Source organism: Paenibacillus sp. FSL M7-1046 (assembly GCF_038007405.1).
Taxonomy (GTDB): Bacteria; Bacillota; Bacilli; order Paenibacillales; family Paenibacillaceae; genus Paenibacillus_AQ.
On sequence record NZ_JBBOXB010000001.1, the window covers coordinates 7,033,012 to 7,090,682 of the forward strand.

Annotated in this window: 48 protein-coding genes (2 of these 48 only partly in view); 9 read left to right on the forward strand and 39 right to left on the reverse strand. The window is 48.2% G+C overall.

Annotated elements, in window-relative coordinates:
- Window positions 1-79, forward strand: the 3' end of a protein-coding gene (locus tag NYE29_RS31585; protein WP_445322191.1) for a KamA family radical SAM protein. 1,058 nt of this gene lie to the left of the window's left edge; the window shows 79 of its 1,137 coding nt (coding positions 1,059-1,137); its start codon lies off the left edge, out of view; it ends in the stop codon at window positions 77-79.
- Window positions 80-133: 54 nt separating this feature from the next.
- On the opposite strand, the gene NYE29_RS31590 is transcribed toward NYE29_RS31585, so the two are convergent.
- A complete protein-coding gene (locus NYE29_RS31590) occupies window positions 134-1,207 on the reverse strand; it encodes a helix-turn-helix transcriptional regulator (protein WP_340899046.1) in 1,074 nt (357 codons plus the stop codon).
- 129 nt (window positions 1,208-1,336) lie between these two features.
- Between NYE29_RS31590 and NYE29_RS31595 the strand changes: the two genes are divergently transcribed.
- Together NYE29_RS31595 and NYE29_RS31600 are read left to right on the forward strand one after the other, a co-directional pair.
- Entirely contained in the window at window positions 1,337-2,068 is a 732-nt protein-coding gene (locus tag NYE29_RS31595) for a class I SAM-dependent methyltransferase (protein WP_340899047.1), read from the forward strand.
- On the forward strand, window positions 2,065-3,186 hold the full coding sequence (locus NYE29_RS31600; protein ID WP_340899049.1) for a saccharopine dehydrogenase family protein: 1,122 nt from the start codon (window positions 2,065-2,067) through the stop codon (window positions 3,184-3,186). Before NYE29_RS31595 ends, NYE29_RS31600 begins: the two co-directional genes overlap by 4 nt.
- 14 nt (window positions 3,187-3,200) lie before the next feature.
- On the opposite strand, the gene NYE29_RS31605 is transcribed toward NYE29_RS31600, so the two are convergent.
- Both NYE29_RS31605 and NYE29_RS31610 read right to left on the reverse strand, forming a co-directional pair.
- Window positions 3,201-4,235, reverse strand: coding sequence for a HAMP domain-containing sensor histidine kinase (locus NYE29_RS31605; protein WP_076112978.1), 1,035 nt, complete (start codon window positions 4,233-4,235; stop codon window positions 3,201-3,203).
- Window positions 4,232-4,906 carry a response regulator transcription factor gene (locus NYE29_RS31610; protein ID WP_076112977.1) on the reverse strand — a complete coding sequence of 225 codons (675 nt, stop codon included), beginning with the start codon at window positions 4,904-4,906 and terminating at the stop codon, window positions 4,232-4,234. The genes NYE29_RS31605 and NYE29_RS31610 overlap by 4 nt, the downstream gene beginning before the upstream one ends.
- Window positions 4,907-5,049: 143 nt before the next feature.
- Here NYE29_RS31610 and NYE29_RS31615 point away from each other — a divergent pair, with 143 nt between their 5' ends.
- Together NYE29_RS31615 and NYE29_RS31620 are read left to right on the forward strand one after the other, a co-directional pair.
- A complete protein-coding gene (locus NYE29_RS31615; RefSeq protein ID WP_340899051.1) occupies window positions 5,050-7,410 on the forward strand; it encodes an ABC transporter ATP-binding protein/permease in 2,361 nt (786 codons plus the stop codon).
- Between the two features lie 145 nt (window positions 7,411-7,555).
- Window positions 7,556-7,960 (forward strand): hypothetical protein, encoded by a 405-nt coding sequence (locus tag NYE29_RS31620; RefSeq protein ID WP_340899052.1) that lies wholly within the window; start codon window positions 7,556-7,558, stop codon window positions 7,958-7,960.
- Between the two features lie 96 nt (window positions 7,961-8,056).
- Here the strand turns inward: NYE29_RS31620 and NYE29_RS31625 are convergent, their stop codons facing one another.
- The 5 genes from NYE29_RS31625 to NYE29_RS31645 all read right to left on the reverse strand — a co-directional run bounded on the left by NYE29_RS31625 (window position 8,057) and on the right by NYE29_RS31645 (window position 15,171).
- Entirely contained in the window at window positions 8,057-10,438 is a 2,382-nt protein-coding gene (locus NYE29_RS31625) for a transglutaminase domain-containing protein (protein WP_340899053.1), read from the reverse strand.
- 393 nt (window positions 10,439-10,831) lie between these two features.
- The gene (fucU, locus tag NYE29_RS31630) at window positions 10,832-11,260 is read right to left on the reverse strand and encodes an L-fucose mutarotase (RefSeq protein WP_340899054.1); all 429 of its coding nucleotides are present in this window, start codon (window positions 11,258-11,260) and stop codon (window positions 10,832-10,834) included.
- Window positions 11,261-11,273: 13 nt separating this feature from the next.
- The gene (locus NYE29_RS31635; RefSeq protein WP_038589957.1) at window positions 11,274-11,924 is read right to left on the reverse strand and encodes a class II aldolase/adducin family protein; all 651 of its coding nucleotides are present in this window, start codon (window positions 11,922-11,924) and stop codon (window positions 11,274-11,276) included.
- Window positions 11,925-11,947: 23 nt separating this feature from the next.
- Window positions 11,948-13,432 (reverse strand): rhamnulokinase, encoded by a 1,485-nt coding sequence (locus NYE29_RS31640; protein ID WP_340899056.1) that lies wholly within the window; start codon window positions 13,430-13,432, stop codon window positions 11,948-11,950.
- Window positions 13,402-15,171, reverse strand: coding sequence for an L-fucose isomerase (locus tag NYE29_RS31645; protein ID WP_340899057.1), 1,770 nt, complete (start codon window positions 15,169-15,171; stop codon window positions 13,402-13,404). Before NYE29_RS31645 ends, NYE29_RS31640 begins: the two co-directional genes overlap by 31 nt.
- 227 nt (window positions 15,172-15,398) lie before the next feature.
- On the opposite strand from NYE29_RS31645, the gene NYE29_RS31650 reads away from it, so the two are divergent.
- The gene (locus NYE29_RS31650; RefSeq protein ID WP_340899058.1) at window positions 15,399-16,169 is read left to right on the forward strand and encodes a DeoR/GlpR family DNA-binding transcription regulator; all 771 of its coding nucleotides are present in this window, start codon (window positions 15,399-15,401) and stop codon (window positions 16,167-16,169) included.
- 362 nt (window positions 16,170-16,531) lie between these two features.
- Here the strand turns inward: NYE29_RS31650 and treR are convergent, their stop codons facing one another.
- The 7 genes from treR to sbnA form a co-directional block, all read right to left on the reverse strand.
- Window positions 16,532-17,263, reverse strand: coding sequence for a trehalose operon repressor (gene treR / locus NYE29_RS31655; RefSeq protein ID WP_076114387.1), 732 nt, complete (start codon window positions 17,261-17,263; stop codon window positions 16,532-16,534).
- 32 nt (window positions 17,264-17,295) lie between these two features.
- On the reverse strand, window positions 17,296-19,287 hold the full coding sequence (treP, locus tag NYE29_RS31660) for a PTS system trehalose-specific EIIBC component (protein WP_340899060.1): 1,992 nt from the start codon (window positions 19,285-19,287) through the stop codon (window positions 17,296-17,298).
- A gap of 39 nt (window positions 19,288-19,326) precedes the next feature.
- Window positions 19,327-21,027: an alpha,alpha-phosphotrehalase gene (gene treC, locus NYE29_RS31665; protein ID WP_340899062.1), complete on the reverse strand. Its 1,701-nt coding sequence runs from the start codon at window positions 21,025-21,027 to the stop codon at window positions 19,327-19,329.
- A 344-nt stretch (window positions 21,028-21,371) separates the two neighbouring features.
- Window positions 21,372-22,193, reverse strand: coding sequence for a methyl-accepting chemotaxis protein (locus NYE29_RS31670; RefSeq protein WP_038589941.1), 822 nt, complete (start codon window positions 22,191-22,193; stop codon window positions 21,372-21,374).
- Window positions 22,194-22,285: 92 nt separating this feature from the next.
- The gene (locus NYE29_RS31675) at window positions 22,286-22,621 is read right to left on the reverse strand and encodes a potassium channel family protein (RefSeq protein ID WP_340899064.1); all 336 of its coding nucleotides are present in this window, start codon (window positions 22,619-22,621) and stop codon (window positions 22,286-22,288) included.
- Between the two features lie 719 nt (window positions 22,622-23,340).
- Window positions 23,341-24,306: a 2,3-diaminopropionate biosynthesis protein SbnB gene (locus NYE29_RS31680; RefSeq protein ID WP_076114382.1), complete on the reverse strand. Its 966-nt coding sequence runs from the start codon at window positions 24,304-24,306 to the stop codon at window positions 23,341-23,343.
- Window positions 24,307-24,326: 20 nt separating this feature from the next.
- Complete coding sequence (gene sbnA / locus NYE29_RS31685; RefSeq protein ID WP_306080852.1) at window positions 24,327-26,531, reverse strand: 2,3-diaminopropionate biosynthesis protein SbnA; 2,205 nt, start codon at window positions 26,529-26,531, stop codon at window positions 24,327-24,329.
- A 165-nt stretch (window positions 26,532-26,696) separates the two neighbouring features.
- Between sbnA and NYE29_RS31690 the strand changes: the two genes are divergently transcribed.
- Entirely contained in the window at window positions 26,697-27,497 is an 801-nt protein-coding gene (locus tag NYE29_RS31690) for a YheC/YheD family protein (RefSeq protein ID WP_340899067.1), read from the forward strand.
- Between the two features lie 79 nt (window positions 27,498-27,576).
- On the opposite strand, the gene mnhG is transcribed toward NYE29_RS31690, so the two are convergent.
- The 6 genes from mnhG to NYE29_RS31720 are packed head-to-tail and all read right to left on the reverse strand — an operon-like array spanning window position 27,577 to window position 33,372.
- On the reverse strand, window positions 27,577-27,945 hold the full coding sequence (gene mnhG, locus NYE29_RS31695) for a monovalent cation/H(+) antiporter subunit G (protein WP_076112376.1): 369 nt from the start codon (window positions 27,943-27,945) through the stop codon (window positions 27,577-27,579).
- Window positions 27,935-28,228, reverse strand: coding sequence for a Na(+)/H(+) antiporter subunit F1 (locus NYE29_RS31700; RefSeq protein ID WP_340899068.1), 294 nt, complete (start codon window positions 28,226-28,228; stop codon window positions 27,935-27,937). Before NYE29_RS31700 ends, mnhG begins: the two co-directional genes overlap by 11 nt.
- The gene (locus NYE29_RS31705; RefSeq protein ID WP_076112374.1) at window positions 28,228-28,704 is read right to left on the reverse strand and encodes a Na+/H+ antiporter subunit E; all 477 of its coding nucleotides are present in this window, start codon (window positions 28,702-28,704) and stop codon (window positions 28,228-28,230) included. Before NYE29_RS31705 ends, NYE29_RS31700 begins: the two co-directional genes overlap by 1 nt.
- A 5-nt stretch (window positions 28,705-28,709) precedes the next feature.
- Window positions 28,710-30,185 carry a Na+/H+ antiporter subunit D gene (locus NYE29_RS31710; RefSeq protein WP_076112373.1) on the reverse strand — a complete coding sequence of 492 codons (1,476 nt, stop codon included), beginning with the start codon at window positions 30,183-30,185 and terminating at the stop codon, window positions 28,710-28,712.
- Window positions 30,182-30,517: a Na(+)/H(+) antiporter subunit C gene (locus NYE29_RS31715; RefSeq protein ID WP_076112372.1), complete on the reverse strand. Its 336-nt coding sequence runs from the start codon at window positions 30,515-30,517 to the stop codon at window positions 30,182-30,184. Before NYE29_RS31715 ends, NYE29_RS31710 begins: the two co-directional genes overlap by 4 nt.
- Complete coding sequence (locus tag NYE29_RS31720) at window positions 30,505-33,372, reverse strand: Na+/H+ antiporter subunit A (RefSeq protein WP_083675760.1); 2,868 nt, start codon at window positions 33,370-33,372, stop codon at window positions 30,505-30,507. Before NYE29_RS31720 ends, NYE29_RS31715 begins: the two co-directional genes overlap by 13 nt.
- A 326-nt stretch (window positions 33,373-33,698) precedes the next feature.
- Here NYE29_RS31720 and NYE29_RS31725 point away from each other — a divergent pair, with 326 nt between their 5' ends.
- Together NYE29_RS31725 and NYE29_RS31730 are read left to right on the forward strand one after the other, a co-directional pair.
- Window positions 33,699-34,406, forward strand: a complete 708-nt coding sequence (locus tag NYE29_RS31725) for a response regulator transcription factor (protein ID WP_038589919.1) — start codon at window positions 33,699-33,701, stop codon at window positions 34,404-34,406.
- Window positions 34,387-35,802, forward strand: coding sequence for a sensor histidine kinase (locus NYE29_RS31730; protein WP_076112370.1), 1,416 nt, complete (start codon window positions 34,387-34,389; stop codon window positions 35,800-35,802). Before NYE29_RS31725 ends, NYE29_RS31730 begins: the two co-directional genes overlap by 20 nt.
- Before the next feature lie 75 nt (window positions 35,803-35,877).
- Here the strand turns inward: NYE29_RS31730 and NYE29_RS31735 are convergent, their stop codons facing one another.
- The 18 genes from NYE29_RS31735 to NYE29_RS31820 form a co-directional block, all read right to left on the reverse strand.
- A complete protein-coding gene (locus NYE29_RS31735) occupies window positions 35,878-36,222 on the reverse strand; it encodes an Asp23/Gls24 family envelope stress response protein (RefSeq protein ID WP_340899072.1) in 345 nt (114 codons plus the stop codon).
- A gap of 27 nt (window positions 36,223-36,249) precedes the next feature.
- On the reverse strand, window positions 36,250-37,329 hold the full coding sequence (locus tag NYE29_RS31740; RefSeq protein WP_076112368.1) for an AI-2E family transporter: 1,080 nt from the start codon (window positions 37,327-37,329) through the stop codon (window positions 36,250-36,252).
- Between the two features lie 393 nt (window positions 37,330-37,722).
- Window positions 37,723-38,040: an NAD(P)H-dependent oxidoreductase gene (locus NYE29_RS31745; RefSeq protein ID WP_340899073.1), complete on the reverse strand. Its 318-nt coding sequence runs from the start codon at window positions 38,038-38,040 to the stop codon at window positions 37,723-37,725.
- Between the two features lie 201 nt (window positions 38,041-38,241).
- A complete protein-coding gene (locus tag NYE29_RS31750) occupies window positions 38,242-40,170 on the reverse strand; it encodes an oxidoreductase (protein ID WP_340899074.1) in 1,929 nt (642 codons plus the stop codon).
- A gap of 92 nt (window positions 40,171-40,262) precedes the next feature.
- Entirely contained in the window at window positions 40,263-41,072 is an 810-nt protein-coding gene (locus NYE29_RS31755; RefSeq protein WP_340899075.1) for a helix-turn-helix domain-containing protein, read from the reverse strand.
- Window positions 41,073-41,346: 274 nt separating this feature from the next.
- The gene (locus NYE29_RS31760; RefSeq protein WP_340899076.1) at window positions 41,347-42,096 is read right to left on the reverse strand and encodes a class I SAM-dependent methyltransferase; all 750 of its coding nucleotides are present in this window, start codon (window positions 42,094-42,096) and stop codon (window positions 41,347-41,349) included.
- A 7-nt stretch (window positions 42,097-42,103) separates the two neighbouring features.
- A complete protein-coding gene (locus tag NYE29_RS31765; RefSeq protein WP_340899077.1) occupies window positions 42,104-42,856 on the reverse strand; it encodes a class I SAM-dependent methyltransferase in 753 nt (250 codons plus the stop codon).
- Window positions 42,856-44,547 carry a nickel ABC transporter substrate-binding protein gene (locus NYE29_RS31770; protein ID WP_340899079.1) on the reverse strand — a complete coding sequence of 564 codons (1,692 nt, stop codon included), beginning with the start codon at window positions 44,545-44,547 and terminating at the stop codon, window positions 42,856-42,858. Before NYE29_RS31770 ends, NYE29_RS31765 begins: the two co-directional genes overlap by 1 nt.
- A gap of 59 nt (window positions 44,548-44,606) precedes the next feature.
- Window positions 44,607-45,404, reverse strand: coding sequence for an ATP-binding cassette domain-containing protein (locus NYE29_RS31775; protein ID WP_306080835.1), 798 nt, complete (start codon window positions 45,402-45,404; stop codon window positions 44,607-44,609).
- A gap of 48 nt (window positions 45,405-45,452) precedes the next feature.
- Window positions 45,453-46,235, reverse strand: a complete 783-nt coding sequence (locus NYE29_RS31780; protein ID WP_340899081.1) for an ABC transporter ATP-binding protein — start codon at window positions 46,233-46,235, stop codon at window positions 45,453-45,455.
- Window positions 46,232-47,077 (reverse strand): nickel transporter permease, encoded by an 846-nt coding sequence (nikC, locus tag NYE29_RS31785; RefSeq protein WP_340899082.1) that lies wholly within the window; start codon window positions 47,075-47,077, stop codon window positions 46,232-46,234. Before nikC ends, NYE29_RS31780 begins: the two co-directional genes overlap by 4 nt.
- A 23-nt stretch (window positions 47,078-47,100) precedes the next feature.
- Complete coding sequence (gene nikB / locus NYE29_RS31790) at window positions 47,101-48,045, reverse strand: nickel ABC transporter permease (protein WP_340899084.1); 945 nt, start codon at window positions 48,043-48,045, stop codon at window positions 47,101-47,103.
- Between the two features lie 591 nt (window positions 48,046-48,636).
- Complete coding sequence (locus tag NYE29_RS31795; protein WP_076112361.1) at window positions 48,637-49,089, reverse strand: hypothetical protein; 453 nt, start codon at window positions 49,087-49,089, stop codon at window positions 48,637-48,639.
- Window positions 49,090-49,237: 148 nt separating this feature from the next.
- Complete coding sequence (locus NYE29_RS31800) at window positions 49,238-52,948, reverse strand: glycosyl hydrolase 53 family protein (RefSeq protein WP_340899086.1); 3,711 nt, start codon at window positions 52,946-52,948, stop codon at window positions 49,238-49,240.
- Window positions 52,949-53,197: 249 nt separating this feature from the next.
- Window positions 53,198-54,784 (reverse strand): extracellular solute-binding protein, encoded by a 1,587-nt coding sequence (locus NYE29_RS31805; RefSeq protein ID WP_076112359.1) that lies wholly within the window; start codon window positions 54,782-54,784, stop codon window positions 53,198-53,200.
- A 66-nt stretch (window positions 54,785-54,850) separates the two neighbouring features.
- On the reverse strand, window positions 54,851-55,777 hold the full coding sequence (locus NYE29_RS31810) for a carbohydrate ABC transporter permease (RefSeq protein ID WP_083675759.1): 927 nt from the start codon (window positions 55,775-55,777) through the stop codon (window positions 54,851-54,853).
- 17 nt (window positions 55,778-55,794) lie between these two features.
- Window positions 55,795-56,721: an ABC transporter permease gene (locus NYE29_RS31815; RefSeq protein WP_340899088.1), complete on the reverse strand. Its 927-nt coding sequence runs from the start codon at window positions 56,719-56,721 to the stop codon at window positions 55,795-55,797.
- Between the two features lie 185 nt (window positions 56,722-56,906).
- Window positions 56,907-57,671: the 3' end of a response regulator gene (locus NYE29_RS31820; protein ID WP_340899089.1), read on the reverse strand. It continues 795 nt past the right edge of the window; only the last 765 of its 1,560 coding nucleotides appear in the window; its start codon lies beyond the right edge, outside the window; it ends in the stop codon at window positions 56,907-56,909.

Below are 57,671 nucleotides of genomic sequence, written 5' to 3' on the forward strand. Positions count from 1 at the left end.
ATGGTTCGATGATCTTCCCGGCAGCGAGAAGCACTGGACCCATCCTGCTTACACTTCCCAGATCCCGCAGCTCCTATAAAAGCCAGCACAGTCCCCTTGTATCAGCATCGGGACTGTTTAGCGTGCTTACCGGCTATTCCATCCCCTGTGAGAACAGCTTGCTGATGAGTGCTCTCCGGCTGGATACGCCGGTCTTGGAGAAGATCGATTTCAGGTGATCCTGTACGGTGTACGCAGAAATATGCAGCGACTCCGCCAGCTCCTTGGTAGATAATCCCCGGGACAGCATCTCGGCCAGCTGCTTCTCCCTGGCGGTCAGCTGGCAGGCATCGGCCAGCAGCCGGAAGATCTCCGAGGACTTGGCATAGACAAAGGCAACGGCCAGCTCCGTCTTCCCGCCGCTTCCTTCAAGCCTGCTGGCCGTAACTGTCAAGTATGCCCCATCCTCGACACGCAGGCATAATTTCGCCTTGGAAGGCAACCCTCCTGGTTCCGTATTCTCGCCAAGTGCCCGCAGGCATACGGCGTTGACCGGCCGGGGAAGAACTCCGTGATCCAAACGTTCCAGCTGTTGCAGACGGTTCATCCAATATTGAGCCGCACTATTCGCGCTGACCGGAAGCAGCTGGTCCGTCAGAATCATGATTCCACTGTCCTCCGGTGCGCTATCCATCCGTCCCAGAGGGGGCTCGGAGGCATAGCTGCGGAGTGCGCCGGCAATCAGCGGAACAACAGATGATATCACCGCACACTCCCGCTCCTGAAAAGGAGGTTCGTGCTGTGACCGGAACAAGGTTAAGAACCCCCAGCAGCCACCGCCTTCAACCAGCGCAGCCCGGAGCTCGTCTCCCAGGCCCGCAGGCTGGAGTACGTTGCGGTAACGTTCACTCCGCCCGGGCTGCCCTTCCGTTACGCCACTTAAACAGGCGACCGGCACTGCCGCAGCAGCCAACTGCTCATATTTCATATAATCCTCATGCAGATATTCATATTCAAACAGCTGCGGGTGCAGCTCCTCAAGACCCTGCTCTGTGATCGCCCCGGTGGACAGCAGCGTATGCGGGTCCACGGTAGTGCAGCAGGCAGCGGTAAACGGAATGTACTGCCGCAGCTTGGAGATTACCGCCTCCCTGTATTGCGGAGATGTCATTCTCATCTCCTGCCGGTTGATTTCCAGCATCCTCAAGCCTTTTAGAACCTCGCTCATCCTGATGTCCTTTCCAAATCCCACATATGTGGGATAGCCTATTCCGTGTTTAATCCTGATAATTAGTAATAATTCTTATTATATATCAGGAGAACTCACATTCAAGCTATAGAGACAGGAGCAGATATCATGCAAGAGAAACATTTACATCATGCCAGAGACTGGGAGCATCCCGATGTTCAGCATTACGAGACAACAATCGCTGCCAAAATACCGGGGTATCCTCTGCTATATGACATCATGGAGCAATTGCTGAGTGCACACCTCGGCGGTGAAACTCCGGCAGACCTGCTGATTGTCGGGGCCGGAGGCGGACAAGAATTGATAACCCTCGGCGCACAGCATGAGCACTGGCGGCTCACTGGCATTGATCTGTCAACGGCAATGCTTGAGCTTGCCCGGCAGCGGATGCAGCGCACGGAGCTGGCCGCTGAAATTACTCTCCAGCAGAGCACGGTTGATGAACTTGATAAGAACAAGCTGTTTGACGCTGCCACATGCATGCTAGTGCTTCACTTTGTCAAGGAAACCGGACAGAAGCAGCGGATGCTGGAAGAAATCCATAGCCGGCTTCAGGAGGGGGCGATACTCGTTGTGGCAACCTTAAGCGGGGACGTCCGTTCTATCCCCGGGTCCTTGCCGCTAAAAGCATGGAAAAACCACATGCTGGCTGGCGGGATTTCCGGGCAGGAATGCGAATGGTTCGAGCATTCCATCGGTGAAACCTCCTTCCCCCTTCCGGAACATGAACTTCTGGCGTTGCTCGCAAGCAGCGGGTTCTCCGGTGTCACCCGCTTTTTCAGCTCCTATCTGATTGATGGCTGGTTCGCTGTGAAGCAAGGAAAAGAGGTTGCGAAATGAAAACAGATATAGTGGTTGTCGGCGGGTATGGCCATGTCGGCGCAGAAATATGCCGGCTTCTGGGAGAACAGCATCCTGGAGTGGTATATGCGGCGGGACGAAGCCTGGAACGTGCGGAACAATTCTGCAGGACGACAGACGGCAAAGTGAAGCCGCTGCGGCTTAGTGTGGGAGAAGCGGTAGATGGAGAACTGCTGAAGCGGACCAAGCTGGTGGTCATGTGCCTGGATCAGCAGGATACCGCGTTTGCGGAGGCTTGCCTGCGCAGCGGAACCCATTATGTCGATGTGTCGGCAAATGGGGAATACTTCCGGCTGCTTCAGAGCCTGGGAGACACAGTGGCCGGGCTCAAGGGCACGGCTGTTCTAAGCGTGGGGCTTGCTCCCGGGTTAACCAATCTGCTATCCCTCAAAGCGGTGAATGAACTGGATACACGTGAGCGCATCGATATCTCCATCATGCTGGGTCTGGGTGACAGCCACGGCCAAGCTGCCCTGGAATGGACGGTTGATAGTCTCGGCTCTGCCTTTGAGCGTGTGGAGCAAGGACGCAAGGTTGCCGCAAGAAGCTTCACGGAACGTAAGCAGGTGAATTTCGGAGGTACGCCGGGAACGCGCAAGACCTACCTTTTCCCTTTTTCCGATCAGCAGATCCTGCCCTATACCTTGAAAGTCCCTTCTGTCGCTACACGTTTATGCTTTGATTCCCGGTCGGCCACCTCCGGCATCGCTCTTATGCGAAAAATTGGCTTAACCGCCCTCTTCCGCAACAAAGTCATCCGCAAGCTCACGGTCCAGGCTTTCGGCAAACTTCGGCTGGGTTCAGAACAATATGCCGTCAAAGTCGATGCTTATGGTGTTCGGGGCGCTAAAGCTGTTGTCATGGAAGCCGGTATCGAAGGAATGCGGGAATCCGCAATCACTGCCAGAGTGGCCGCCGGGGTTGCCCTGAGTGTATATGAGGAAACCCATCCGGCGGGAATACATCATATTGAGCAGCTGTTCAAGCTTCAGGCAAACGGTACGCAGCTCTCCTTGAGTTCAGCAGCCGGGGCCTCCGGCAGAGCCGATTATCCCCTTGACGGGCTTACGTTCTGGTCCGTTGTCCGCTCGCAGTAAGAGGTTCCCGATCTTTATCCTCTTGGCAATTCAATGAGGAATGTCGAGCCCTGGCCCGGCTTGCTGCTCACAATAATCCGTCCCCCGCACAGGTCGACAATCCGTTTGGCCAAAGGCAGTCCGAGCCCGTTCCCGTAAGAAGCCCGTGCTTTGTCGCCCTGGTAGAACTTTTCAAAGATATGCCGCTGCACCTCCGGGGTCATGCCGATTCCGGTATCGGTAATTTCAACACTCACGTTCTGTGGGGATTCGGTCAAGGTGACGGACAGGTTCCCGTATTCTCTTGAGAATTTTACCGCATTCCCCAGAATGTTAATCCATACCTGCATCAGCAGCTCTTCGCTGCCATAGAAGCCAGTCTCTGCCAACTGAATCTCCAGATCCAGCTGTTTGCCGCTCCACTGCGGCTCCAGGAGAAGAAGCGCCTGGCGGATCTGCTCATCCAGACTGAACTCTGTTTTTTCAATGATGATTTCCTGGTTCTCCAGCTTCGACAGCTTCAGAATATTGTTGGTCAGCATGGATAATTGCCTGGTGCTGCTAATGATCTTGCCCGCGTATTCCTCTCTCTCCTCGGCCGGAAGATCCGAATTCTGCAACAGTGCAGCATAGCCCTCAATGGCTGTGATAGGCGTCTTGAACTCATGGGATACATTCGTGACAAAATCGGTTCTTAGTGTTTCAATCCCTTGGAGCTCTTGAACCATCTTATTGAAATCCTTGGCCATCTCCCGGAATTCTTCAATCTTAATATTCTCATACAACTGAACATTAAAGTTGCCTTTGGCGACTTCCTTGGTTGCTTCTCTCAGTCTGCTGATGGGAAGCAATATTTTTTGCCCGATGACGGCAGTGATAAGCGTTCCAGTAAGGATCCCCGTAAGCAGTACCGCTGCCAGAAATCCGAAGGCGTGGAATTGGCCCGGCTCGATGATTGTGAACCTCTTTATAATGAAAATTATAGTCATCATAAACACCGCAGAAGACAGCATGATCATAAATACCAGCATCACAAAGGCGAACCATAAATTGCTGAACCTCTTTTTCATATATGCTTCACCGCCTTATACCCGAGTCCCCGGACCGTTACAATCTCAAACTCCGTATATTCCCTGAAACGTTCCCGCAGCCGGTTGATATGCACATCCACTGTCCGGGCATCTGTCTCCGTATCCATCCCCCAGATTTCATCCATCAGCTGCTGCCTGGTAAATATTTTGTTTGGATAAGCAATCAGCTTATATAGCAGGAAAAATTCTTTCTGCGGGAGAACCGTATTCTCCCCATCCCTGTAGACCGTTACAGAATCATAATCGAGGGTCACCCCGCCCACAGTCAGCTTGCGTTCATTGACAATCTGCGCCCGGCGCAGCAAAGCCCCCACCCGCAGTACCATCTCATTGATATCAATCGGCTTCACCATATAATCGTCCGTGCCGACAAGGAACCCTTTTTGCTTGTCCTGAAAGCTGTCTTTGGCAGTAATGATCAGCACAGGCAGATTGTTATTGGATTGCCTCAGATGCTCAATCAGCTCGTAACCGTCCACTTGAGGCATCATAATATCAGAAATAATCAAATCTATATATTCCGCTTCCAAAATATCCAGTGCACTCTGGCCATCCTCTGCTGCAAGCACCCTGTACCCATGTTTCCCAAGCACTGTACAGATCAGCTGGCGCAACGTCTCATTATCTTCCACAACAAGTATAGTAATCATGAAATCACCTGCATTCTTTAGCCTTTGAATAAATTATAGTCTTTCCCTGTAGCCGGAAGCCAGTTGATGTTCAGTTCATATTCGTATGATATGCTGTCAGCAATTCATCAAGCTAGCTTTATTTGAAAGGAAGGTTTACAGATATGCTGCAGCTAAAAAACATCAGCAAGAGCTACACGACAGGAGATTTCACACAGGTAGCGCTCGATAAGGTCAGCCTCAATTTACGGGAAAATGAATTTGTCGCCATCCTGGGTCCCAGCGGCTCGGGTAAAACCACCTGCCTGAACATCATCGGCGGGCTGGATCAATATGACAGCGGAGACCTGATCATTAACGGTAAATCCACACAGAACTTTCAGGACAGCGATTGGGATGCTTACCGTAATAATAGCGTCGGCTTCATCTTTCAAAGCTATAATCTGATTGCGCATCTGAGTATTATGGACAATGTCGAGCTGGGCATGACCCTCAGCGGTGTCCCCGCAGCCGAGAAACGGCACAAGGCAAAAGAGGTGCTGGAGAAGGTTGGCCTTAAGGATCATCTGCACAAGAAGCCGAACCAGCTGTCCGGCGGTCAAATGCAGCGTGTAGCCATCGCCCGGGCGCTCGCCAATGACCCCGACATTATTCTTGCCGACGAACCTACAGGAGCGTTGGATACCCAGACAAGTGAACAGATTATGGAGCTGATCAAGGAAATCGCCAAGGATAAGCTGGTCGTTATGGTTACGCATAACCCGGAACTGGCCCGGAAGTACACAGACCGGACTGTGGAATTCAGAGACGGTAAAATCATTTCTGACACCGATCCGCTTCCCGACCAGAAAGTAAGCTCTGACTACAAGCTGAAAAAGACAGCAATGGGTTTCTCCACAGCGCTCAAATTGTCCTTTAAAAACATCATGACCAAAAAATGGAGAACGACCTTAACCGCTTTCGCCTCCAGTATCGGTATCATCGGGATTGCCTTAATCCTGGCGCTCTCCAACGGCTTCAATAAACAAATCAACAACTATGAGGCGGGTGCGCTCTCTAATTTCCCGGTGTCGATCAGCCAGTCTGCGATGAGCTTTGACCGCTCGGAAACTGCGGCAGATGATGCAGCAACCAGCAAGGAGGAGTACAGCGACTCGCAGGAAATCTATCCATACGATCCAAGTGCCAATACCATTATGCACACCAATGTTCTGACCGGAAAATATCTGGACTTTGTGAAGCAGATTGATCCGTCCCTGATCGACGGCATCTCTTATGCCCGTAAAGTGAATATGAACATTCTAAAGTCTGATGGTAAAACGGCAACTGCCATCAATACAAGCTACTTCTCCTCATTCCCAAGCAAGGCCGGCGGTGCTCCCGGAAGTTATCTGGAGAACTATTATGATCTGCTCGCCGGTTCGTTTCCGTCCAAGGATACCGACCTTGTGCTGATCGTGGATGAATACAACCAGCTGAATGTTGCTTCGGTGGAAGCACTCGGCCTGGATTATACTGCGGACAGCATCAAATTTGACGATATTGTCGGCCAAGAGTTTAAGCTGATCCCGAACGATCTGTACTATGTAAAATCCGGTGACCATTTCGTGGTTAATGGAACGGCTGCCAACTTAAGCGATATGTATAACAGCACGGATGCCATTCCACTTCGTATTGCAGGAATTATCCGGGCGCAGAAGGATTCTCCGATGTCCACTATGGCTGCCGGTATCGCCTATTCCGACGACCTGGCGCTCCGCTTCATTACCTCCGCACAGGCTTCCAAGGTGGTAAAGGCCCAGGAGCAGGAAGATACCGTTAACCTTCTGACCGGCGATGTGTTTCCGAAAACCTCTGCTCAGACAGACATGATGCCTGGTGCACCCATGATGCCAGGTGGCGCAGGCAGTAATACGGCTCCTGTGAAAGAAGATGTTCTGGCTGCTCTGGGTGCTACAAGCATCCCGGCTTCGATCTCCATCTATCCGAAGGATTTTGATTCCAAGGAAGCCATCGTGAAGTATCTGGACAAATGGAATGAAGACCTGCCTGAGAGTGATATGATCGTATACACGGACATGGCGGCCATCGTTACCGGCCTGACCGGCGGGATTATGAATGCCATAACACTTGTGCTGATTGCCTTTGCTTCGATCTCGCTCGTCGTTTCCATGATTATGATCGCAATTATCACCTATATTTCTGTACTGGAGCGGACTAAGGAGATCGGGGTGCTACGCGCATTAGGCGCACGCAAAAAGGATATCACGCGTGTCTTCAACGCAGAAACCTTTATCATCGGTGCCTTTTCCGGGGTTCTGGCGATAGGAATCACCTATCTGCTGACCATCCCGGCGAACATTATTATTAAGTCGCTCACGGATCTTTCCAATGTCGCCCAATTAAATCCGCTGCATGCCTTGCTGCTGATCCTCATTAACGTGGTGCTCACCATGCTCGGCGGATTCATTCCGGCCAAGCTTGCCGCCAAGAAGAATCCGGTAACGGCGCTGCGCAGCGAATAATCACAAACTACTAATTATCAGCAAGCCCTGGAAAAGAAGCCTCTTTTCGACATTCTAAAATTGCTTCGACTCTCTGCCTAAAACAGCCGTAGGGGGATTAAGCGGGGCGATAGATAAAGCGACAACCAAAGTAGAAGGCCCGTTTGTGGCGATCAATGAATGGACGGACAGTTCGGGGAATTTATCCGCTGGATACAAGCCGGAGGACGGCTTTCAAATAAGCGGTCAAACTGTAAAGCCCTTGTATAATATGTATGGCGCTGAAGGCGTAGATTCTAGAACGTTCACGTATACGTCTGAGGGGGAGACGATATTCTCGTCCTATAACGGAATCCCTGAACCAACCGATTATTCGGGAAGTATCCGTGTTACCCTCGATGGAAAAGAGATAATGACCAGCTCTGGAGAAGATCAGCGGAGTGATCCTGATCTATTCCCGTCGATATTCAAGATTCCTCTCGAGCCGGGGAACGAGCTGAAGATCACCATTGAGGGGAACCAAAAAGTATGGGATGCCGGGTATAAGCGGATGCAATATTTTTGGAACTAAGTTCATAGCCCAGACTGCATTTTGTTTCTTCTGGAAAGTCAAAAGGTAAGCTCCGCTGCAGGAGCTTACCTTTTGGCATTTCTATAGGGGCCAGGCTTACAGCTGAACCGCCACGTAGCTTCCGAATTCAACCATACCCGCTTTGTCCAGCTTGGTTGCATCATATTGCTTGATGACCTCGGCGGTCTTCTGCATCAGCTCTGAACTGTCTGTATCGGCCAGAACGCGCAGGACCACCAGGGTCTCCCCATTCTTCAACTGTTCGGCCAATTTGGTCTTGTACGCTTCCAGGGAATCCACCTCAAGCCCTTGCGTCACATAATAATCATAGGCATTGCTGGTGGCCTGGAACAGGGACAGCTCATGGTCCAGCCAGTAAGCCTTGTCCATCACATACTCTACATCTGTGGCAGTGGCATCGCTGGAATTGTAGAGCAGATAGGGAAGTCCGCTATTGGTAGCATTATTGGTCGGATCGACATTGACCCATTCCGCGCCGATTTTCACTTTGTTCCAGGCGTGATTCACGCCGCTCATGGTTCCTGTGACCACCATCGAAGGGACCTGGGACAGGTCAGCGAGCAACTGGAAGGTGTGTGCATAGCTCATACATACGCCAACTTTTTTGACCAGAATGCCGTAGGTACTGAAGGAATCATTGAATTTGGCATCCACACTCTTGAACTGCTGCTCCTTGGCATTCTCCAGCGCGGCATCGTCATAGGCGGTATTGTCATTCAGATAATCGTAGAGCGCCATCTGCTTCTCATCGGCGCTCATACCGTCCTTGAGTGTGGCGGCGATCACTTTATCTGCCTCTGAGAGGATCTCACGCTGTTTGGACGCAATGACCTCGGCTGAATCATCGTACTCCACATGCAGCGTCAGGTTCTGATAATCGTAGCCGTAGCTGCGGAATCCAAGAATGAGCGGGTTCTGATAGACTACTTTTTCCACTACATCGACCAGGGTTCGCGCATTCTGCGCCTCCGGGAAGGCCAGAAGCGAAATATCGGTCTTTCCGCTGATCAGTGACAAGGCAAGATACTCTTCCAGCGCAGAATCGGCATGAATCAGGTCCGCCCGGATCGTTGAGGCAGGCACGGCCTGCTTGTTCCCCTCATCTACCTTGCTGCGGGTATTTTCCTTCTGCCGGTCAATGGCATTATCGCCGGATTCGCCCGCATTGTCGTTGTCAATGATGGTCGGAACATCAGGGGCAGGCACATACTCCGTATTATTCTCCGGCTCCACATACCCTTGATTGGCCCCTTTGCTCCGGGCGGCTGCAAGACCTGCAATATCGGCATCCGTCAACTGCGTAACCTGTACGTACCCCTTGAGCGCTGTACCTTGAATGGAGTATGGCACATCGGTTGGACCGGACTGCTGAATCGTGATGGAATCCGTGTCATATATCACAGTCCCCGAGGCTTTGGAGCCGTCAATGAACTGGACAGGTACAGTCTTGGGCAGTTCGGCAGCGTTCTTGAACAATTTCAGGTTGATATTATCCTCGGAAGCTACGGTGCGCGGCAGCAGCCTGGACAGCGACACGGTATCCACCGAGCGGCTGAATCTGGACTCTTTGCCTCCCTGAACAGCGGTGACATAATATTCACCTTGCACATTGTTGTTCTGAAGGCTGGTGATGGTCTCATCCACAATGCCGAGTGCACCGCGCCCGTCCTTCATGAAGTCGTTATAAGAAGTGCCGGGCACCGTCGCAATCTTCAGCGGACGCTGATTCGCATATCCTTGCTCCGCCCCGTTCAGCGCCTCATTGGTATTCTCCATCGTGATATGCGAAGCGCTGTAAATATTGTAGCTCTCTGCGCCCGGCACCTCATTCCATACGAGAGTCAGTCTGCCGTCAGGGCTGATGTCGGCATCCAGAGTCGGTGTGGGCAGATCCGATTTCACCGTAAACGGAATGATAATCGGCTGCTTCAGCGGAGTAGGCGATTTGGCATCCAGGTCATAGTTGAGCCGGATGTAGTACACGGGGGCGTTCCCCCAGGAGCTGCCTCCGGCTTCGCGCAAGGAATCGGAAGGGAGTACGCCGAAGCCGAGCGGCTTGATGGAGTATACGCTTTTGCCACCTACAAGCTGTGAGTCTTCAAGGGTCCCTACCTTGCTCTCCGGCAGTGCCTTGATATCGGTATGTACGGACAGCGTCTTGCCAATTGCCTCTGAGCCAAGATCCGTATTGAATCTGAAGATAAATTCCATATCCTGCTCAACATTATACATAGGCATGATGCCCGGATTGTTGTCATTATCGTATTTCTGCTTCAGATTATACACCGTCTGCGAAGCGTCCGGCGGAGGGTTCCCTGAAGGTTTCTTCGTTTCTGCAGCCGGACTGGCCGTCGGTGCGGGTGAAGGCGCTGGACCGGCTTCCTTGCCGCCCCCCATGCAGCCTGTTAGAATCATACACATGATGAGCATAATCATTGCCAATTGTTTCACTTTCACTAACGTCCTCTCCTGTCTGGGTTGTCTTAATGAGGGTTATGGTGTGTAATCCAAAATTACCCATTACAAAGCACAGGAGATATATAACCCATTTGGGAACGATTAAAACAAATTTGGGATATTTTATATTTTAAGTTATATAAGCAGAGGGCTAACGAGGGGGCGCTGAGTATTCGCGGCAACGGTTAGAACTTTTATCGAATAGGCAGACAGAAGAAGGACATCCAGCCTTGTTGGAGAAATTGTCGTTTACCAGACCACAATTTCCAGATAAAGGAGATGCCCCATTCCTATGGTAACCCTCTACAGCTCTGTCTTTTTCAAGACATTCAAGTCGATTTCGCAACACTCAAGTATATTACAAAAAAATTAAAAATGCCTGTAATTCTACTTTCACCCTTCAATAACGCCTTTTTTAAGAAGGAGATTGCCATACAGAGCTTCTTCACCGGTTACTACAATCGCATAAGCGGATTTGGACCGTTCATAGAAGTGGAAGCGTTCCTCGTAACCAATCACCGCTTGCGGATCAACATCCCTAATAATCTCTTTATAAGTGTCCCAGATCACAGGAACGGTAGGATCACCTTGCACCACATCCATCAGAACGGCCTGATGCCCGGCATAATGATCCAGCGGAAACAGCTCCAGAATAGCGGCCAGCAGCTGGGGGATTCCTATGCCATCGCATCTTGTCACCCGGGGATGCAGCGCATGTCCCGGAAAATTCGCATCCGCCAGCACCAGCTCATCCCCATGGCCCATTTCCATCATAATCCGCACGAGCTCAGGGGACAGCAGCTTGGGAATCTTTTTGAGCATCCTATAATCTCCTTTACATTCCGTAAAATGATCTAAGTGCCACCAGTTGCTCGATACGGTCTGCCGGCAGTTCACGCTCCCCTTGGATCATGCGGGTCAGGAAAGTGAGCTTCGCTGTATACTCCAATCTCTCCATATTCATGTAAGCCGCCATTACATCCTTCCCCCAGGACAAGGCCCCGTGGCTTTCCAGCAGCACAGCGGATTTCTTGCCGAGGAAGGGCATAATCGAATCAGGAACCTCCTCAGTGGAGGGCGTACCGTACGGGGCCAGAGGAATCTCGCCCATGGCAATGACCGATTCCGGCATCATCATCTTATCCAGTGCTTCTCCCTTGATGGCAAAGGCGGTGGCAAATGGCGGATGGGCGTGAACGACACCATGGATGCCGGGAAGTTCCCGGTAGATCCGCAGATGCATTTTCACCTCTGTCGAAGGGCGGTAGCCTTCCTGTGCCTCCAGAATTTCGCCCTGAAGATTAACTTTCACCAGAATATCCGGCTCCAGATATCCTTTGCTTACACCTGTAGGGGTGGCCAATACTTCGTGTTCGTTCAACCTTGCTGAAATATTGCCGTCATTGGCGGCAATATAATCTTTATTGAACAGGTTTCTCCCAATGTCGCAAATCTGCAGCCGTAATTTCCGTTCCATTTCATCCATTGTCATTTCTCCTCTTTGTATATTCATTCTTGAACAGGCCGGTACACGGCAAGACCTCCGGAAGCGGCGGCCACTTCCCCCGCCCGGCTGTAATCCAGCAAGCCAAGTGCAGTAAGCTGCACGATAACGTTCCCGATCGCGCTTGCTTCGACCGGACCGGCGATCACTTCTTTCCCGGTCGCATCCGCCGTCAGCTGGCACAGCAGCCGGTTCTGAATACCGCCGCCAACCATATGCACGGTACGGATCGTTGTGCCGGTGAGCTCCTCCAGCTCCGCGATCGCCTTGCGGTACGCCTCGGCGAGGCTCACTAGAATGAGCCGGACGACTGCACCTTTGGAAGCCGGCACCGGCTGTCCGGTGCTGCGGCAATATTCCGCAATACGTCCGGGGATATCTCCCGGGGTGCTGAACAGCGGATCACCCGGATTGATCAGACCTTGCACAGCCTGCTCGCTCTCGGCCAGCTCCACCATTTCCCCGAAGCTAAGGGCCACACCGGCTTCCGCCCAGGCTCTCTGGGTTTCCTGCAGCAGCCAAAGACCCGTAATATTCTTCAGCAGCCGGTTGCCCCTGCCGTAGCAGCTCTCATTGGTGAAGCCATAACGGTAGCAGCGCTCTGTAAGCACGGGCTGCTCCGTTTTCAATCCGACCAGCGACCAGGTACCGCAGCTGATAAATGCTGCATGCTCCTTGTCACGATAGGGAATGGAAGCAACCGCTGAAGCTGTATCATGTGAAGCGCCGGCAATGATCTGCAGGGCACTGCCTCCGAATTCCTTGCGGAGGCCGGGTAGCAAGGAGCCGATAACTGTTCCGGCATCCACCCTCTCGGCAATCAGCGCCGGAGAAATTCCCAGTCTGCTGAACACCTCGGATGAGAGTTCTGCCGTGCCGGCCTTCGTGAGGCCGCTGGTGCTGAGGATCGTCCGCTCGGCGGCGGCTGTTCCTGATAATAAATAATGAAATAAATCCGGCATCATTAAGATTCGGCCAGCATTTGCCTGCAGTTCAGGATTCCGCTGAACATCAGCAAACAGCTGATACACTGTGTTGATGGGGTCCGGCTGGTTGCCGGTCAGGCGGAATTGTTCCTCCGGCGGCAGCAGCTCTTCCAGCTTGAGGCGGTATTCCTGCATCCGCTGATCTCTGTAATGGTGAGGCGGATACAGCAGCATTCCGTCCTGATCCAGCACGCCGTAATCCACTCCCCAGGTGTCCACACTGAGACTAAGCAGCTCCCCGTATTTGCTGCAGGCCAGCCTGATACCCTGCTTAATTTCCTGAAACAGCTCCAGCACATTCCAGTGTAAATCCCCGCCAATTTGCAGCGGAGTATTGGCAAACCGGTGAAGCTCCTCGGTGACAATGCGGCTGCCGTCATAAGTTCCCAGAATCACTCTGCCGGAGCTGGCTCCAAGATCCACGGCCAGCACTCTTTTGAACTCGCTCATCGAAACCACCTGCCTAAGTTCTGTCAATGATACAGCGGACCGAAATTGCGGCATGCCCGGTAATCGGCATCCTCCAGGCTGTCTGTTCCAAACAGCGCCCACACACGCGGTCTAAAGATCTGTGATTCGTCGACGTTATGCATGCTGACTGGAATACGCAATATTGAAGCAAGTGTTATCAGATCGGCTCCAATATGGCCGTAGCTGATGGCTCCATGATTGGCTCCCCAATTGTTCATCACATCATAGACCGATTTGAACGAGCCGGTTCCGGTAAGGATTGGAGCAAACCAGGTGGTCGGCCAGGTCGGATCGGTGCGTTCATCCAACTGGCGGTGAACCTCTCCGGGGAGCTCTGCGGTATAACCTTCCACCAGCTGCAGAACGGGTCCCAAGCCTTTGACGAGGTTAAGCCGCGCCATTGTGACAGGCATACCGCCTTTGGTCAAGTAGTCGGTAGAGAAACCGCCGCCGCGGAAATATTCCTGCGAGGCAGGGCGGAATAAGGTCTCCTTAAGCGAAGCAGCCACTTCTTCATCCGTAATGTCCCAGAAGGGCTTAATCACCGGCTTGCCTTCGAGGGATTGCTGACCGGTTCCGTCGAGCGCGGCCGAACCGGAGTTGATCAAGTGAAGCAAGCCATTCGCAGCAGCACCTTCCAGCTCGTAGCCGGTCACACGCTTCACGGCTGCCGGACTCCAGTACGTGCGGACATCAGCGAATATTTGCGCCGTATTCGTCAGCAGATAATTAAACAGCATCGTCACGCCGTTCAGACTGTCATTTTCGGTAGCCAGAATATAAGGAGCCCGTTTGCCGTTCCAGTCAAAGGAGGAATTCAGGATCGTCTCCATAAAGTCGCCATTCGGGAAATGGTCGGTCCACTGGCGTTGCCCTTGAAAGCCTGCAGCAATAGCGTTATGTCCCTGCGCTTCTTCTTCAAAGCCAAGCTCCGCAAGCACAGGATTGCCGATCATGAGGTCACGTCCGATCAGGGCCATCTTGACACAGGTCTCCCACTGCTTCTCCTTCTCTTCTTCGCTGACCTGCAGACGGGCAGGGTTGTTGTCAGGCCCTATCTGACAGTTCTCCTTGGTCCATTTCAAAGCCCGTGCGAATTCCTCCGGATCATAGATTTCCTCTTCGAAGCGGCGCACGAACTCGGACATGTCGATATATTCATTACGCATGCCCAGATACTCCTGGAAGAACTGGTCGTTCACGATGGAACCGGCAATTCCCATGGAAACGGAACCCATGGATAAATAGGAGCGGCTCTTCATAATGGCAGCGGCCAACGCCGATTTGGCAAACCGGAGCAGCTTGGCCTGAACATCGGCCGGAATCTCCTCGCTTCCGGAGTCCTGCACATCCTCCCCGTAGATCCCGAAAGCCGGAATTCCCTTCTGGGCGTATGCCGACAGAACTGCGGCTAGATAAACGGCACCGGGTCTTTCCGTGCCATTGAACCCCCATACCGCATGGGGAATTGCTGCATCCATATCCATCGTTTCTGAGCCGTAGCACCAGCAAGGAGTCACTGTAATAGATACCCCCACATTTGCTCCGGAGAACTTCGAACGTGCAGCCGAAGCCTCACTGACCCCGCCAATGGTAGAATCCGCAATGACGCATTCCACGGGCGATCCATCAGGATAACGCAAATTTTCCTGCAAAAAATCAGCTACCCGTTGTGCCATTCCCATAGTCTGCAGCTCTAACGATTCGCGCACACCGCGCCTTCTGCCGTCGATCGTTGGACGAATGCCGATTGCCGGATACTTTACTGCCATACTGAACAACCTCCTCAAAGGTAAATGGGTTTATACTATAAATAAATCGCTTTCATCTGTTTCATCATAAAATCTGGGAAATGGAATGTCAACAAAAAACCACACATTAATGTGACTTTTTGTGGATTTTATTTTGTGAATGGCTAATAAATGTGGAATATCCTTTTATTTCTGAAGTGAATTGTAGTACACTAACCTTATAGATGTTTTAATGCAGGAGGAACTACATGAGAGCTTTTGAACGCCGGGAATATATTATCAACAAGCTGCACCGCTATAAGAAAGTCCATGTTGCTGATCTGGCACAGGATTTTGGAGTCTCCGAAGAAACGATAAGAAGAGATCTCGACAAGCTGGATAAAGAAGGAATTGCCAAGAAGAGCTATGGCGGAGCGGTTCTGAATGTTCACACCAATGAAGACCCCGCCTACTCCCTCCGGCATTCAGTCCATCTTGACGAGAAGCAGATGATCGCCGACAACGTGCTGGGATTGATCAATGATGGCGACAGCCTGATGACAGACACCAGTTCGACCGCTTTTGAAGCCTTAAGGAAAATAACCGATGTTAAACAAAATTTGACGGTGATCACCAATTCACTGGTAGTCCTGTCCGAGTTCCAGCATTCCGGCCACAAGCTGATCTCCACTGGTGGTGTGCTGGGTGCCGAGACGAACTCTTTTGTCGGACCAACTGCCTCCTATACTCTACAGAAGTACAATGTGGACGTCGCCTTGTTCAGCTGCAAAGCTCTATCTATGACAGGCGGGCTGAGTGATTCCAATGAAGCAGAGAGCGAGCTTAAGGTTCTGATGCAGCAGCAGGCGAGCAAGGTGATCCTGCTTGTGGACTATTCGAAATTCGACCGTATTGCCTTCATCAAATTGTTCAGCTTTGACAAGGTGGATTACATTGTGACAGACCGCAAGCCTTCGGAGGAATGGATTGACTTTTTCAAGGAGCATCAGATTTCACTGGTCTATGACCCCACAGAGTAGCCTGCAATCTCTACCCGGAAAGGGGGTGAACCCGCGAATGGTCTCAATAAATATAACTGCTGCAGCCGGTCCGCAGTGGCTCCCCTTTGTCCTCCTGGCTGTAGGCTTATGCTTGATTGGGCTGTTATGGGCTGTGTTCAAAAAAATGGACTGATGTTTTGTATGCGCTTTCTATTAACAATTTACCTTCCGTATTCTACCCGCATAAAGCTTCTACTCAACTTTCAGGTCTATCCATCATAATCCGGATTCCCTTCTTCATACAAAAAATCGGGTGCAATCCCTCTTTGACGGAGGAATCACACCCGATTTTTTCCAAGTGGAAACGGATACCGTCCTCAAAAGGACGGTATCCGTCAATGCTACAGATCGCTTTCGCTCTGAGCCCGCCGGGCAAAGTCCACGAACTGAAATTTATCCAGCCGGTGCCGCGATTCGGTATACTGGAACAGCTTGGTGTCCACCAGATGCACATAGTTGCGGACTACGACAATATGCTGATAATCGTGCAAATCAAGCAAAAGCTTGTCCTCCGGTGTGGCTTCTTCCACAGAGATCTCCTTTTTGGCGTAGCTGATCGTGAGATGAAGTTCTCCTTCCAAATACGCATAGATCGAATTCCCGGCGGTTTCAGCAGTGAGAGAAGGTACATAGGAGGTTAGAAAATAATCCTTATCCAGGATGATCTTCTCCCCATCAATCTCCCGGGCACGAACTACCTTCCAAAGCGGGCCCGGCTCCTTCATCTGAAGACGCCGTTCCTCCTCGGATGTACTGGGCACACAGCCGTTCTCATATACAATGGTACGTACGGAACGCCCCAGGTTCTTGGACACTTCCTTGAAGCTGACCAATCCGGAAACGGGGAAGTTCATCCGCTGGGTATCGAGTACAAAGGAACCTTTACCCTTAATCTTATGGATATAGCCATTCTGAGAGAGCATAAGCAAAGCCTTACGTACCGTCTCCCTTGAAGTTCCGTAAGCTTCAGCAAGCTCGCTTTCCGAGGGCAGCTTCTTGCCGGCAGGGAGCTGACCGGACTGAATCCGGGCCGAATAATCATTATAAATATGAAGATATATATTCTTATTCATCCTTAATCACCATGCCCATAGTACCACGATTGTTAACCTTTAAGATAGATCTTTAGAACAGGAACCGCCTGCCCCTGAACAGGATTTGAACTAGGGATCAGCTCCTCCACCCGTTCGATGATATCCTGCCCGTCAGGCACGATAACCGGTGAAGTCAGCGGGTATCCTGCTGCGGTAATAACATCCCGGTCGAATTCAAGCAGCAGCTGACCCGCCTTGACTTGATCTCCAGTGGCGGCATGAGCCGTAAATCCGCTGCCTTTCATCGAAACGGTATTGATGCCGATATGAATCAGAATCTGCACTCCCGTAGCATGCTCCAGAATCATCGCGTGCTTGCTCTTGATGACATGGGCGACCGTAGCGTCAAATGGAGCATACACTTTTCCTTCGGACGGATTTACCGCCACTCCTTTACCCATTTGCCGCTCGGCAAAGGCCGGGTCCGGCACTTCTTCCAGCGATACAATCTGTCCTCTCACCGGCGAGACGATTTCCAGAACATTCGCTGCTGATTCTTTGGTATCAGCCTTCTCTTGAATCATCGGAGGAAGGGAAGCCGGAGTTGTGGCCTGGACGTTATCCGCCTTTGCGTTATTATCCGGTTCTTCTCCTCCACGGCCGCGGATCTTGCCGAACAATACGGTAGCTCCGAAAGGAATGATTAATACAATGGCCATGCCGACAAAGAATATTCCCCATTGATTCGGGAAGATGGACAGGAAGCCGGGAATCCCGCCGACCCCGATGGAGGATGCCAGTACATTATTGAGCGCCAGCAGTATGCCCGCCAGACCCGAACCGATCATCCCGAAGATAAACGGATACTTATAACGGATGTTAACCCCGAAGATCGCCGGTTCTGTAACCCCCAGGAAGGCAGAAATGGAAGAGGTCACGGCCAGACCTTTCGTCTTCTCCTGCTTGGCCACGAACAGCATCCCGAGTGCAGCTGCACCCTGTGCAATGTTGGACAACGCCAGCATCGGCCAGAGGAAGGTTCCTCCTCCGGAACCGATCAGCTGAATATCCACAGCAAGGAACGTATGGTGCATGCCGGTAATAACCAACAGTGCGTACAGCCCCCCATAAATGAGTCCTCCCAGCGCCGGGAAGGAGCCAAAGATGTTGACCAGCCCCGTTGTAATAGCGTTGGCAATCATAAATGTAACCGGACCGATAACCGTAAACGCCAGAAATCCTGTAACCAGCAGCGCTACCGGTGCAACGACCAGCAGCTTGATGGAATCATGCACACGCTTGTTAAGCCAGCGCTCCAGCCGGGCAAGCAGATAAGCGGAGACCAGCACCGGGAGCACCTGTCCCTGATAGCCGATCTTGTTAACTTCCCAGCCGAATAAATTCCAGACCGGAACCGTACCTTCCAGCTTGGCATCCGCATATCCGTATGCACTGAGCAGATCAGGATGAACCAGGATAAGACCGAGCACAATCCCCAGCAGCGGACTGCCGCCGAACCGGGTTACTGCCGACCATCCAATAAGTGCGGGCAGGAACGTAAAGGCCGTACTGGCAATCGTATTGATAATCGAAGCGATGTCCTTCCACTGCGGATACACATCCACCAGGGAACGTTCGTCGAAAAAGATGCCGGGACCCGTCAGAATGTTGTTGATCCCAAGCAGCAGACCTGCCATCACAATGGCCGGGAGGATCGGAATAAAGATATCCGCAAGTGTCTTGATTGCCTGCTGCAGCGGATTCTGGTGTTTGCTGGCCGCCGTCTTTACCTCATCTTTCGAAGAACGGGCTCCGCCGGTAATGTCGATCATTTCTTCATACACTTTGTCCACCAGTCCCGGACCGATAATCACTTGAAATTGGCCTTGGGAAGAAAAATGCCCTTTCACCAGATCATTCCGCTCCAGCGCAGAGGTATCAACCTTGCCCTCGTCTTTCAAGGCAAATCTCAGCCTTGTGACACAGTGCGTGGCTGCTTCGATATTGTCTTTTCCGCCGATGGCCTGTACGATCTGCTCCACGTTTTGCCGGTTAATCGCCATGTTCTCACTCCTTAATTAAGTTAGGTTATATTCGTGCTGTTAACGGATAATCCACATGTAGGATGCATAAGGTGATAGCTCAACCGTCTGGCCCCATGCCGGGGTCTGCGGGGTGTTTCCGATCAGCAGCTCTGCTTCCTTACCCTTGACCGTCTCCCAGAACACTTCGGCTGCAGTAAATACTACATGTTCACCGCTGAAATTGGATACGACGACCAGTATTTCGGTTTCGTTAATCCGGGCATACGCGTAAATCTGAGGATGGGCCTCATCAAGCCGGACATAACGTCCGTTGGTAAGCACTTCTTCCTGCTTGCGCAGACGGATCAGCTTACGGTAATGCGCCAGGATGGAAGTCGGATCTCCAAGCTGTGCTTTGACGTTGATCTCCTTGTAACTCTCATCCACCTTCAGCCATGGGGTTCCGCTGGTAAATCCGGCATTCGCTGTCCCGTCCCACTGCATCGGTGTCCGCGAATTATCGCGGGAGCGTTCCCGGATGATGGCGAGTGCTTCATCCGCTGACAGGCCTCTTTCCTGCAGAATCTTGAACATATTGGTGGATTCGATATCATTGAACTCACTAATGTCCAGCCATTTCGGATTTGCCATTCCGATCTCTTCACCCTGGTACACATACGGTGTACCCTGCAGCCCGTGGAGTGTCGTCGCCAGCATCTTGGCACTCTCCACCCGGTAGATTCCGTCATCCGCAAAACGGGACAAAGCCCGCGGCTGATCATGATTGTTCCAGAAGAGTGCGTTCCAGCCCCCTCCCCGCTGCATTCCAGACTGCCATTTCGTGAACAGCTGCTTCAATTCCTCGAAATCGTAAGGATTCAGTTCCCACTTCTGCCCGTTCCGGTAGTCCACTTTCAGATGGTGAAAGTTGAAGGTCATGGAGAATTCCTTCTCCTCCGGATTGGAATAGCGGATACAGTGCTCCAGTGTAGTTGAAGACATCTCTCCTACAGTTACAAGATTGTATGGACCAAAGACCTTGGCATACAGCTCCTTGATGTATTCATGCACCCGAGGTCCGTCCGTATAGTAACGCCGTCCGTCGCCGGGTGAAATACTTCCGTCATCCTCCGGAAACCCCTGATCCTTAGAGATCAGGTTGATTACATCCATACGGAATCCGCTGACTCCCTTCTCCGCCCAAAAAATCATCAGGCCGGCCACTTCCTGCCGCACCTGCTCGTTCTCCCAGTTCAGATCGGCCTGTGTCTTATCAAACAGTGTCAAAAAATACTGGCCCGTTGTCTCTTCCCACTGCCATGCAGGTCCGCCAAACTTGGACTGCCAGTTGTTCGGAGGGCCGCCGTCCGGTGCTGCATCTTTCCAGATATAATAATTGCGGTAAGCATTGTCCTTCGATTTGCGGGCTTCCTGAAACCAGGGATGCTCTGTTGAGGAATGGTTGACCACAATATCCGTCATCAGATGCATGCCGCGCTTCTTAAGCTCATGCATCAGCTCATCGAAGTCCTCCATCGTTCCGAAAGTGGGGTCAATCCGCCGGTAATCCGCGACATCGTAACCGTTATCATTTTGCGGGGATACATAAACCGGCTGCAGCCAAACGATATCAATGCCCAGGTCCTGCAAATAATCCAGCTTCCGGGTCAAACCTTTTATATCACCCGTTCCGCTCCCGGTCGTATCCTTGAAGCTTTTCGGATAGACCTGATACACCGTTGATTTCCGCCACCATTGTTGTTCAGGTGTATTTGCCATTTATTTGTCCCTCCTAGTTGTATGTAGCATTTTCCACCCATTATAGGTTTAGCTCACTTCTCTCAAACCTGTATATACAAGATGGATTGTACACCTGTATATACAGGTTGTCAAACCTGAAAATGCCTCTATTTCACCATGATGCAACACAGAGTGCATGCCACCATGAAATACAGCTATGTCACTTACTTAAACTAGATAGGCCAATTATTAACAAGTAATTATCAATAATACCTCCTGCCTGAACAGGAGAGACCTCATCTGGACTTCTTCATAGCAAAAAGCCCCGCAAATAAGTGTCCTCATTTGCGGGGCTAATATAGTTGCAGCCAATTTTGCCGAGCTTATTGAAGAATGGATGAAATGAACTTTTCCATCTCACTGCTAGTCTCATTCAGGCGCTCAATAAGCTCGCTGAACTGGGTGACCAATTCGGCCTGTGCAGAGGAAGAATCCGCAATGGCTTCAATTTCCTGTTCCATCTGCAGAATGGAATGCTGCACGGTGCTGAGTGAATCTTCGATCGTCTTTGTCGCTTCCTTTGTGTTGACGGAAAGCTTGCGCACTTCGGTAGCCACTACACCGAAACCTGCACCCTGCTCCCCTACGCGGGCCGCTTCAATCGCTGCATTCAGCCCAAGCAGATTCGTCTGTTCCGAGATTTCACGGATAAAGCCGGCCACCTTGTTCACCTGCTTTGACTCCTCAACCGTCTTGCGCGAATTCTCCAGAATTTGGGCCGTCGTAGCTGACAGCTCTTCGGACTGTGCGGCAACGTTCTGGACCATATCCATCAATTGGCCACTGATCTGGTTGATACTATCAGTCAGCTGTTCCATTTTGTCTTCGTTCTCAAGCGTATAAGCAATCGCAAATGCCCCGATAATCTCCCCTTCATCTCCGTAAATCGGCACTGCCGAGGAGATTACAGTCGCACCGTACAGCTCGGCAGACAGACGATTCGTCGTAGCACGTCCTGCAAGGGCGTTTCCGAGCGACGGGTCATCCTCTGGAACAGGACTTCCCTTGGTCAGGCCAAAATCGAGTACCTTGCTGGGTGCGTAGTAATGAAAGATCTCCTTATCCGTAATCCCAATCATAATATCCTGTGCATGAATTTGCTTAATCATTGGTGCAGCCAATACAAGTGCGGTCAAATTATCCATGATGCATCTCCTAAATGTGAATGTTTTTAATTATTATCGTCACATACAGTTCATAAATTAAGAAGAAATTATTCTGTTCTGTTTGCTGCGGATCAATCACTTTCCTTGTCCGTTTGTTTGATCAAGAAGTAAGCGATGTAGCCGATCATCCCCAGGAATAACCCGGTGCCAACGATGATGTAGATAATAGTAAAAGTTTTCCCTAAAGTGGTTTGCGGAACAAAGGTAGGATGTCCGATTGTACTAAGTGTGGCTACGCAAAAATAGATCGCGTCAATCACAGAGAGTCCTTCCTCTTTGACATAAAAAATAGTTCCGGAGGTCAGCGTGATGACCACCAATACGAGCAATGCCTGAAAATTCTTAAGCTTGAGCGCCCGCCATAAGCCGGTCACCAGACGCTTAAGCGTAAGCAAAAATGATAACATGGGCAGCACCTTTCAACTATTTCAGATTGTGAATTTTATAATTCAGTATAATCGGCTAGCTGAAGAAAGTATAGTTCTGCTTTCATGGGTAGAATTACCGAGCCGGCATAGAACGCAACTGCGGTGAATGTTTGGACTTCCGGCCGCTGTTGTCTACAGATTTCTTGATGAATACCGCTTATAGCGGTAGAAATCCGCAGACAAAGGCGGTCGCTATCGCTCCTACAGTTCCAAACTTCCCCTCCGCTGCTTTTGCCTCTAGGTGTTCTTTAGTTCAACTTATATTGTTTGTATTTTCCGAAATTCAAAAAATACTCAAATGGATGGACAAACTGTTGTGATGGATACAAAACCTGAGAATCAATGACTTTGCAATAACTTATAGAAGCAATAACACATTTCAGCTCACCATAAATGCAACAAACATAACCGGTGAAAGTATTCCTAAGGGTAAGGCTGACATTCATCCACTTGTTTCTTTTGGGGCTGAGTATGGAGGTTTTGCTAGCGACTCTTATAGTCGTCCAGTTTATCCAGCAATTCGAGAAATTAATGTAAATGGTAATATATCTATATCACAAAACTTTCCTCAAAAAGAAGTTAACTATATTATTACGGTGGCAAGATTATTTACAGAATAGAACACAAACAGCGCGTGCCAGTATCCATTGGCTCGCGCTGTTTGTGTTAGATCTACCTCATCATACATTCAAAACACCTTACTCAAGCTCGCTCCCAATCCCTTTCTCCCTGGCCTTCTTTACATAATATACCGCTGTTGCAATATCGAAGACAGCCATCCCCATCGGGCAGAAAAAGACCGGCTCATCTTCGGCGAATTCAGTCAGGCCGCTTCGGCAGACGACGTCGCTAATCTTAAGGGTGCCGGTACGGGTCAGCCCCTGTTCCAGATGGAGCCGCTCGATGTCTGTATTCTCGCGGCACACTTCATCCCAATCGTCGACAATGACAGCTTTCACCGAAGCTAACGCCTCCGGCTTATAATCACGCAGAGAAACATTCAGCAGAAGACAACCTTTTGCAGGGGGAAGATCGATATACCGGTGATCGGATACGGTACATGTGATGAAGATATTGGACTTCAGATAGACGTCCGCCCAGGTCTCTGCCACTTCAATCCTGTCCCTGTAACAGGACTGAATTCCTGACAGATCAGCTCCCCTTAGATCGAAGATGCGGATACGTTCAATTCGATCACCGTACAGAGCCATTGCCATTTGAAAATGATGCTGCCCAATCGGCCCCCAGCCGATAATGCCGAGCTGAATCTTTTCCAGCGGCCGCGCCTGCATAAAGTGACGGATCATCAGCCCGCTGATGGAAGCTGTCCTGACGATGCTGGGCAGCGGCGAGTTCAGAACGGCTGAAGGCTGGCCCGTATGGGGATCATTCAATATGATGACGCTATGCGCGCGGGGAAGACCGGCCCCGATATTATCCGGGAAGCTGGAAATCCACTTGATCCCTGCTGCATTCACGTCTCCCCCTACATACGCGGGCATTGCAATAATCCGGTTTTGAGGATGGTTATACCTTAGATAAGGCTTAACTGGCTGTGCGTAATCACCGGAATCAAGAATGCGCACCGCAGATTCTGCAGACTCCACAAGGTCAGGCCACTCAAGGCCTATCGCCTGGATATCCTGGTCATTTAAGTACAGCATGCCACTCCCTCCTTTGGCTATTAGGTAGGGACATCTCCGTCTTCAGACGAGAGATCCCGGCCGAACTGGTTCTGAATCCATGAGTCCGAATATACGGTATCGAGGTAACGTTCTCCCTTGTCATGCAGAATGACCGCGCAGTGAGATCCCGGAGTTATTTCTTGCTCCATACGCTTGACGGCGGCAATAATCCCTCCGGAGGATGCACCGGCCAGGATCGATTCATTCTGCGAGAGCGCCCGGCAGCCTTTTATGATCTCCCAGTCCGAAACATACACGATATGGTCGATTAGATCTTTTCTGCAGAAAGGCGGTACAATGCCGGCACCCAGTCCGGGGAAACGCCGGCTGCCCTTATTTCCGCCAAAAATAACGCTGCCCTCCGCGTCGACAGCCACGATCTTGGTCTTTAGCCCATGATCCCTTGCGTATTCCGCCAGCCCCCTGATCGTGCCGCATGTACTGACACTGCAAAACAAATAATCCACCCGGCCAAGTTCGGTCACGATCTCTTTCATGGTCGTATGATAGTGGGCCAGATAATTATTTTCGTTTCCATACTGATTCGGCCAAAAGCTGCCGGGTATCTCTGCCAATAACTGCTGTACGCGTGTGAGCCTCGCAGGCAGAAACTCGCCTGTTTCCGGGTCTGGCTCCGCGACATAGTCGATTTTTGCATCCAAAGCCTTCAGGATCTGAATATTCGTTTCGGTTGTTCGGGGGTCGATAACGCTGATAAACCGCAGCCCCAAATATTTGCAAATCATTGCCAGGCTAATCGCCATATTCCCCGAACTCGATTCAATAATGACAGTTCCAGACCTAATTCTACCTTCCTTCCAAGCTTCCTGGATCATCCGCAAGGCAGGACGGTCTTTCGCACTTCCGCCCGGATTCAGCAGCTCCATTTTGGCGTAGACCTCAAACCCGCTGTTCTGGAACAGGTTGCTCAGCTTGATCAAGGGCGTATTTCCGATGGTCGACAGTATGCCGCCATTCAAGTTCATCTTTGCCCTGTCTTTATCTTTCTGGTAATATATCTTTTTGTTCTTTACCTGCCCGCTCTCCAGCGTCTCGCCATTGGCCACTATAAAGACTTCAATATCGTCAAGCAGATGATTCCGAATCATCATGCCGATTTCCGGAATGCACTCTCTGATTTCCTCCCTGATTGCCGGAGCCGTGGAGTTAACTGCTGATTTACTTTTGATATAAATGGTCAGCGCATTGTTCCTTACCTTCACCCGGATGATTGCATCTTCTATATGACGGTATACAACCTGTTCGATATCGTACAGGCTAATTTTTTCTCCATGCTTCAGTTCCCGGCCCACCCGTTTGACGATTGAGGCAAAACTCTGCTTTTCCACACCGCCTATCATCACAGGTCTGAAATCCCTTACCACATCATAGGTAACAAAACGAATGGCTGGCATCATCTTGCGGACGGTTGAAGTAAGAACCAGAATACTTTCATTTTTACCCAGCGGCCTTAAATCCCCGCCTAACGCCTCTGTCCCGAGCCCTTCCGCAAATATCCCGTCGGCAAGGATGTATCTGCCTAGCTCATGAGAGTAATAAGCGATCGTGCCCATTTCAATGGAGCCATACGTATCGACGATGTCCCTTGGATCAAGACCGAACAGGCGCGACATATTCCGCTGCCATCCCAGTGTGGCGATTTCCCCGACCAGAATAATCTTGCGGATGCCGAAGTCACGCGGATTTCCGGCGGCATATACGATATGGTCAAGGATGGAAGGCATCGTATACAGCAGCTCAGGCTTAAAGGCTTGCAGCCGTTCAATGTGCTGTTCGATGGGAAGATCAAAGGGTATTGAACTCTTTTCGAGTCCCAGCCGCTCAAATATGGACAGGGCCGTGTTCGCTGCATGTCCGGTACCCATGTCCGCCAAAGCCCTTGTGCAGCCGCTTCCCGCAAGCAGCTCACCGAACAGCTTTGTTTTGATATCAATGTAGTTTTTATCGTCTTCCTCTGAGTAGAATATCGCTTTTCGGCGGCCCGTGCTTGTGCCCGAGGTCCGGTATACGGCCAGAGAAGGGTCACTAAATTGGGTATAATAATGGGTATCCAGAATCTCCGACGTCATAAGCGGAAGGTTCTGTAAGCTATAACTCGTCTTCTCCCCGCCGATCAGCCTCTTGTACCAAGGAAAAACCCCGGTGACTTCTAGCACCTTATCCTGCAAATTGCCGAGCAGCATCTTCGCCGCCTCCTATTGGCCGCATGCTGCAGCCTCATTAGATAAACACCTGCAATAATCTTATGTAGAATTCTCGAAGTGTGTTCTATTGCTGTGTAGATGCCCAATCAAAAACTAAACATTTCCGTAATATAGCCTATGGAACTATAGAGACGGAGGGACAAAATGAAGAAGCAAATAAGGCATATATCCAATAAGCTGACGAAGACAAAGGTGATGGCCCGAAGCCAAGAATTAAGGACATACATCCCGGTAACGAGAAAAATGGATCAAAGCACACTGCATGAGATGCTGCAAAAATATAATATGGTCTACATTAAGCCCTGCTGCGGATCCTTGGGTAAAGGTGTGATGCGGATGGAAAGGACCGCCCGGAAGGATCGGATTCAATACAGCTATCAGGCAGGTACGCATGTACGCAGCTTCCCGGATTACGACACGGCTTATCGCGCAATCTTAAAGGAGACCCAGGGGAAGTCCTATTTGGTACAGAAAGGGATCCGGCTTTTGGTTTATGAGGGCCGGCCCTTCGATATCCGGGTGATGGTGCAGCGAAATCTTAAGGGTGGGTGGGATGCTACGGGGGTTGCAGGACGCGTGGCGCATCCCCGCAAGGTTGTTACAAACGGGAGCCAGGGGGGGACGATTTATCCGGTTGAAGTATTGTTGAACGCCTACACTAGCCTGGAGAAGCGTAAAGCATTGATCTCGGCCCTGAAGGAAATGGGTGTGAAGTCCGCCAAGCAGCTAAGCACAACCTTTCCCGCCCTCCAGGAAATCGGCGTGGATATTGCCTTGGACCGGCGCCTCAAGCCCTGGATTCTGGAAGTGAATACTTCCCCCGATCCTTGTCCGTTTACCAAGCTGAAGGACAAAAGCATGATTAAACGGATCGTAAAATACGCTAACGCCTATGGCCGCACATATAATCTGAAGTGTATGAAGTCTAAACAGGGTGTGGTGTAAACTGCGGGGTTGTCTGCGGAACAACGCAGCCGGAAGCGGCGAATTGTGGAGCTGCTCTTCCACAGCTCGCCTGTTCCTGTCAGCGATCTTGCTCTACAGGCAGTGCCTGATCCTCTTCCATGGAGGGCTTCAGGTCATCCTGAATGCTGCCTTGCCACAACGGGACTCCCGACCGGTAGGCTGATCTGCCGTTTAAATGACCTGCTACCGGAGAGGTAATGAATACAAAGACGATAGCAAGCAGCAGCTTATAGCTGACCGTTCCATCGTGAAACAGGAAGTAGACAAACGCTCCGCTCAGCACACAGAGCACCCCAAGTGTTGCGCTTTTGGTAGCGGCGTGAGAACGCAGGTACACATCGGGCAGCCGCACCAAACCGAATGCGCTCAGAGCGCAGAATACAGCGCCAAGCAGCACCAGAATCGAACTGAACAACTCACCGGTCATGCCTGTCACCTCCCTCTTCAAATACAATGCCCCGTTCAATATATCTGGCCAGCGCCGTCGTTCCTATAAAAGTAAGAATGCCTATCACCAGAATAATCTCAAGAAAATCCTGTGTGTCCAGCAGCATAGAGACTACCGCAATCATGGCCAGCACATGGATGCCTATCGTATCCAGTGCAGCAACCCGGTCAGAACGGGTCGGTCCTTTAAGCAGACGGTACAGACAGGCCAGCATAGCCACCGATAGTATAATCAGCGCTGCAGTTAACAAAGTCAGACTCATCAGCGGGTCACCTCCATTATGGCTTGCTCAAAAGTGCCTCTGATCTGCTCGGTAAGCAGCTGTGCATCTTCAATATCAATGGCATGGATGTACAGGATCTTTCCATCTCCCGAAACATCAAGTGTCAGTGTTCCCGGTGTCAGACAAATCAAACAGGATAATAAAGTGACTTCCCACGCGGATGTTAAGGCAGTCTCATAAGCAAAAATACCGGGACGTATAGCCAGCCTTGGACGAACGATATGACCGATCACCACAAAGCTCGATACCAGCAGCTCGCGGATAAATATCAGCAGCAGCTTCAGCATTGCCCATACCCGTTTGAGATAGAAGGGCTGCGTCCAGGATTTCCGCAGGATCAGCAGAATGAACACTCCAAGCACATACCCCACGATAAAGCTTGAGCCCGAACTGTTGTTATTCAGCAGCATCCACATGAAAGCAATCATCAGGTTAAACAGTATTTGCAAAGCCATCTCCTCTACTCCTTCATTACAGCTTCAATATAAAGCCCGGGTGAGACCAAGATATCTCCGGCCTGTGATACATAGGTGTATACCCACTCCGCCCCAATGCCCATTGCAATAACAAGAACAAGCAGTCCGGCAGCAACGGCCGAAGCACTTTTTAAGTTGACCTTTGGTAATTCTTTCTCCGGTTCATTCCCCCAAAATGCCAGTCTGAACACCTTCATCAAGGAATACAGTACAAGAAAGCTTGACGCCAGACCAATCAGAGACAAGGTCAACATGCCGGTATCCAACCCTCCGCGAATGATCATAACCTTGCCGGCAAAGCCGCTGAGCGGAGGAATCCCCACAAGAGCAAGCGCCAGTATAAAAAACATCCAGCCGATCAAGGGGTACTTTCTGATCATCCCCCCCATGTTCTTCAAGTGTTCCGTTCCTGCAGCAGAGATGATTATTCCTCCTAGAATAAACATCAGTGCTTTCGCCAGCATATCATGGAGCAAATAGAATACCGCCCCGTTCAGAGAATCAGGTGTCCCAACTGCAAGACCAAAGGCGACAAAACCAACGCTGATGATGACATTGTAATTAAGAATACGGGGAATATCCTGATAGGCTACAGCTCCCAATCCGCCCAGAATCATTGTAGCCGCCGCCATCCAGGTTATCCAAGGCTGGGTGAAGCCCGGATCGTTTACGAACAGGAGGGTAAATGTACGAATAATTGCATACAAGCCCACTTTAGTCAACAGTGCGCCAAACAAAGCCCTGACCGCCGCCGGAGGTGCACTATACGATCCAGGCAGCCAATAAAACAGAAAGAGTCCGGCCTTTAAAGAAAATACAATCAGAAACAAAATGGCTATTACATTAAGTACGCCGTCTTGCCCCGCTTCGGCAATACGCTGGGACAAATGGGCCATGTTGAGCGTGCCCACTGCTGCATAGAGATAAGCTACCGCCGCCACGAACAGTGTGGAGGATACGATGTTTATCAGCAAATATTTGGACGTCTCCCGGAGCTGGAGCTTCGTCCCGCCAATAGAAATAAGCGCATAGGAAGAAATGAGCATCACCTCGAAGAAGACGAACAGATTGAAGATGTCCCCTGTAAGGAAGGAACCGTATACCCCTACAAGCAAGAAATGAAAAAAGGTATAGTAGTAAAACCGCTCCCGCTCCTCACCTATACTGCGGAAGGAGTAGAGCAATATGGCAAAGCTGACCAACGAAGCCGTCAGCAGCAGCAATGACGCTAACATATCGCCAACGAACACAATGCCGTAAGGCGGGGACCATCCCCCCATCTGCAGGGTTTGTATACCCTTATCGTGTACGCGTGAGACCAGGACAGCAGCAATGCCGATATTCAGTAATCCGCTGGCGGAGCTGATCCAGCGCTGGAGCCGGATTCTTTCTTTCAGGAAGATCAGGATCACAGCTGTACACAGGGGGATCAGAATCGGCAGCACCAACAGATTGCTCATTCTTTCTCCTCCTTGATACTGTCGATTTCATCCGTACCCAGTGTCTGGTAGGAACGGTAGGCCAGAACAAAATAGAATGCAGTCACTCCAAAGCTGATCACAATGGAGGTTAAGATCAGCGCCTGCGGCAGGGGATCGACATAAGTCTTCGCATTGTCTCCCAGCACCGGTGCAGCGCCTTTTTTGAGTCCGGCCATCGTGAGGAGCAGCAGATGGACACCATGTGTCAGCAGGGAAGTTCCCAGCACAATGCGCAGCAGACTTTTGGACAGAATCAGATACACACCAATTGTAAATAAAATCCCTACAGCCACCGCCATTATGAGTTCCATTGTTTATCCCCCCCGATTGATAATATGATGTTCATGGTTACACCCACTACGGCCAAATACACGCCCAGGTCAAACAGAACCGCAGTCGCAAGCTCTGTATCCCCGAGTATAGGCAGTTGAAAATGACCAAAGGCATGACTGAGAAACGGTGCATTAAAAATGAAGGAGCCTGATGCCGTAACAATCGCGATCAGTAATCCGACTCCAGTAATCAAGCGGTAGTTCACCGGAAGAACCTTACGGACTGTATCCATGCCAAAAGCGACAGCCATCAGAACAAGCGCGGCGGAAGTCATCAGCGCTCCAATAAAACCTCCCCCCGGATGGTTGTGGCCCGCAAAGAACAAATACAAGGAGAACGTAAGTATAATGAGAACAATTCCCTTAGACATGGTCTGCAGGATCACATCATTACTCCGCAGCCGCAAGGCTGAGTTTCCAGAATGGACTTTTCCGGATTCAGTCTGACCAGGTTCCATTCTTAAATGAATCAAGCCATAGATGGCCATTGAGGCGATACCGAGCACCATAATTTCAAACAAGGTATCAAAGCCGCGGAAATCCACCAGAATGACGTTGACTACATTTTTACCGCCGGCTGAATTGTAGCTTTCTTTCAGGAAAAACTCGGAAATCGGTTCAAAGGGACTGCTCCCCATCGCTGCCAAAGCAATTAAAGTTGTCGTGATACCAACACCAAGGGCGATAATCAAATTCGGCAGCTTAAACCGCAGGCGTTCCTTCTCCTTCTTCAGCTTCGGAAGATATCTGAAGCAGAGAAGGAAGAGAATGACCGACACCGTCTCTATCATCATTTGCGTAAGCGCGAGATCAGGCGCCCGGAAGATGACGAACAATAGCGTTACCATATAGCCGACACAGCCAGTGAATAAAATGGCACTGACCCGCGATTTGGCAAAAGGCACCGCGAATGCCGCAAGCAGCATAACGGCTATTACCGCTGTCTCATAAAGGGACAATGGCGCATAGTGATCCATGCCGAAGCTGATACCCGGTTCTCCAATTAGAGCAGCGAGCAACGCAATAATAAAGAAGCTGAAAATATACAGCAAATAATGACGGTTGGAGCCGGTCATATAAGCATTGGTCAGGCGTTTTGAGCCCCGCTCCAACAATTGAAGGCTCCCATCATAGAGATGGTTGAGCGTTTTCCGTCCGCTTGGCTTACGGTCCAATACCCGCAACCGGCTGTAGCTTCGGTATAACAGCACACCGGCAGCGATAACACCTATGGTCATAAATATCTCCGGTGTCCAGCCATGCCAGAAATGAATCGAGACCTCGAACGTATCTTCAGGCGCCAATACCCCGTTATGGATCGACGCCATGGCCGGCTCAATCAGCGAATTAGAAACAAGCTTAGGAAAGAAAGCAAAGACTACAGCAAGGGAGACCAGCATCACTGGTGACAGCAGAAGGCCAAGCGGCGCTTCATGCGGCATTTTATCCAGTTTAGCCTTCTGAAGTTTACCCCCAAAGGTCTTAAAGACGAGAATCATACTGTACACAAAGGTAAACACACTGGCAAGCCAGGCGGCTACCGGAAAAATCCCCATCCAGGAGCCAGTATTCAGTATGTCGAACTCACGGATATTCAGCATAGCGGTAAAGAACATTTCTTTACTGAGGAACCCGCTGAACGGCGGCAAGCCCGCCATGGAGAATGCGCCGATCAACGCAACCGAGAAAGTAATGGGCATGAGAGACATCAGCCCGCCCAGCTTGCGGAGATCCCGGGTACCCGTTTCATGGTCAATAATTCCGACAACCATAAACAAGCTGCCTTTAAAAACAGCATGATTCAGGAGATGAAAGAGGGCCGCTGTAGTAGCCATAGTATAGAAAACAGCTTCTTCCTTCCCGGCAAAAAAGGAAGCCGCCGAACCAAGTCCCAGCAGAGACATGATCAGACCGAGCTGGCTGATGGTAGAGTACGCAAGTAAGCCTTTGAGATCGCTTTGGTTAATCGCTTTAAATGCTCCATAGATCAGTGTCACCATTCCTGTGAGCGAAACCAGCCAGAACCACCCAGATTGACCTGCAAATACAGGGGTGAGCCGTGCAACCAAATAGATTCCCGCCTTAACCATCGTAGCCGAATGAAGATAGGCGCTGACCGGTGTCGGTGCTTCCATCGCATCAGGCAGCCAGATATGAAATGGAAATTGCGCGGATTTCGTGAACGCTCCCAGCAGGATCAGCAGCATCGCCGGGATAAACATGGAATAGCCCGGCAAAGATCCGGCTACAGCTACAATTTCCCGGATACTGTAAGTTCCAGTCATGACGTATAACAGATTAAATCCGGCAAACATAGCCAGACCGCCAAACACCGTAATGAGCATCGACTTCATTGCACCGTAGCGCGACCTTTCCCGGCGGTGCCAGAATGCAATCAGCAGGAATGATGAAATACTGGTGAGCTCCCAGAACCCGTATAGAACCATCAGATTATCTGACAGCACAACACCCAGCATCGCCCCCATAAACATCAGCAGGTACATGTAGAATGGGCGAATTCCTTCGCTGTGCTTACTCAAATAATAAATCGAATAGAGCACCACCAGAGCGCCCATTCCGGTAATCAGCAAAACAAACAACAGGCTGAGTCCATCCAGGTAAAGTGTAATATCGACTCCAAGTGAAGGCATCCAGGAGAAGCTTGTCATTAGATTTGATCCTGCTTGAATACTTGGGATTCTTGTCAGGAAGTAGAGAAATAGAGCTGCAGGCAAGGGCAGAACAATCCAGCCCACATGAAAACGCGGCAAATATTTAGTAAGCGGAATAAATGCAGCAAGCACAAATGGAAGTAAAATTACAAGATGCAGCACGGTCCAGCACTCCTCCTCTTTTATTCATGTTCTAGTTTTCTGCTATTGCGGTTGTATCCATTCATTCTGTACAATTCTCAGCTATTGATAATTAACTTATTTTCCCAGTAAAAAAACACAAAAAGAGCCCGCTTTTGGCAGGCTCCTCCGTTTGATTCCGTATACAATTAAAGATAATTATACAGTCAGCGCAAGAAACTGTAAAGCCCCGTTCGAACGAATGAAAAAAAGCTAAAAACAATATTCCATAAATATTTATCCAATCTTTAGGTTTGGTTTAGAATGGATAAAGGTTAGAGAGTTATATTGAGTAGGGGTGATTTTTTATATTTACGATACTGATCGCTGATGACGAACTCGAAATCGTCGAATTGCTGCAGCTTTACCTTGAAAAGGACTACCATATTTTGAAGGCTACCAACGGTATGGACGCTTTACATATCATTGGGGAGCATACCATTGATTTAGCTATTCTCGATATTATGATGCCGGGGATGGATGGATTACAGCTGCTTAAGAGTATTCGCCGGGCGTATCATTTTCCCGTCCTGTTCTTATCGGCCAAAAGCCAGCATCATGACAAAATTCTCGGTCTGGAGCTCGGAGCGGATGATTATATCTCTAAGCCCTTTAATCCGCTGGAGGTCGTTGCCCGTGTCAATGCTTTGCTGAGGAGAGTCCATCATTTTGATGTTTCCCCTGTGGAGAAGGAGCCGGCGGTTGAGAAAATTGTACTTGGAGCACTGACACTAGATCTGAGCGAGTGTGTTCTATATGTCTCAGGGGAACCGGTTGTATTGACCTCCACTGAATATAAAATCCTTAAGCTGATGATGGAGGAACCGGGGCGGGTGTTCACGCGCAAGCGAATTTATGAAGCGGTTTGGGAAGACTTCTATATGTATGAGGACAACAGTATCATGGTACATATCAGCAACATCCGTGAGAAGATTGAGTTGGATTCCAAGAAACCTGAGTATCTGAAAACCATCCGGGGATTGGGGTACAAAATTAATGCGCCTGTGGAGAACTAGAAACCAACGGCCGCTGCAGACGTCGCTAGCCCTTGACTTTTTACGGTTTCTTGTCATTGTTCTTGTCATTTCGCTTGGCGCCTATTTGTTTATACAACTGGATGTGACGCAAAAACTAAAGGATTATCAACTTGCGGATCCGGATTTAAAGGTCACGGCAAGCCAATATTTGAATAATCCCAAATCCGGACCGGAAACCGAGAAATTGCTGCGCAGCCGGGGCTGGCTTGAAATCTTGGACGGAAGCAAGCTCATCAAAGAAGTGATCGGAAATAAACAGGATCAGATGATTAGCTACTCTGAGGAACAATTGTATAAACTGCTTGAGAATGATCGAAGTCAGGATTATTACTATTCATTGTCCCGCTACCCGGGCCCTGGTTCGACAGACTGGCTGCTGCTGAAAATCCCACGGGACCGTATTGACATCTCCATTAACAGCTACCCGTTTATGTCCTATTTTAACCATTCGGTTACCTTCTATATTTTGATTGGAGCGATGGTGCTTCTGGTGCTGGTTGTTGTTTACAGCTATTCTGTAGCCCGGCGAATTCTCAAACCGCTCAAAACAATTAACGAAGGATTAAAGGAAATGATCCAAGGCAATTACAGCACCAGGATCTCTGTTCATGCAGAGCAGGAATTCGAGCAAATGGCTGAAACGTTCAACTACATGGCGGATATGATTGAGAAAACTACCAAGGCTACGCGGCTGGCGGAAGAAAGCAAGCAGCGGATGATGATGGACCTCTCTCATGATCTGAAGACCCCGGTCACCAGCATCCAGGGTTATGCGCAAGCCCTGTATGAAGGCCGCGTCGAGGATGTGGAAAGACAGCGAAAATATCTGTCCTATATTCACAATAAGTCCTCTCAAGTCACTAAATTAATTCAAAATATGATGGAACTGCTCAAAACAGATTCACCGGATTTCCTGTTGAAAATGGGGCATCACGAGCTTGGCGACTTCCTGCGGGAAATTATCGCCGATTCGTATGGAGAAATCGAACAAAAGCGGTTTACGCTTCAGTTCCAAGTACCCGATCAGGATGTTTATGCGCTCTTTGATCCTGAACTGCTGTCACGAGTGGTCTATAATCTGATCACCAATGCTCTGACTTATAATCCGCCCGGAACGAATCTTCGGATTGAGCTCATTCCCCAGGCCACCCGAATGGTCATTGAAATTGCCGATAACGGTGTGGGGATTCCTCAAGAACTCAGATCCACCCTTTTCGATCCCTTTGTACGGGGAGATGAAGCCAGAACGGCATCTGGAGGAACCGGCTTAGGCTTGGCTATAGCCCTGAAAAATACGGAAAGAATGGGCGGAACTTTGGAACTGGCCAACCCTGGGAAGGAATCAACCGTTTTTAAGATTAGTTTACAAAAATAGTCTAGCTCCAAAAAAATAGCGGCAGTCAAGGACGATAGAATAAGGTCCTCGACTGCCGCTATTTTATTGAAAAATTCAAATTTGCTCCGGTAAAATGCCAACCACGGTCACATTCACTTGCGACACTTTTAATCCAGTCAGTATTTCAAGGCTGCTCTTAATTTTTTGCTGCAAAAGCTGCGCAAGCTGGTGAAGAGGAGTGCCGAGCACAAAAATCGGAAATATGTGAACCGCCAGCTCTCCCCCGTTTATCTGGAGGTCAATAGCTTTATAGAAGTCATCTTTGTTTTTGCGTTTTGTTTTGCCTTCCATAAGCGCCTTCACTTCTTCTGCTTCTTGAATCGCCTTGCCGGCAATCTTCAATATGGCCCGATTTGAAATCGTAATATTACCTCTATATCCGTTATTTAAGTTATTCATCCCATCGCCTCCTTCGATTTATACGAACTATAGTCCCTCCCATTTTTCTTTAAAGAACAAATGATACGTATGCTTAGATATAATTTTGATGACCATATACACAGGAATAATGATCAGCATGCCAATGAATCCAAAGAAATTCCCCACTCCCAATACAAGAACTGTTGTGGTAATGGGATGAATATCAAGGCTTTTGCCAAAGACCAGCGGTGAAATGATGTTATCCTGAACCTGCTGTGCCAACAGGATAATAACCAAAGCCCACAATCCCACAGCAGGAGATTCAACCAGACCTACAATCACAATAGGAACAGATGAGATAATGGCCCCAAAATAAGGAATAAAGTTCATGATGACGGCAATCAGTGTCAATACAAGCGCATAAGGTAACCCTATCAAAAGGAATCCGAAATACATCAGGACACCCAGCGCCAGATTTACGACAACTCTGCTAACGATATAGCTGCTGAGCGCGGCATCGATTTCCTTTGTAATTGTACTGATTTTTTCACGAGAACGTTTGGGAACAGCTCTTACGATGATTTTCCCGAATTTGTCGCCCTCCTTAAGCATGTAGAACAACAATATTGGAAAGGTAAACAGTATAATCGCTAAGTTGGAGACCGCTGAAAATAACCCTGTGACATAACTGGTTAATAAAGTGAACCCCTTGTTTAAATATTCATTTAATTGGGAGAGCAGGCTGAAATCTTCGGGGAAAATCTTCGAGAAAACTCCCGTCTTCTCCAACTCCACAATTTTATCGTTTAATAAATTGAAAAGATGAGGCGCATTTTGCACCAGATTTATTAATTGCGATTTCAAGGGAGGCCAGACACCCCCAAAGAATGCCATTACAATGATAAACAAGAAAAGGTAAATCAGAAGGATCGCCGGTGTTCGCTTCAATTTCCACTTTTCCAGCAGAGGAATTAAAGGCCGCAGGATATAGTAGAAAAAAACAGCTAACAGCATCGGGATGAGAATCACACCCGTCAGCGCCTTAAAGGGTTTAAAAATAAAATCTACTAAAGAACCCACATAAATGATTGCAAGGACCAGCAGTATTGCTTTACCTATAGTAAGGAATTTATTCACATTTTTCATCTGCCATCTCCTGCTCTATCCAGCTTATTTGTATTAATATAACGTTCCAATCTTTATACACTCTAAACTGAACCTAAAGATTAGATAAATATTTATAGTATCTGAAGCATACGACAGCAATCTTAGAGCGAATAGACTTGCGCTTAAACTTCAACGAACAGGGGCACTATCATTCAAAAAAACAGCGGCAGTCCAGGACTGCCGCTGTTTTAATTTTTCATTAGAATTATATTAGCTCATAGAATCGACAAATCTTTTTGGGTCAGCCTTGTTTTGCAAAAGAATCAAGGGATCCGGGTTTATGGATACCGATGCTTATTTTGCCTGTTTGATATTAATTTACGACCTTTTTTCGAAAAACTTAACAATATTTCTGCTGTAAATAGGCGAAGCTTACGCCAGTACCGCTTTTGCATACTCGCGGGCCGAGATTCCCATCATGCCATACTGAATAAATGGAGGCAACACTAATGTGCCGATCAGGTTGCCAGTTGCTTCGAGCGGCCGCAGGAGCTCCTCCACAGTGTATTTATTGCTCCCCTCAGCATGGTAGTTCTCCTTGGGAGCGCCCGTAGACACGGCAAACATAAGCTCCTTGCCGTGCAGCTTGTGAACGGTCACATCTGCGAGACCCTGCAATTCTTCAGTCCAGCGTTTGTTGACAACTGATTGCTCAAAATTCGGGTGCGTTATAATAACTAATGTTTTCATTGACCAAGTGGTGCACATGAAACACAGGGCTGACTCTCTCATCCATCCCAATAGACACAGGAATTGAAGATTCTTAAGATAGGCAGCATTAGTAATTAAATGGATATCATACATAAAAACAGTTTCGCCCTATATAAGATGAACTTGGAAATTTCAGAGTACAGGATCTCTCGCAACTGCGGTGAATGTTTGGACCATTGCTTATTTTATACTAATCCCCGCATCAAAACCCTCTCGAATCGCATGAAGAGCATTGCTTGTTTTTAGTGCCCCACCAACCACTACGACGTTATCGGAGACCGTTTTTAATTCATTCACCAACGTATTATTCGGCTTATAGCCAAGTGCTAGGACAACAGTATCTGCCTGAAGTATAAATCTCCCCTGACTATTTTCAACTTCAACTCCGTCATCCAATATTTCAACGACTTTAGTCTCTGTATATTGCTTAACTTCGTACTCATTTAATATTTTCGTCAGATTGAAGCGGTTCACACTGTCTAACTCCTTCATCAGTGTTGGGAACATTTCTACAACTGCGACTTCCTTCTCCTGTAGCGCCAAATGCGCAGCTGTTTCCGTTCCCACTTCGCCGCCGCCTGCAATCACAATTTTGTCTCCGGTAGGAACATTTCCAAGCAGCACATCTTCGGCAGCAAATACATGCGGTTTGTCAATGCCTTTAATTGGAGGAAGCATTGGAGTTCCACCCGTAGCTACAATAATAGTATCCGGCTGAATCTCTTGTAACAATTCTTTACTGACTTCAGTGTTCAAATGGATATCCACACCCAGCTTATCCAACTCATCAATGATCCAGGCTGTATAGGTCGTAAATTCTCCCTTGCTTGGCGGGTAGGCTGCCGATACAAATTGACCGCCCAAATATCCTTTTTGTTCATATAGGCTAACCTCATGGCCTTTGACCGCCGCTATTCTGGCTGCTTCCAAACCGCCGGGACCACCTCCAACTACCACAACAGTTTTCGGTGCGGAAACCGGAGTATAGTTTAACTCCCATTCCCTTCCTAACGACGGGTTAACCAGGCAAGCCAGGGGGCTGTCTGTATACAGCGCTCCAACACAGCCCTGTAAACACCCAATGCAGTAACGAATAGAGCTAAACTCTCCATTCTTTGCTTTGTTAGGCAAGGCAGGATCTGCCAATGAACCTCTTCCCATGCCAATAAAATCAGCTTTGCCCATCTCCAGGATACCTTCAGCCATGTACGGATCATTAATGCGGTTTACGGTAAACACAGGAATATCAACAATATTCTTGATCTCGGCGGCAAAATCTATCGTCCAGGCATGCGGAATATACATTGGGGCGACAGTTCCCTTATTGTGACTTCCATAAACGCCATTAGATACATGAAGAGCATCTACTCCCCATGCTTCAAACTGCTTTGCCAGTATTCTTGATTCCGAGATATCTCTGCCTCCCGGAACACCTTCATCTGCAGAAAAACGGATGGTTACAGGATAATCGCTTCCCACTTTTTGCCGAACGTTCTCAACTATTTCTTTTACGAATCTTAATCGGTTATCCAGACAACCGCCATATTTATCCGTTCTCTTATTGACATAAGTGGACATGAATTCTGCAATCAAATACCCGTGTCCTGCATGGATTTCCACTCCGTCAAACCCTGCTTTTTTTGCTCTCAACGCACAGTCTCCAAATTCCTCAACAATCTGCACAATTTCAGAAATAGTCAACTCGTGCGGAATCTCCCGATTCCAAGGACATGGAATGGCAGAAGGAGCAACAGGCTGAACGCCGCCGTTTACTGTACTATTGCTTTGTCTGCCCGCGTGATAAATTTGACAAAACACTTTACTGTCATATTGATGAATAGTGTCTGTAAGCTTCTTATGACCTTCGATCTGTTCGTCATTCCAAAGTCCTGCAATACATTTGTATCCCATTGCATGAGGATTAACAGCGTAATCCTCTGTAATAATCAGCCCCCATCCCCCTTTGGCTTTCTCTTCATGATAAGCAATGTACCTGTCTGTTGCAGTTCCATCTTGATTGCAGCAATTGGAGACCATTGCGGTGACTGCCAACCGGTTGGGAATTTCGCATTGATTGATTTTTTTAGGTGAGAACAAATGATTAAGCATGGTGAGCCCTCCAGAGTTTATATTACTTACAGATTGAATATAAACCCTATAGGTACTACAGGCTCAAGAACTTTGTTCAAAAATTCACTTACTTATTCAATCGGTAACCAAACTTTAATATATCGATGGTATCCGTCCGATTCATGAACACGGGCCAGAATATGTCCAATCACATTTCCAGCCAGCCGATACCCCTCTTTCCGAATAAATTCTAATGCGTTATCCAACAGTTTGAGTGAGAAGCTCCCCTTTTCACCTACACTGATAACAGTTGTAACACACAACGCATTCTCTATATATTTCACCTTATCACTAAGTGGAATATTAAACGCTTCAACATATTCTTTCTTAATAGAGAATCCCCATGCGTGGTCATTGGTAACATCTCTATTTATAATATCGTTCATTTGCATTTCAACTAAGATTTCAACAAATGGCAGATAATTTAACCATGCTTCCAAAACACCATGGAAATCATCTTTTTCTTCATAGCTGTAATTATATCGATGAAGCAAATAATAAGAATTTTGTTGTTCTGTAAAATGGAATGCCCCTAAATCATTTTTTATATTAAGTAAATCTCTTCCCAATTCTTCATTTTTCTTCATCAGTAAAGTATAGTGCTTCAATTTATGATTATAATCGATTTGCTTTTCTTCGATTCGCTTTGAGTATTGCTCCAAATTATCACAATGCATTATATTGTGAATTTCGGAAAGTGAATAGTCCAGACTTCTGTGACGTTTGCATTCTGTTAGGAAATTAATATCCCAGGGCTCGTATAAGCGATAGTTATTTTTATCGTCTTTATTAGGATGAACTATATTAAGTTTTTCATAATAACGCAGTGTCTCAACGGGGATATTTAAGATTTTAGAAACTTGACCGATTTTATAATCCATGGCGGTGACATCTCCTTTTTTAATAATTATAAATAATTAATGAAAGAGTAGACGTGATATTTTAGCCTTTAGTCACAAATTAATTTTCCACGGGTTCAATAATAACAGTATCATTTGTACAAAGATTGTTCCTTGTAACTTCAATGGACAACCCTCCAACTTGGACGTTGCCAAGATTGAGCTGAAAGCGAAAATTCCATACAAAAAGCAGCGACTCTCCTTTAGAGAATCGCTGCTTTTTTTCTCATTTCATTATTATTATAGCCGCTCATTATCATTTCTCGGCGCAAATCATGAACATCGGTGTTGAACAGTTCAATACTTGCTGCTTCTCATCCAGTACTTTGGCGTTCAGGTTCTCTTCTGTATATACAGCGGAGAACCCCTCTTCCTTGAGGGTCCGTACATCCCACTCCGGACGCCACTCTCTGGTCAGCGGCAATAAAAGGCTCAGACGGTCAGTCTCCTCGATGTCCTTGTGATGCGGAAGCTCACCAAACCCCCTGTCTATGTAGGCCTGCTGATCCTCGGCATGCTTCAGCTGCATCTCTTCGTCCCAAAGATGACGGTTCCAGTTGGCATCGAAAACCAGCAGCCTCCCCTCCGGCTTGAGTACTCTTCTCCATTCCTTGTACGCTGACTGCGGATCGGCAAGGCTCCAGGTGACATTGCGGCATACGATCAGATCGAAGCTCTCCGCTGCAAAGTCCAGCTTGTGTGAGTCCATCTTGCGGAAAGTAACGGTTACACCTTCCCGGTTAGTGTGTGCTCTCGCTTCTTCCAGCATATTGTCTGTGCAGTCGACCGCAGTGACCAGATGCCCGGCACTGGAGAGAATCACAGAGAAGAAGCCGGGGCCGCAGCCAATATCAAGAACATGCAGTCTATCCTTCTGCGGTGCATTCGCCAGGATAAGCTTCAGCCACGCTTCCCGCTGGAATCCGTTCAGTTCCCGCTGAATGCCTTCACTATACAGTTCTGCTTCACCTTCCCAATATGTTTCTACTTCCTGCTGGATACTCATGTATCATTCACTCCTTCTTGGCTATAATCATGAACCGGTTTACATTCTGGTAGCCGTATTTCAAATAATTCAGCGGCATCGCACGGGCAGGAATAAAGTTCCGCTGAACATCTATACTGCGGAATCCAGCCCGTATCAGCGCTTTCTCATCAGCCTCAGGCCGCAGTACATTAACAAACGGCAGCTCGCTTAGCATACTTTTATCCTGATTACTCCGTTGCCGGATTCTCTTCTCTGTAAGCAGAATCAGTGTCCAAGACAAGGCATACCATAGTCTGCGAAATACAGTCTTGCTCTCGTTATACAAATAATTACCGTCAAAAATAATCAGGGCCCCTCCAGGCTTCAGAATCCGGTACCACTCGGCATAAGCCTTCTGTGGATCGGGCAGCGTCCATACCACATCCCGGCAAACCACTGCATCAAAGCTGTCGTCCAGCTCAGCATGCAAATCCGCAGCATCACCGACATAAGCAGGAACTTTGTATCCAAAATGTTCAAAATTCTGTGAAGCTCTATCGATCATCCCCTGAGATGCATCAACGGCTGTAGGCAGATGTCCCATCTGCGATAAGAGGATGGAGAAAAAACCGGGCCCGGTTCCCACATCCAGCACCTTTTGCCGGGACTTGATTCCCAAGCCTTTAGTAAGCAGCTGCTTCCACAGGTTAATGGTTGTCTTGCTGCGGAATTGGGTCTGTATGACTTTGTCATAACTCTCCGAGCTTGAGGTCCAGTACTTCGAAATTTCTCTCAACATCATTCTCCACCTATATCAAGCTGATTCCAGAGGATTGGCGAGAAGGTGGTATACCCGGCTTTGAACCCTGTTACTCTCTTGTTCACTGCCATGATATCATCGGGGAAGTATATAGCAGCAAACATGGCCTCCTGGTACAGCTTGGTGAAAATAGAGTCATAAGCGCTCTGGCATTCCTGCAGACCGGTTGTACCTACGGCCGTGTCAATCAGTGATTCCAGTCCAGCATCTGACCAGACCACAGCAGGTGCTTCCTCAGTTTCATGGAACAGAGATAGGAGGAACGCATGCGGATTATATGCATCATCGTAGGTCCGGTACATGATCAGATCATAAGCTTTGGTTGTCCATAAGGCATCGTAATAGGCATTAGGCTCCAGAACCTGAAGATTCACAGCAATCCCAATCTCTTTGAGTTCGGACTGAATCAGCTCACTGATCGATTTCCATTCCGGAAATTCAGCCTGCTGCAGTACAAAGTTCAGCTCAAGCGGCGTACCAGCCTTCTCGACAATTCCATCTCCGTTTGAATCACTATAACCTGCATCCGCGAGAAGCTGTTTCGCTTCCTCCGGCTCGAAGCCGTACCAGGTATTATTGGAATCCGTCACATAAGGAACAGTCAGCGGGAACAACCCTTTAGCTTCACTGCCGATACCATCCATCAGATCATTGACGATACTTTTTTTGTTAATAGCCAAATTAATGGCTTTACGCACATTCAGATCTTGCAGAGCGGGTGTATTGTAGTTGAAGATCATGAAATGAGAGTTTGTTCCAGGTGCTTTTTGTAAAGTCAGTGACGAAGCCGCTTCAATGACCGGCACACTTTCCACCGGAATCTTACCCATTTGTCCGCCGGCAATGTCTATATCCCCGCTTTGCAGCGCCAGTACTCTGGACTGCGGGTCAGGAATGACCTTCAGAATGATTGTGGACAGCTTCGGCATTTCTCCCCAATAATAGGGATTTCTGACGAGTACGGCTTCCTGATCGGTTGTGAAGCTCTCGGCCATCCATGCCCCGGTTCCAATCGCTTTGATGAATTTGCCGGTAACATCCCCTGCAGGCTCCACCGCGGAAGGGCTGATCATCCGGACTGGTCTTGCAAAGGAAAGCTCCGTCAGGAAGGGATAATAAGCTTTGGTGAAGGTCATGGTAATCGTATGCTCATCCACAACATCAAGAGATTGCATCGCTGTAGCCACATTCAACGAATTGGCCGGATCTTTAATCCAGCGTTCGAAGGAGAATTTAACAGCTTCAGCATTAAACTCCGTACCATCTGAGAATTTGACTCCTTGGCGGAGATGGAATGTATATACTTTTCCATCTTCGGAAATATCCCAGGACTCCGCAAGAGCCGGCAGGATTTCGCCCTTTTCTCCATACTCCACCAAACCGTCATATATCATCGCATGCACATTCATCGAGCCATTATAGGCACCGGCGTCCAGTTGATCCATACCAGCATCAGCCGATATAGCAACAGTGATTACCTTGTCCTGAGCGTTGGCTGCTTGTGCGGCTTCATTATTGGCAGTGTTATTCGAACCGGCCGTTGGAGTGCTGCTATTGTTGTTGCTATTGTTGTTGCTGTTGCTGCAGCCTGATGTCACCATAATTACCGCAAGAAGCATTAAGAATAATATTTGTGTTAATAAGCTGTTTGTCTTTGAATTCGTTCTCATTCCCAGTACTTCCCTTCTCAATTTAACATCATCAGAACGGCTGTAGTGCCAAGCTCTGCTTAGACTTTCTTTCTTAACCTGGGGTCCTGTACTGGCACTGAAGACAGCAATGTTCGTGTATAAGGGTGGCTCCCTTGCTGCATGATATGCACACCCGATTGCTTCTCCACAATTCCCCCTTGATACATCACAGCCACACTGTCACACAAACGGCTTACAACGGACAAGTCATGTGTAATGAAAACATAGGATAACCCCAGCCCATGCTTCAACTCCTGCAGCAGATCCATCATTTGCTTCCGCAAGGTAACATCCAGACTCGAGAAGGGTTCATCACATACAATCAGCTCCGGACGCAGCGCGATCGCTCTGGCGATCCCAACCCTTTGCTGCTGACCGCCACTGAGTTCATGCGGATAGCGGCGGATATGCCGCTGTTCCAGACCCACAAGATCGAGTGTATCTGCTACCACTTCCCTGAGGTTTTCGGCCTTGCCCGCTCCGTAGTTTCGCAGCGGCTCGCCGATAATCTGCTCTACCGTAAACAAGGGGTTGAAGGAAGCTAGACTATTCTGAAACACCATCTGCATATTGCTGCGGATCATACGCATCTTGCTGTGGCTCCAATCCGTATAATCCGTGCTTCTGTACAGAACCCTTCCGGAGGACGGTTTCTCCAATCCCAGCAGAATTCTGGCCAAAGTGCTTTTACCACACCCGCTTTCACCCACGAGTCCCAGGCTTTCACCGGCCTCAAGACTGAGTGACAGATTGTTCACGGCTTGAACACTCTTGGCCTTATGCGTGAACCACCCCCTTTCCGCACTATACCTTTTGTTCAGGCTTACCGCTTCCAATAGCTTTATAGCTCCCACCTCCTTTGTGTTTATGTGTTATTACAGTTGTTATCTGCATTCCAAATACTTAGTATATGGATGCACTGGATTCGAAAAGAGTTCAAACACGTCTCCCGATTCCACGATCTTCCCGGACTTCATCACATATACATAATCTGCGAGCTCAGCTACAACGCCGAGGTCATGTGTGATCAGCAAGATGCCGACATGGTTCTCCCATCTAATTCTGTCCAGCTCTTTGAGAATCTGGGCTTGAATGGTTACATCCAGTGCTGTTGTAGGCTCATCTGCAATAAGCAGGCGTGCACCGGAGACCAGTGCGATGGCGATCATTACCCGCTGACACATGCCACCGCTGATCTGAAAAGGATATTTATTGAAAAGCCGCTCAGGTTCGGCCAAGCCTGCTTGCTGCATCTGCCTCAAGGCAAGCGCCTTAGCTTCTTTTCCCGATACCCGCTTGTGTAGCATAACCGTCTCCATAAGCTGCCTGCCAATAGTCAGCACCGGATTCAGCGCATTCATGGGATCTTGAAAGATAACAGCCATTTCTGTTCCCCGGAGCTTCCTTAACTGGCGGCTGGAGCACTCCAGAAGGTTGTTGCCTCCCAGCCGGATTTCTCCGCTCTCAATAATGCCTGGCGGGTCTACTAATCCTAAGATGGACATTGCCGTAACACTTTTGCCGCTGCCGCTCTCACCGACGAGTGCTACAATTTGCTGCGGCTTCACTTCGATGCTGACATCATCCACAGCCGTAACTTTTCGACTCCCTGTATGGAAGCTGGTACATAAATGACTGACTTTCAGCAGTGCAGGTCCTTCCATCATCTTCTGAATCCCCACTTCCCTATAGTACCGGAATCAGGCTCTGACCGGCGCAAGCCCTCCCCCAGCAGATTAAAGCCCAGGACAGCAAGCATTATTGCCAGTCCGGGGAACAGCATTAGCCGCGGCTGCGTCTGAATGTAGGCGCGGCTGTCGTTCAGCATAATCCCCCATTCCGGTGTTGGCGGCTGGGCTCCCAAACCCAGAAAAGACAAACCTGCAATCGAGAGCATAATTGTACCCACCTCCATAGAAGCAAGAACCAGAATGGGACGGGCAGCATTCAGCAGGATATGCCTGAGTACGATTTGCAGATGGGAAGTGCCTGACGCTTTGGCTGCCAGAATATATCCACTCTCCTTAATTTCAAGCACCATGCTGCGGATCACCCTGGCGTACCCCGTCCACCACACTGCGGCAAATGCGATTAACAGGTTCTTCATACTGGGTCCCAGCATGGCTGCAATAGCAAGGGATAGAATCAGGCTCGGAAAGGCAAGCAGGATATCGATGATCCGCATCATCAAGTGATCGATCTTTCCGCCAACGTAACCGGCAAGAAGACCAACCGGAATGCTGATCGCAAAAACAACGATCAGCACTATGAATGAATAATACAGGGATGTCCGGGTTCCATAGATCAACCGGGATAAGACGCAGCGTCCCAGATGATCGGTACCGAGCGGGTATTGCCAGGAAGGCATGCTCAATTTATGTTCCATGTGAATCTGCAGCGGATCGGAGGGTGACAGCCAGGGGGCGAAGAGTCCTATACAAATGAATAAGAGCACTATGCCCGCTCCCAACCGGGCTCCTGTTATTTTAAATGAACTAATACGAAACATGACAAGCGGCTCCTTCTACAGCTTCACCGCAGCCTGATCCGAGGATCCAGCAGCAGATGCAGCAGATCCACTGCCAGGTTAATCAGGACAACGACAACAGCCATCAATAATACATAACCCTGAATGACAATATAGTCCTTCCCAAAGATAGCCTCAACGGCATACTTGCCGATCCCCGGCCAGGAAAATATAGTTTCAACAATAACAGAGCCGCCCAGCAGCCCGGCTATGTTAACACCAAGGAGGGTAAGACTTGGAAGAAGCGCATTGCGAAGTGCATGACCTGTGATAATCCTCCATTCCTGCAGTCCCTTGGCTCTGGCTGCCGTGATGTACGGCTTGCCCAGAACGTTCAGCAGACTGGCACGAATCAAACGGATATAGACTCCTGCCATACCAAAGCCTAGTGTAAATGCAGGCAGAATTACACTGGCAGCCCCCTCCATTCCCGTAACAGGAAACAGTTTAAGCTTCACTGCACCATAATAAATCAGGAGCAGGCTAAGCCAATACCCTGGCATTGAAACACTGAGCAGTGCAACTACTCTGCCCAGTCGATCGGGCAGTCTCCCCGGATACAGCGCTGAGCCCACTCCAAGAGGCAGGGCAATAAGAATTGCAGCCAATAAGGAACAGGCGCTGAGCAGCATTGTGGCCGGGAAACGATTCATTAGCTCCGTGAACACGGGACGGCTGCTGCTGTAAGATATCCCTAAATCGAGATGGAGCACCCGGTACAACCAATGAAAGTATTGCATATGTATAGGACCGTCCAGACCAAGTATATGCCTGGTCGCTTCGATAGCTTCACGTGTAGGCTTAATGCCGTCAACACGCAGCATAATCTCCGCCGGATCACCTGGCGTTAAGTGCATCAGCGCAAAGGTAATGAAAGAGATGCCTAACAGCACGGGGATCATCTGCAGCAAACGCTGCAACAGATAACGTATGATGGCATTCAACTCCAAATTATTAATCGTAATAATTACGATTATATCACAAAAATTTTGAAATAGTAGTCTTTAAATTTTTTATTTCATGTTTATCCATAATAATTACGATTATGACAAGTCTACTAATTTGGTAAATCACCCGACTCCTGCCGAAGAAACGCCTGCTCTCCACGATTCATAAAATCAAAAGGGAACGAAATAAAAAAATAAGACCTATACCACTTTTTTTGTGGTATAGGTCTTTCCAACTTTTCTATTAAATGCTGTCATCATTCCAAATATCTATCAAAGAAATTATGATTATGATTGCTGGGACATTTTTGTGTAACAATAATCAGGTGGTATCTACTGAAACTAATCAAAAAGTGATTTTTAGTATTAATTAATTACTGGAAAGCTAAATTTGTAAATGCTTTATCTTAAATTTATTTAATGGAGAGATAGTTAATATGAACCACAACAAAGAGAATGTTTAAGCTTTGTACTTTTAGCTATTTTGATAATGATGTGGTTGGGTGATGACTTCCCGACTTATCTCCTGGCGACCGAGGCGGCTTGTCCGCCGGTGCGTGAAGACTTTGTTAGATGAAGTATTTTCCTTCTCGGTTAGCTTTCACTTTGAACTTTATTGTCTTTATTCTTGTTTCGAATTGACAAAAAACTGATCAAAAATATTATTTGAATCCCACCCACAATAATCGGAAGAAACAATTCCCACAATCCCCAATCCCAAGGAAAAGAAATAAACCCTCCAGTATTATCACTATAGCGAGCATACAAGATAAATCCTGATCCAGGTATTACAGAAAAAAGCGTCCATAAAAACAATGTTACAAATCCAAGTTTATTCGCTAAAGCACCATTTACTATCAATAATAGTAATAGAAAAAAATATGTAATTCCAATAAAAGTGTTAAATTCTTTCAAGGGACTACTGTCAAAAACGTTACTGAAAACAGTATAAATAGTAACTATTAAAATAGCACCAAAGTATCCTCTCAAAATATCTTTCCTTCCTTCCGTATTTTCGATAGATTTCAAAAAGTGTTTTATACTCATACATGTATTTCATCTAAAGTCTTATTTACGAACTTCGTAAATGCCCCATATCTAGAGTATTCGCGAAATTATTAAGCTTCTCTCTTCGGTCAAACACAAAATTAAATTCGGGAGTTTTGTACCGCTATTAGAAATTCAATTCATATCGTTATTTAATAGAATTGTATACTATCTGTACAATTTGTGCTCGGGTAACAGAGACCTTGGGATCTAGCTCATTACCATTTCCCGTGATCCATCCCGCTTCCACTAATAACTTCATCGCATCTTTTGCATAGCCGGCTACAGCAGCTGTATCAACAAAGCTTTCAAAGCCCTTAACATTTTTACCGGTTGGCAGCTCATCCAGCTGCTTCAGAATGTTGTAAAGAATAACAGACATATCTTGTCGGCTTATCGTTGCTTCCGGCATAAATTTATTGCCGTCCACACCAGAAACGAACCCTAATTTACGTGCAGTGCCCAGGTACCCGGTATAGTACTTATTCCCTGCATCCAAGAAATTATCGGTTACTGCGGCTTCTGTCTCGATCCCGTAAGCTTTCATGACCATCATCAGGAAGTCTGCCCGTGTCACATTTTTCTCAGGTGCAAATGTACTGTCTGCAACGCCATTCGCAATTCCTCTTGCCGCCAAATAACCAACCGCATCGCTATACCAGTTCTCCGAGTTAACATCATTGAATTTCACTTCGTTATATCCCACAGCATAATTTGTGAAATGGGTTGTCTGAAAGTTAACCTTTCCTGTTGCCGCATCATAACCTCCCCTAACCGGTTTGAGATTTCCTGCTTTGTCGATGTAATATACAACAATGGCATTCTTCTTTTCACTCGTCAATGGAGTATACGGCACGCTAATTTTTAACTTTCCGCCATTGAATTCTGTAATTTCAGCATTACCTGCTTTTACAGAGAAATCAAACACCGGTCTGTCCCCTATTTTGTTCTGAATATTCTCTGGCAAGCCGGATTTAGCAAGCTTTTTGATGCTTATTATGCTATCCGCTGCTGTACTACCAATGACAGATGCTGCTTTTGGATCAAAGGTGATCACAGCAATGCCTGCATCCACTCTTAGATCTGCTTTTGTCGTGTCGACTAACGGTTTGAGAGCCTCCTTCGGAATGACTAAGTTGACAAAATTTTCATTTCCCGCAGCATCAATCTTAATATCGATCACTATTTTTTGTCCAGCGGCTTCAGACTCTTTGACCTTTTGGACAAGAGCGGTGATCACGCTCGAATCAAGCTTGGCAGTGGCTACATTTGTTGCCATATCCTTTGTTGCCTTGATCATAACGGTATAAAACGTAGTATTGCCAGTGATAAGAGTACTAGGCTCTGTTTTTGGAGTGCTAACAGGCTCCGTTTTTGGAGTACTAATTCCCCCGGTACCGCTACCAGAAGGATTATTGCCGGTACCTCCGCTAGTTGGGGGAACTGGCGTCACCGGGGTGTCACTGGTTTTAACCAGAACAAAATCGTCATAAGAACCCCAGTCACCTGGCTTCGCGTCCAAAGAAACCCCTATTTTCAGCGTTCCGTCAATGACCTTAATATTTTCTATAGCCGCTTTGTTCCATACATTCCAACCCTTATTCGCAAAGCTGGAAGTTAATTGGGTCTGATCACCACTAACTGCATACAACTGATTCTTCATTTCTTCGCCAGCGCCCTGCGACCAAGCCGACAAGGTGTAGGTTCCATTCGTCAAGCCGGTAATTGTCTGAGATGCTTCAAAGGTATATGCCGTTTCCTTCCAAAATCCAAGTGACTTTGCACCTGTATAGGCAGAATTCGATGCTAAAGGCGTAGAATCAGGAATGGTCCAACCCTCAGGAGTACCATCTCCATTGACATGCTCAAAGCTGGAATTCACAACAGGGTTCGGGTCCACAGTGAACTGAATGGTATACGTTCTTGTAGCCCCTCCCGTTACAACAATCTTTGCGCTGCCAGGCAAAGCAGTTGCTTGTGTAATCACTGCCACCCCGCCGTCTGCTGTTGTTGCTGCAACTGAAGGTATGGTAGTCGTACCATACGGCAGGACTACATCATATTCCTGAATGATTGGATCAAATCCCGGAACCGTAGCACCATTCACTTTCAATTCTACCAATTGGGTGTTATCTTTCTTGATCAGTTCGAAATCGTCAATGTTCCCCCACTGCCCGTCAGAAAGTTTATAATGAGCACCTATGGTTAGCGTTCCATCCGTGACTTCAATATTATCCAGAGTAGGCTTGCTCCATTGTTTCCAGCCTGTATTGGTAAAGCTCTGAGCATCACTGCCGGCAAAAATCTCCGAAACTTCTTCACCACCACCGCCGGAGACCCAGGCCGATAATGAATATGTTCCATTTTGCAGCCCTGTGATGGTTTGAGAAGCCGTGAATTCAGCAGGGGTCGCACTATAGTAGTGTAATGCCAATGTACCGGAATGAACGTCAATATCGGTGCTAACCGCGCTTTCATCCCCTGAAATGCTCCACGAATTCAATCCGTCCTCAAAACCAGGGTTCTGTATCAAACTTGTACTGGGTACTATGGTAACCTCGCTAGAGGCAGTAAAACCTCCATCATAGGTAACAACTGATACGGTTGCAGTTCCAGTGGAAATTCCGGAAATAGTCCCACTATAAGGGTCTACTTTGACAACTTCTGGTTTAGAACTTATAAATTTCACTCCTTTATAGGTTGCATTCGTAGGGTCGATGATTGCTGATAATTTATCCGTCCCACCAACTTCAATATTAGCCGTATGTTTATCAAGAGCCACCGATACAACCCGATTACGGTTGATTTCTGCAGCACCATCAATAAATGCATCCATAGCGAATGTCGGTGTGCCATCTATATTCCATGCGGATAAGGGATAGTCAAACATGATTCCTGTAGGTTCCCAGTAAAATATACCGGTTCCCATATGGTTTGGAACGCTATGCAGTTTATTTTGAACGGCTACAAGCATGTTATACACGCTATCGACATCCTTGGAAACGTCCCCCCCGACTTCAACGATCATAACTTCCTTCCCATATTTCTCTTCCAATTTATTCATATTTTCGCTTAATTCATTAATTGAGGATGTAAAGACTGAATCCGGATAATAGGACAAGCCTATGATATCGTAATCGCTATCTTTGAGACCGGCATCTACGAGACCGGCAAAAAAGGGATCAACACCCGCTTCAGCTCCATTTGCTCTATGGATAATAACCTTGATTCCTGGAAAAACCGCTTTCGCTGCGCTTGATCCGGCTTGAATCAGTTGAACGAGGTTGGACGTATTGCTGTAACTCCCCAACGGATGCATCATTCCATTATTAATTTCATTTCCTATTTGTACCCATTCTGGTGTTACGCCTGCTTCTTTTAGTGCATTCATCACCTCAGAGGTATATTCCGATACATGTACTTTTAATTGTTCTAAATCATCGTTAGCCCATGCTGCAGGAGTGATCTGTTTTCCAGGGTCAGCCCAAGTATCGCTGTAGTGTAAATCAATCATAACCCTAAAACCGAGAGCGCTTACACGAGAGGCCAATGCAACTACTTCTTCTGTACTGTTATGACCATTTGAAGGATCATCTGAAGGATCAACCCATGCCCTAATTCTTATGGAATCAATTCCATGCTCCTTTAAAATCTGTAGAAGATCCTTTTCTTCCCCATGATCATTATAAAATTTATACCCTAAAGCTTCTAATTGTGGCAACCAGCTAATATCTGCTCCTTTGGAGAATGAGTCAGGAGCAGACGAGGCTATTGCCTTTGCGGGTAAACCAAATGATGTCATAAATAGAATCATTGAAAATGTAAGAATGATTGCCAGAATTCTTTTTCTGTTTTTCATAGTACAGCCTCCATATTTTATTTTATGAAACTTGGATTTCCCCTCTCAGTTTCGTTAAGCGCTTTCAAAGATAACAATAATTCTTTTCTGATAACCAGGTCGCCCTGGGGTCAACCGTTCACGTAACTTTCGTTCTCCAGCGGAATGCCGGCTACAGGCCCTCCTTATATAGAGTAAAAAGGGCTGCCCCAAAGCTCATGCTTTGAGAGCAGCCCTGAAGCCGTTACATAAAGTTCCACTCTTATTCAGCTATTTTTTTTGTGCTGCAAGGAAGGCGTCAATTTGCGATTGCATTTCAGTCTGGACCTTGTCGATGCCGGCTGATTTCAGCTGCTTGATCAGGTCTGCCTGGCCTTTTTCAATATCATCAATCAATCCGTACTCCAGCGGTATGGCGTAACGCAGCATTACGTTACCGATATTTGCCACTTCATTCTTCACTTTTGCTGTGTCGAAGACAAAGGTTTCCAGCGGGAAGTGATAAATGCTGGACTGCCAGGTGTTGAACATATCGTCAGCTTCCTTCGGATAAGCTGCATCTTGACGATTCAGCGGGGAATTCCAGCCCCAGTTCGAGAAGCCAGTGTAGTTAGCAGCTGCAGGGCCTGCAGTGAACTTTTTATCGCCCTCAGGATTATAGTGAGTTCCAGAGATACCATACATAGTCAAGTCGTGAATTTCCTTGTCATTTTGCAGCAGATCGATCAGCATCAGAGCACGTTCTGGATTCTCCGAGGTTGCATGAATTGACATGCCGTTCTGTGTTGAGATCGCGGCGATTTTCTTTTTGTCCGGAGTGAGGTCGGCAATTCCCAGTTCCACATCCGGTTTGTCGCGGCGCATTTCGGAAAGGTTAGCGGCTACAGTACCCAGGTTATGGGCATAAGAAGAAATCTTCCCTGCTTTGATATCCTGCCATACATCATTTTTGTTGCTGACTACGTTTTTGGACCATGCACCATTGTCGGCCAGATCTTTATAATATTTAAGCAACGATGTGAATTCTGGAGTATCATAGATGTTGAATATTTTACCGGAGGCATCATCCAGCTTGTAAGCCAACGGCAGAAGGTTCGCATCCACCAGGTTGAAGTTGTTGTTCTGCTCCAGCAGTGTTTGGTCTAATTCATGAAACTTCCAGCCATCAGCAGGTTTAGCTCCGAAAGCGGTTATGCCTTTTTCTTCTTTAGCAACCGTTTTCAAGTAATTGGCGTAGCTTTCAGGGCTGTTTATTTCTGGAAGATTGTATTTCTTGCGCAAATCTTCCCGATATAATACAACCTTGTCGGTAACCTCAACATTATTGTTCGGAACCATGTAGAGCTTGCCATCGACTTTCGCTTGCTCCCAGTTCACTTTAGGCATAGCTTCCCAGGTTTGCGGCATATACTTGGACAGCATATCATCAGTCAGCTCCATGAATCCGCCTTTAAGCGCCTGATCATTATAGAAAGCCCAGTTAGCTGTGTAAACGAGGTCAAAATCCTCATTAGCGGCAAATTTCAGCGGATACTTCTGTGTCCAGTCCGACCAGTCCAGGAATTCTGTTTCTACAGTAGCATTGATTTTCTCTTTTAATTTGGTATTCAGCTCTCCGAATACTTTGTCGTAGTCGCCAGGTTGGCCGCCGACCAGTATCATTTTCAGCTTGACCTCTTTGGAAGTATCAGGAGCGCCGGAATTCGTGGCTGCTCCTTCTGTAGTGGTTGCTCCTGCATTCGTTGCTTCCGCAGCTGTATTGTTGGTATTGTTACCGCCTCCGCATGCACTGAGGATGGTCCCCAGTGTCATCATCGTTGCCAGCGTAACTGTGAGTTTCTTTTTCTTGTTTGTCATGACAAGTGTTTCCCCCTAATGAAATAGTTGGTTAGATTATATATTGATAACCGGGTTACCCCGGGATTATCCTTTGACAGCACCAATAGTGAGACCTTGTACAAAATATTTTTGAATAAATGGGTAAGCAAGCAGGATCGGTCCTGTGGCCACAATCGTCATCGCCATCTTCAAGCCTTCGGTTGGCAAATCAGTATTTACAACCGCACCCGAGGCCATCATCGCCTTACGCATGCCATCCATATTGCCCAGCATTTTGTAGAGATAGTACTGAAGTGGCATCAATTCGGACTTCGAAATATAGAGCAGCGCGTTGTACCAATCGTTCCAGTAAGCCAAGGCTATGAACAGGCCGATGGTAGCCAGTGCAGGCTTGGACAAAGGCACAATCAGCTTCATAAAGATCCGGAAGTCGCCTGCTCCGTCAATTTTGGCGGATTCTGTAATTGCATCAGGGATGCTGCTCATGAACGACTTCATGACGATAATGTAGAACACGTTCATCAGCATCGGCAGAATCAATACCATTAGCGTGTCTTTGAGATGCAGGAAGTTGATGATCAACAGATACGAAGGCACCAGCCCGCCACTGAATAAGGTAGTAAAGAAGAAGTAGAACGAGAAGCGGCTGCGCCATTCAAAGTCTCTTCGGGACAGCACATATGCTGTCATGGAAGTCAGAAACAATCCAAACAAGGTACCGATTAGCGTAACGGTGATCGTCACAGCGTAAGCTCTGAGCATATCAGCCGGATACTTGAACAGTACGCTGTAGGCTTCGGTGGAAAAGGTAGACGGGATAAGCTGGAAACCTTTCTCGATAATGGAGCTTTCTTCACTTAGCGAGGCCGATATCACCAGCAAGAAAGGAACGATGCAGAATATAGCGAGTACTGTAAGCGTCAAGTATCCGATGATTGACAGTACCAGCCGGTCTGTGTTGGCACGTTTGTGTACCTTTGGTGTTTGGATCTTTGCAGTAGTTGAACTCATTGGGCTACCTCCTTTTCCTAGAATAAAGCACGATCTTTATCGTATTTGCGTACTGCGTAATTGGCGAGCATGATAGTAGCAAAGCCCAGCAGCGATTGATAGAACCCGGCCGCAGCAGACATTCCGATTTCATTGGAAGTCGTCAGGGAACGGAACACGAAGGTGTCGATAACATCGGTCGATGAGAATAGCAGGCCGTTGTTGCCGACCATGTTGTAGAACATCCCGAAATCACCGCGGAAGATGTTGCCGATAGCCAGCAGCACCAGAATGATCACCGTAGGGATCAGGTTCGGAATTGTAATCTTCATGATGCGCTGGAATATATTCGCACCATCAATTTCAGCTGCTTCATACATTTCGGTATCAATACTGGTGATTGCCGCCAGATACATGATTGTTCCGTATCCCAGCGCTTTCCAGGCTGACACAACTACAAGAATAACCGGCCAGTAGGCTGCAGTGTTGTAAATATCAACCGGCTGCATGCCTAACCCCTTAAGCAATACATTAACGGTACCAACATCGAAGTTAAACAGGTTGTAGGCAATGGCTCCAACTACTACCCAGGAAATGAAGTAAGGCAGGAACAGTATTGTTTGCGTAATCTTCCGGAACCATTTGCCTGCAACCTCGAACAGCAGGATGCCCGCAAAAATCTGCAGCACATTGTTTACAACAATAAAAGCAATATTGTATAGCGCTGTGTTTCGTGTTACGCGCCAGGCGTCACCGGAACCGAAGAAAAATTTAAAGTTGTCCAGTCCGTTCCATGGACTGTTTAAGATCCCATCGCTATAATTGTATTGCTTAAACGCCAGCACAATCCCCGCCATAGGCACGTATGCAAACAACAGGAAAAACAACACCGCTGGAGTCAGCATAAGAAGCAAGGTTCTATGCTTCTTTACTTTGTGCCAAAATCCATATTGTTTCAGTTTCATCTCGAATCCCCTTTCCATCTCTCAATTTCTCTATGTATTTAGTATAAAGAGGCATTCATCTCTTGTGGATTGAGCATGTCAACAAATACTAATACTTTTCCAACGATAGTTAAAATATATATTCTCCTAAAAATACAAAAACGTCGCCTCCGGGCCGATGATCGACCAGGGCAACGTTCTATTGGCTATACTTTATGCTTTTTGCGATACTCTCCCGGCGTCATACCTGTAATCTGCTTAAACTGCCGGTTGAAATAAATAAGGTTCTTGTAGCCCATGCGCTCGGCAATCTCATATATCATAAGTGTAGGATCACTCAGCAGCTCGAATACCCGGCTGGTCTTGCGTTCTTTCACGTATTCATTGAAAGGCAGTCCGTAATCTTCCTTGAACAGGTAGCCTAAATAATTCGGTGTGAAGCTGAAATGGGCGGCTACCTCTTTTAAGGTAATCTTTTTCTCCAGATTCTCCTCCACATAGTTGATAATCTCATCAATCAGCCTGCGTTTCTGCCGCTGCCGCTTCACATACAGCAGCTCTGACAGTTCGAAGAACCTCCGTCTCATCCATGATAGAATGTCGTGAATCGTCTCGAACTGGAACAGAATATCCGGCTGGTGAGATTCCCACTGCAGCAGCTCATATAGATTCTCGTTCTGCTGCTGCAAATCTGCATGGAGTTTGGAGGTGATGCGGATTATCAGCTCATAGACATCCTTCTTGCTGGCACTCGTGAACAGCTCCAGCAAATGGTCGTCGATCGCCACCAGGTCATACTGAATGATAGCCTCGAGCAGTTGTTCTACAGTTTGTTCAATGCGGACGCCCGGTGTCTCTCGCGGCGAAGGCTCCATGCTATCACGGATCAGGCGATTTTTGCCGAGTAGCCATTTCGCGCTGAGTGCAGCCTGCGCCTGCTGATAAGATTCATGCAGCCCCGCCTCTTCCTG

Excerpts from the sequence above, each read along its gene's own strand:
- NYE29_RS31780 (WP_340899081.1), bottom strand. The coding sequence starts at position 46,235 with ATGATGGAAGGACCTGCACTGCTGAAAGTCAGTCATTTATGTACCAGC.
- treC (WP_340899062.1), bottom strand. The coding sequence starts at position 21,027 with ATGGCAAATACACCTGAACAACAATGGTGGCGGAAATCAACGGTGTAT.
- NYE29_RS31590 (WP_340899046.1), bottom strand. The coding sequence starts at position 1,207 with ATGAGCGAGGTTCTAAAAGGCTTGAGGATGCTGGAAATCAACCGGCAG.
- NYE29_RS31710 (WP_076112373.1), bottom strand. The coding sequence starts at position 30,185 with ATGAGCAATCTGTTGGTGCTGCCGATTCTGATCCCCCTGTGTACAGCT.
- NYE29_RS31795 (WP_076112361.1), bottom strand. The coding sequence starts at position 49,089 with ATGAGTATAAAACACTTTTTGAAATCTATCGAAAATACGGAAGGAAGG.
- NYE29_RS31640 (WP_340899056.1), bottom strand. The coding sequence starts at position 13,432 with ATGCCGCAATTTCGGTCCGCTGTATCATTGACAGAACTTAGGCAGGTG.
- NYE29_RS31810 (WP_083675759.1), bottom strand. The coding sequence starts at position 55,777 with ATGAGTTCAACTACTGCAAAGATCCAAACACCAAAGGTACACAAACGT.
- NYE29_RS31755 (WP_340899075.1), bottom strand. The coding sequence starts at position 41,072 with ATGGATTATAAAATCGGTCAAGTTTCTAAAATCTTAAATATCCCCGTT.
- treR (WP_076114387.1), bottom strand. The coding sequence starts at position 17,263 with ATGAATAAGAATATATATCTTCATATTTATAATGATTATTCGGCCCGG.
- NYE29_RS31760 (WP_340899076.1), bottom strand. The coding sequence starts at position 42,096 with ATGAGTATCCAGCAGGAAGTAGAAACATATTGGGAAGGTGAAGCAGAA.
- NYE29_RS31605 (WP_076112978.1), bottom strand. The coding sequence starts at position 4,235 with ATGAAAAAGAGGTTCAGCAATTTATGGTTCGCCTTTGTGATGCTGGTA.
- nikC (WP_340899082.1), bottom strand. The coding sequence starts at position 47,077 with ATGTTTCGTATTAGTTCATTTAAAATAACAGGAGCCCGGTTGGGAGCG.
- NYE29_RS31690 (WP_340899067.1), top strand. The coding sequence starts at position 26,697 with ATGAAGAAGCAAATAAGGCATATATCCAATAAGCTGACGAAGACAAAG.
- mnhG (WP_076112376.1), bottom strand. The coding sequence starts at position 27,945 with ATGACCGGTGAGTTGTTCAGTTCGATTCTGGTGCTGCTTGGCGCTGTA.
- NYE29_RS31735 (WP_340899072.1), bottom strand. The coding sequence starts at position 36,222 with ATGAATAACTTAAATAACGGATATAGAGGTAATATTACGATTTCAAAT.
- fucU (WP_340899054.1), bottom strand. The coding sequence starts at position 11,260 with ATGCTCAAAAAGATTCCCAAGCTGCTGTCCCCTGAGCTCGTGCGGATT.
- NYE29_RS31600 (WP_340899049.1), top strand. The coding sequence starts at position 2,065 with ATGAAAACAGATATAGTGGTTGTCGGCGGGTATGGCCATGTCGGCGCA.
- NYE29_RS31765 (WP_340899077.1), bottom strand. The coding sequence starts at position 42,856 with ATGTTGAGAGAAATTTCGAAGTACTGGACCTCAAGCTCGGAGAGTTAT.
- NYE29_RS31740 (WP_076112368.1), bottom strand. The coding sequence starts at position 37,329 with ATGAAAAATGTGAATAAATTCCTTACTATAGGTAAAGCAATACTGCTG.
- NYE29_RS31730 (WP_076112370.1), top strand. The coding sequence starts at position 34,387 with ATGCGCCTGTGGAGAACTAGAAACCAACGGCCGCTGCAGACGTCGCTA.
- NYE29_RS31805 (WP_076112359.1), bottom strand. The coding sequence starts at position 54,784 with ATGACAAACAAGAAAAAGAAACTCACAGTTACGCTGGCAACGATGATG.
- NYE29_RS31800 (WP_340899086.1), bottom strand. The coding sequence starts at position 52,948 with ATGAAAAACAGAAAAAGAATTCTGGCAATCATTCTTACATTTTCAATG.
- NYE29_RS31750 (WP_340899074.1), bottom strand. The coding sequence starts at position 40,170 with ATGCTTAATCATTTGTTCTCACCTAAAAAAATCAATCAATGCGAAATT.
- NYE29_RS31650 (WP_340899058.1), top strand. The coding sequence starts at position 15,399 with ATGAGAGCTTTTGAACGCCGGGAATATATTATCAACAAGCTGCACCGC.
- NYE29_RS31675 (WP_340899064.1), bottom strand. The coding sequence starts at position 22,621 with ATGTTATCATTTTTGCTTACGCTTAAGCGTCTGGTGACCGGCTTATGG.
- treP (WP_340899060.1), bottom strand. The coding sequence starts at position 19,287 with ATGGCGATTAACCGGCAAAACGTGGAGCAGATCGTACAGGCCATCGGC.
- NYE29_RS31680 (WP_076114382.1), bottom strand. The coding sequence starts at position 24,306 with ATGCTGTACTTAAATGACCAGGATATCCAGGCGATAGGCCTTGAGTGG.
- NYE29_RS31705 (WP_076112374.1), bottom strand. The coding sequence starts at position 28,704 with ATGGCTTTGCAAATACTGTTTAACCTGATGATTGCTTTCATGTGGATG.
- NYE29_RS31635 (WP_038589957.1), bottom strand. The coding sequence starts at position 11,924 with ATGGATGAAATGGAACGGAAATTACGGCTGCAGATTTGCGACATTGGG.
- NYE29_RS31815 (WP_340899088.1), bottom strand. The coding sequence starts at position 56,721 with ATGAAACTGAAACAATATGGATTTTGGCACAAAGTAAAGAAGCATAGA.
- NYE29_RS31610 (WP_076112977.1), bottom strand. The coding sequence starts at position 4,906 with ATGATTACTATACTTGTTGTGGAAGATAATGAGACGTTGCGCCAGCTG.
- sbnA (WP_306080852.1), bottom strand. The coding sequence starts at position 26,531 with ATGCTGCTCGGCAATTTGCAGGATAAGGTGCTAGAAGTCACCGGGGTT.
- NYE29_RS31595 (WP_340899047.1), top strand. The coding sequence starts at position 1,337 with ATGCAAGAGAAACATTTACATCATGCCAGAGACTGGGAGCATCCCGAT.
- NYE29_RS31615 (WP_340899051.1), top strand. The coding sequence starts at position 5,050 with ATGCTGCAGCTAAAAAACATCAGCAAGAGCTACACGACAGGAGATTTC.
- NYE29_RS31670 (WP_038589941.1), bottom strand. The coding sequence starts at position 22,193 with ATGGATAATTTGACCGCACTTGTATTGGCTGCACCAATGATTAAGCAA.
- NYE29_RS31700 (WP_340899068.1), bottom strand. The coding sequence starts at position 28,228 with ATGAGTCTGACTTTGTTAACTGCAGCGCTGATTATACTATCGGTGGCT.
- NYE29_RS31715 (WP_076112372.1), bottom strand. The coding sequence starts at position 30,517 with ATGGAACTCATAATGGCGGTGGCTGTAGGGATTTTATTTACAATTGGT.
- NYE29_RS31745 (WP_340899073.1), bottom strand. The coding sequence starts at position 38,040 with ATGAAAACATTAGTTATTATAACGCACCCGAATTTTGAGCAATCAGTT.
- NYE29_RS31645 (WP_340899057.1), bottom strand. The coding sequence starts at position 15,171 with ATGGCAGTAAAGTATCCGGCAATCGGCATTCGTCCAACGATCGACGGC.
- NYE29_RS31770 (WP_340899079.1), bottom strand. The coding sequence starts at position 44,547 with ATGAGAACGAATTCAAAGACAAACAGCTTATTAACACAAATATTATTC.